This is a genomic window from Winogradskya humida, from assembly GCF_016862215.1.
Taxonomy (GTDB): Bacteria; Actinomycetota; Actinomycetes; order Mycobacteriales; family Micromonosporaceae; genus Actinoplanes; species Actinoplanes humidus.
In genome coordinates, this window is sequence record NZ_BOMN01000033.1 from 1 (window position 1) to 57,671 (window position 57,671).

Below are 57,671 nucleotides of genomic sequence, written 5' to 3' on the forward strand. Positions count from 1 at the left end.
TTGCGCCCGCGCTGGCAGGGGTGGGTGTGGTCGCGCCCGCGTCGACCGGCGTTGTGGTGTTCGCATCCCCGCCTATAGGGCTGGGTGTGGTTGCGCCTGCATCGACCGGGCTGGGCGTGGTCGCACCCGCGTCGACCGGGGCAGGAGTCGTCCCACCTGCGTCGACCGGGCTGGGTGTGGTTGCGCCTGTGTCGACCGGGGCGGGAGTCGTCGTGCCGGTGTTGACGGGGGCGGGGGCCGTCGAGCCTGTGTCGGCCGGTGTTGCAGCCGGAGTTTCTGTCCCGGTGTTTACCGGCGCAGTCGTTCCAGTCTCGACCGGAGCCGGAGCACTCGTCCCGCTCCCAGCCGGTGGAGTCGAACCCGCACCAGTCCCGCCAGCCACAGGCGCGCCAGTCCCAGCGCCAGCGCCAACGCCAGTCCCAGCGCCAGCGCCAGCGCCAGTCCCCGCACCGGCGCCAACTCCCGCACCAATGCCTGCCCCTGCCCCGACGCCCGCACCCGTTCCCGCGCCGACTCCCGCGCCGGGCTCAGCGCCCTGCCCCGCGCCGACTCCCGGGCCAGACCCGTTGCCAGTCCCCGTACCAGATCCGACGCCCTGTCCTGCACCAACTCCCGTGCCGGACCCGACGCCCTGCCCCGCACCAACTCCCTCGCCGGTGCCGGCTCCCGGGCCGGATCCGTTGCCGGCCCCCGTGCCTGATCCGACGCCTGTTCCCGCGCCAGGTCCTGTACCCGCGCCGGCGCCAGGACCGACGCCCTGGCCGGATCCGCCGGTGGGGACCTCTGGACCATCCACGGTGGTCGACGGCGGGTTGTTCGGCCCGGTGATTTCTGTGTTGAGGGGTGGGCGGTTGGAGTTCAGGTTGGGGGTGTTGTGGCCGTCGCCGAACTGGTCGCCGAATTCCTGGGCGTAATGGTGGGCCATTCCGCCGATGACGGAGGAGGAGAAAGTGGCGAAGGGGTTGAAGCCTCCGCCTCCCACCATCATGGTGAAGAGGCCTTCGAAGAGGGTTTCGCTGAGGCCGGAGAGGCCTTCCTTGCTGAAGATGTTCTTGTTGATTTTAGGGTAGAGCTTGCCGCCGATCATGTGCATGCCGCTGACGCCCGCGCCGATGAAGGCGCCGCCGGCGAAGGACATTGCCAGATCTTTGTAGTCGATGCCTTTTCGGTTGCCTTCGAGGATCTGGGTTACCTGGGCGGCGGCGCTCTGCCAGAGTTCTTCGAGGCCTTCTTCGAGCGCTTCCCAGGCTAGTTTCATCAGCTGGTTGCGCAGCTTCGACTTGAGGAAGTCGATCAGGGCCTTGACGATCTGCTGGCCGATTTTGATGAGGCCGGGGACTGCGGGGGCGCCGAAGCCCGAGGCCAGGGCGAAGGCGATCTCGACTACCTGGGTGAAGGCCGCGATGACGATGTTGTACTGGGCGGATTCCGATTCCAGGGCGAAATTGTAGGCGGCGTCGCCGAGGGCGTTGGAGATGTTGCCGCCGGTGGGGACGTTTTTGGTGATGCCTACCTGGAACTGGTTGAACGCGTCGGCTGCGGGGCCGTCGAGGCTGCTGCCGAGCATGTTGCCCAGGTTGCCGGTGGCGCCCATGCCGCCGAGCAGCGTACTCGTGAAGCCGTAGAGCTCTTCGCCCATTGCGCGCAGGGCGGTGGGGTCGGCCTTGGGGAATTCCTCACCGACCCCGTACAGGATGAGGTCGTACGCCCATTGCCATTCGGGGTCGTTGGGAATGTGGAAGTCGGGCATGCCGGTTTTCGGGTGCCTTTACTCGCCGGCGAGCAGCGGGGTCGGCGTACCGTCCGGGCTGTAGCTGAGGAAAAGCGGCTGGTATCCGGGGGCGGTGGCGTCGACGTTCGGGTTTTCCTTGACCACGAAGAACTGGCGGCCTTCCGAGTCGATCTGCTGTCCGTCCGGTGTGGTCACCGCGGTGTTGCCGAGCGGGGTGATGGCGTCGTAGAGGTTGGCGTCGACGCGGGTGCTGCCGTCCGGGAACGGGTTCAGCGCCTCGAGGCGGTAACCCTCGGGGAGGGGTTCACCGCCGATATGAGCGGTCGCATATTCCGGCTTCATCATGTACGACGAAATGGCCGGCATAGCGGGCGTCGAGCGGGCGAGGAGCGGCTCCGACATGACATTGCGCTCGGCGGGGAGCAGTGGCTCCTCGGCCGGAATGGCTTTCTCCCTGCGGAGCGCGAGCATCGGCGTGGCCTCGGCGGTGACTTCATCCGGCTTGACGGAGCGCATGGCGACCCGCTGACGGGCGAGCAAGGGCGTGCCCTCTGTCGTGGGTTCGCCGGGCTTGACGGAACGCATGACGGCCCGCTGGCGGGAGAGCAGAGGAGTGCCTTCGCTCGCCAGGACGCCCTGCTTGCGGGCAAGCATGGGAGTGCCCTCGGTGGTGGGTTCCCAGGTGCGGCCCTCGAGGGTGAGTGGCTCGCTGCCATCGGTGTTGGGTTCCAGGGTGCGGCCCCGGACAGTCTGCATGGGAGTCATCTCGCCCGGGAGTGCTTCCCGCTGGAGGGCGAGCTTCGGTGTGGCCTCGGTCACGGGCTCACCCTGGCTGACGTCCATGCGCTTGGCCCTGGTGAAGCCGGAAAGCGGCAGGCCTTCCTGCGTCTCGGTCTCGGCTAGCGGGGCCTCGACGGCGCGGGCCGACTTGAAGGCGTGCATCTGGGGCAGGTTGGACTCGAAGTTGGCGGCCATCTGGTGACCGGCGTCGCGGGCCTCGTCGTCGACCTCGCGATAGAGCTTGCCGCTTTCGCGCAGGCCCGCCGCGGTGTAGTCGAGCGTGCCCTTGATACCGCCGATGAGCTGCTCGAGGTTGTCCATGCCGCCGAGGAACTTCTTGGAGAACTGCGTCCCCATGTCGTCGTCCCCCCAGGCGTTCCCGTATCGCGCGCGCAGGGAGGTCAGCTGCTCGAGGTACGTCTGGTAGAGCTGGACGTGCTCGCCGTACGCGTCGCCGACATTGCTGACGCCTTCGGGGTTGACCCAGAGCCGGCCACCGGGGTTCGTCATGAGCTCTGCCGTCCCATGCCGAGGATCTCGCGGACGCTGGTGGCCATCCGCGGCTCGGCGGGCATGAACGCGTCCGCTCCGGCTGTGCCTCTGACCAGGGAGTGGGCGTCCAGCCCCTCGGGCATCATCGGGGCGAGCACGGCGGCTGCCTGATCCATGACGGATTCTTTCGCTTCCGCGTACGTCGTCATGATGAGCTCGGTCAGGTCTGCCGGGGTGAGACGTTTGTGTGCGCTGGTCGGGAACTTGATGTCCGTCATGACGCCGTTCTGACCGACGGTGACGCTCACCTCGCGCCGCGGTGATGTGGCGGTCGCCGAGAGCTCGCTCATTCGGCGTTGCATCTCGGTGAGGCTGCTGCGTTGCTTCTGATATTCCTCGAACAGGTTCTCGATGCGCTCGTTGAAGTTCACCCGCAGAGCCCCCTAACAGCCGAGTCCACCGAAACCACGCCACCACGTCAGCGTTCAGTGAAAAACGTGGCGGGACCGTGCGGAAGAGCCGCGCCCGAACGAGGGCATGAACAGGCAGCAGGATCTTCCCCATGACCGCCCGACCGGGCGAAGCCGTGCAATGTTGTGCCGACTTTTGGACATGTACGCCCTCTGGAGTTGTCCTTCCGCGGGCCTGTGCATCAACACTCATCCCTGCGAAGCGATACGAAGTCGCACGATGCGATGCGTAGTCAATGGCGCACAACGTGAGGAGTACGGCTGTGACCATGCCGACCGTTAGCACTACCGAACAGGGCATGCAGCGTGCTGCCCAGGAGTTCTCGGACAAGGCGACCGAGTTCACCAGCTCGCTGCAGGCCGTCAACAGCCAGATGGCCACCCTGCAGGGCTCGTGGACCGGTCAGGCCTCGGCCGGCTTCAACCAGGCGATGGACAGCTGGGAAGGATCCTTCCAGCGGGTCATCAACGAGCTGATCAACATGCTCGACGTCATGGGCGTGACCACCAAGGGTTACATCCAGTCCGAGGACACCGCCGCGAGCACGGCCAACTCGTTCGGTGCGGCCCTCCCGGGCATCTGATCCCTGAGCTCGGCCCCTACCTACCCGCAGATTCCCAGGAAGAGGAAGGACCCAGGTGTCCAACTATACGTTCGACTTCAACCAGGCCGACGCCACGTTGACCGACATGAACTCCATCAACACCCGCATCAAGTCTGCGCTGGAGCAGATGGAGCAGACCGTCGAGGCCAGCCTCGCCGAGTGGACCGGTGCCGCGCAGCAGCAGTACTACGTCTCCAAGGCCGCCTGGAACCAGTCGGCGAACGAGATGTCCATCTACCTGGATCAGGCTCGTTCGACGCTGATGCAGATCTCGGACAACTACGGCTCGACCGAGCAGCGCCACGCGCAGATCTGGAACGACGTCCGCGGCGGCTGATCCCCGCCTGGCCGGTCATCGAGCGTCGCGACGACGTGGGTGGCCGGCCTGTTCACGTCCCTCGGCCCGGAGTGCACCACTCCCGGGCCGCTGGGCTTTCCGGCCGTGGTGACGCTGAGGTGACACGGCCGCTGAAACAATGGCCGCAGTGACAAGCAGTGACGAAATGGGGCTCCATGGGCATCAATTTCGACTACGCCAATGAAGAGGCGATCGACAAGATCGGCGTACTCACCAGCCACGACACCTCGCTGGGTGAGGATTCAGGCTGGACGCGCTCGGTGATTCAGAAGATCAAGAACGACATCCTGAACTCGCCGCAGACCAAGGCCGCCTCGTCGAGCTTCGACCGCGGCGACTACGACTCCGACGAGCTGGCGGCCTGGGACTGGTACCAGGACAACGTGGTCGACCAGGACCACTGGAAGCAGCTGGTCAAGGACTACAACGCCGACGTCACCAACCCGGACCACGTGGACCCCGCGGACTACGACCCGGAGCACCAGTACATCCCCAAGGATGACGGTGCGATCGCCCCGCCGGAGACGTCGACCTACAGCGGTTCCAACAACCCGAACCACGAGCTGGCTGTCAGCACCGAGGCGCTCAACTTCATGGCGGGCCAGCTGGACCAGATCGTCGGCGACGGCACCGGCATGCTGTTCGACGCGCGCAACACCCTCAACGCCATCGCGATGAAGCCGGGCGGGTTCGCCAAGGCCGAGATCCTCCGGCAGAAGATCGACGGCGTCAACGCGACCGACGCGGGTCTGCGCGGCGACTCGATGGGCCTGATGCTCGCCGTCCACGAGGCGCTCTACGCCGTGAAGACCGGGCTGCGGCAGATGGCCCGCGACTACGACAACGCCGAGGACTTCAACTCGATGACCGCCGACCAGCTCGGGGAGTCGATGGGCAGCGCGTGGGGCAAGATCGGCAATATCGGCGACTACGGCCAGGGCAGCGGCAGTACTGCCGGCGGTAACTGACACCCCCAGTTGTTGCGCTCGTGAAAGGGAAATGCAGTGCCTGACGATCCGAATCCGTGGTCGAACTCGGCCGAGGACGAAGCCACGTTCGTACCGCAAACCATTTCCACGAGCGATCTCAACGACTACAAGACCTGGGCCGAGGAGGACCGGGGCTGGCGCAAACTGCTGGCCTCGGTCACCGGGGGTGCGGCGCTGGCCACGGACGAGGGCCAGGCTGCCGCGGCGGCCCTGGTCAGCCCTCAGTCGGTGATGGACGCCGCTTCCGCGTTCCAGACGGCGTACCTCACCCTGCAATATCTTGAGAATTTTGTACGCACGCAGTCGCACGCGATCGCGGGCGAGGACAAGGCCTGGCAGGGCACCGCGGCTGACGCGTTCCTCGCCAAGATGGACTTCCTCGCCGACTACCTGAAGGCGCAGTCCGAGCACATCGCCGGCGCGGACGGCACCGGTGGGGCCAACTCGATCCCCAACCAGCTCTACAAGAGCGCCAACTACCTCGCCTGGGCGCAGGAAACGGTGCACTACCTCGACTCGGCCTGGGCGAGCATCGCGTCGACCAACGGTGTCGGCAGTGGTGACGGTCTGGTGCCGATCAGTGGCACGCAGTACGAGAAACCGATGGCCCGGCAGATGTCGCAGGTCGTCGGCACGGTCGCTGATCAGTACGACTTCACGTACAGCGCCGTGACGCCGCCCGACGGCAGCGGCACGCCCCCGGTGACGACACCCGACGTCGACAAGCCGGACCTGGACACCCCCGATATCCCCGATGTGGACACCCCGGATGTCCCCGACACCCCGGACATTCCGGATGTCGACACTCCGGACGTCCCCGACGTCGACGGCCCGGACACCCCGGACGTCAACAATCCCGATATCCCGGACGTCAATTCCCCCGGCGGCAACCAGCCCGGTTTCAACCAGCCCGGCGTCAACACCCCCAACGTCAACACCCCTGCCTTCGACCCCTCGGGTGCGGGCGGCGGCGGTCCGAACGCGAGCACCCTCAATACGCCGAACGCGAACAGTTTCACCCCGCCGTCGCTGACCAACCCGGGTGGTGGCACCAACGGCGCCGGCCTGCCCGGCCTCGACACGAGCAACCTCGCAACCAACCCAGGCGGCGGCCCAGGTGGTGGTGGTGCCGGCTCGTTCACTCCGCCGGTCGTCCCGACCACTCCGGGCGGCGGCGGTTTCGGCTCGGCGAACCCCGGCGGCGGCGTCACGAGCCCCAGCATCAAGTCCCCGTCCTCGCAGAACGGCGGCAACACCGGCGCGGGCACCGCCAACGTGAAGTCCCCGAACATCCCGGGCGCCCCCGGCGGCACCGACGGCTTCGGTGGCTCGACTCCCACGATCCCTTCCGCGGGCGGCACGGGAGCCGGCGGCATCGGCGACGGGGTCGACGTCCCGGACCTCACCGCACCGGGCATCACCTCGCCGGGCTCGACCGGCACGCTGCCGGGTTCGACGGGCGGCGGTATGCCGATGATGCCGGGTGGCGGCGGTGGCGGCTCCGGAGCCGGTGGCAACTCACCGGGCATCCCGGAAACCCCCGACGCGAACGGCCTCCTCGGCGGCGACCAGGACGACTTCAAGCCGGGAGCCTTCGGAGGGGCCGATTTGCCCAGCGCCCCGGGCGGCACGGCGGCCGGCGGCTCCGGTCTCGGCGACTTCCAGGCCCCGACCTTCGACGGCCCCTCCAGCACGCTGCCCGCAACCGGCGCAGGAACTGGCGGGATGGGTATGCCGTCGATGCCGGGTGGCGGTGGCGGGATGGGCGGCGCGCAAGGTTCGGGCATCCCGGACACACCCGACGCCAACGGTCTCGTCGGCGGCGACCTCAGCGACTGGGCCCCGAGCGGCGTCGGCGGCGTCGACGGCCCGGACGCCAGCGGTGGCACGCTCCCGGGTGGTTCCGGTCTGAGCGATTTCCAGACTCCGTCGTTCGAGGCTCCGTCTTCGTCGGGGACGGTGCCGGGGACCGGTGGCATGGGTGTGCCGTCGATGCCGGGTGGCGGTGGTGGCATGGGTGGCGCTCAGGGTTCCGGCATTCCGGACACTCCCGACGCGAACGGCCTGGTCGGCGGCGACGCGGACGACTGGAAACCGGCAGGCGTCGGCGGGGTGGACGGCCCGGACGCATCGGCCGGCACGCTTCCGGGCGGTTCCGGTCTCAGTGACTTCCAGACTCCGTCGTTCGAGGCTCCGTCTTCGTCGGGGACGGTGCCTGGGACCGGTGGCATGGGTATGCCGTCGATGCCGGGCGGCGGTGGTGGCATGGGTGGCGCGCAAGGTTCGGGCATCCCCGACACCCCCGATGCGAACGGCCTTGTGGGCGGCGACGCGGACAACTGGAACCCCAGCGGCGTGGGCGGTGTGGACGGTCCGGACGCCGGAAGCGGCACTCTCCCGGGTGGTTCCGGTCTGAGCGACCTCCAGACCCCGTCGTTCGAGGCTCCGTCTTCGTCGGGGACGGTGCCGGGGACCGGTGGCATGGGTATGCCGTCGATGCCGGGCGGCGGTGGTGGGATGGGCGGCGCTCAGGGTTCCGGCATCCCGGACACCCCTGACGCGAACGGCCTGGTCGGCGGCGACCCGAACGCCTGGAACCCGAGCGGTGCCGGCGGCGTTGACCTCCCGAGCGCCCCCGAGGGCACCCCCGCGGGCGGCGGCGGTCTCCAAACGCCGACCTTCGAAAGCCCGACCGTTCCTGAAGCGTCCGCAACGACCCTCCCGGCAACGGGAATGCCCACGATGCCGGGAATGCCTGGCGGCGGCTCGGGCATGGGTGGCGCGCAGGGTTCGGGCATTCCCGACACCCCCGACGCGAACGGCCTGGTCGGCAGCGACCCGAACGCCTGGAACCCGAGCGGCGTCGGCGGCGTGGACCTCCCCAGCGCCCCGGACGGCACCGCAGCCGGCGGATCGGGCCTGACCGGCGACCTCCCCACCGACCCTCAGGCCATCCCGCAGGTCACCCTGCCGGAAACCGGAGGGACAACAACCAACCCCGCCACGGGTACGCCCGGAATGCCCGGAGGTTCCCCCGGTTCGGGAGCTCCGGGCGCGACCGGCTCCGGAATCCCGGACACCCCCGACGCCGCCGGTCTCGTCGGCGCCGACGCGGGCGACTGGAAGCCCTCCGGCACCACGCCGGGCACGCCGAGCGCTCCGGACGGAACCGCGGCGGGTGGCGCGGGTCTGGACGTACCTTCATGGGCAGGCGGAGTGGACACCCCAGCCGCAGCCGGCCCGTCCCTCACCGACGCCGAGGGCGTCGACCTCCCCCAAGCCGGGACCGACACTCAGCCCCAGGCCACCGCCCCCGCAGCCACCACCCCCAGCGGCATGCCGATGATGCCGGGAATGCCTGGCAGCACCGCCACCCCTGGCGACGCAGCCCCCACGGCCCACTCGGACGCCTCAGGCCTGATCGACGCCGACGCCGCAGACTGGCAACCCACCAACCCCGCGGTCACCCCGCCCTCCGCCCCCACCGGAACAACCCCCGGCGGCACGGGCCTGCAAACCACACCCCCGGAAATCCCCACATCGGACAACGTCACCGCCCCCACCGCCCCCTCCACAGACAGCTGGATGACCCCGGCCGACGTCCCACCCCCCACCTCCGACGTCCTCACCCCGACGGGCCCCGAAACTCCCCAGTCCACAACCCCGCAAGCCGAGTCCCCGCAAGCCGAGTCCCCGCAAGCCGAGTCCCCGCAAGCTGAGGCACCACAGGTCGAGACGCCTCAGGCCGGCGCTCCGCAGGCTGGCCTCCCGCAGGCTGGCCTCCCGCAGGCTGAGGGCTCACAGGTCGATGTTCCGCAGGGCGATGTCCCCCCGTTTGAGGCCGCGCAGGCCGATGTTGCGCAAGGTGACGTCCCGCAAGCTGAGGCGACGCAGCCCCTCGCCCCGGCAGAGGCACAAACACCGCCCCCGCCCACGGACCCGGCACTGCCGACTGCCTCGATCGAGCCCCCGGCAACAACACCGGCCAGCACCCCACCGCCCGCACCCGCGGACCCGACCCCGCAGCATCCGGTCGACTCAACACCGCTCGACTCAACACCGCTCGACTCAACACCGCTCGACACGGTGCCCACCGATGCGACCACCCAGCCGGCAGCGACGACCCCCACCGACTCGACGACGCCGCCAGAAGCGACGACGCCACCCGAGACGCCCCCGTCTTCAGAGGTCACCGCACCGCCGGAAGCGACAGCGCCGCCGGAAGCGACAGCGCCGCCGGAAGCGACAGCGCCACCCGAATCAGCAACCCCGTCGCAGCCGACTGCACCTCCCGAAGCGTCCACGCCGCCGGACGCGACAACACCCCCAGAGACAACCGCGCCCCCCGAGGCATCGACGTCGCCGGACGCAACCGTGCCGCCGGATGCGACAACCCCGCCCGGGGCAACTACGCCGCCCGGGGCAACTACGCCGCCGGAGGCGACAACGCCCCCCGGGGCGGCAACACCTCCGGAGGCGACCGCACCGCCCGCGCAGGCCACGCCGCAAGAGGGGACCGCGCCTCCCGAGGCGACCGTGCCGGATGCGACGCCGCCGCAGAGCAGTGAGTTGCCGCAGGCCAGTGGCGGGTCGCCGGGCGTAGTGGTGCCCCCGGTGACGCCCGCTCCGATCGCATCGCACGCCGCACCGGCGACCCCGGCGCCCACCCCGGCGGCGCCCGCAGGTGATGCCGGGGCGGGGGCCAAGGGCGTACCCGTGATGAATGACGGCGGGACCCACCGCAAGCTCGCGGGTGGTATCGCCGGAGGCGACCAGGTAAACGCACTGACCGAGACCACCGCGGAACTCCCGGTGATCGCGCCCCCGCCGGTCCTGCCGTCGACGCCGATCGCGGCGCCCGTGGCCGCGCCGAACGCGGGCACGCCCCCGGTCCCCGGAGCGACGGCTGCGGCGGCATCGAAGGACGCGACAGCAGCCGGCATGGTCCCGATGCGTCCCGGTGGCGACGTCGAGGAGCGCGACGAACCCGACCGTCCCGAGTCGGCTGAGCTGTTGGCGGATACCAACGGCAGCTGGCAGAGCGACGAGGCCGGCGTGCCCGTGCCGCCGGGGGATGACTATGTTCCCGTGATCAAGCCTGGCGGTGGGGACGATGACATGTCTGCCTGGGATGACGTGAGCGGGTCCGGGTGGCTGACCGGGGATGAGAGGTTGGCGGATGCCTGAGTTCGGTGGCGAGGCGTTGCGGCCGGTGTGGCGGCGGGCTGCCGCTCAGCCTCGGGTGGCCGGGGCCGATGAGCCGCGCCGTTGTGGGGGGCCTGAGCTCAGCGTCGAGGAGCGGTTCCAGATGATGCGGGAGCGGCGGATGGAGCGGAAGGCCGAGTTGGAGCGGGAACGCGAGGAGGCTGAGGCTCGCAGCGCTTCGCGGCACAGTTCGGCTGCCAAGGTGAAGAGCGATGACGACGAGGATGAGGACCGGGCCGCGGAGCGTTTTCGCAATGATCGGTACGCCGTGAAGCTGCTGCACCAGGAGGATTCCGTCTGGGGCGGCGGCGGGGCGGGGTCGGGGATGCTCGGATGAGTACCGTCACGATCAAGCGGCCGCCGCGGGCTGCCGGGCCGGAGGCGCCCGACGGGCAGGTGGAGCTGCAGGAGCCGCCGTTGATGGCGGAGGAGGCTCCGCTCGACTTCCGGTCGTTCGCGATGATCGTGCCGATGGGCCTGGGCATGGGCGCGATGATGGCCATGTTCGGGCTCTACAGCCGGGCGCCGATCATGTACGTCATGGGCGGCGCGATGGCGTCCGGCATGTTGCTGATGGGCGTCATGCAGATCGGTAAGGCGGCGTCGGACCGTAAGCGCAAGATGCGCGGTGAGCGGCGGGACTTCCTTCGCTACATCGCGCAGTTGCGCAAGCAGGCGCGGACGGCGGCCGATCAGCAGCGGCAGTTCGTGCTCTGGAACAACCCGCAGCCGTCGTGGTTGTGGTCGATCGCGATGAGCAGCCGGCTGTGGGAGCGGCGGCCTAGTCACGACGACTTCGGGCGGGTGCGGATCGGGCTGGGCCGGCAGAACGCGATGCTCAAGTTCACGCCGCCGTCGACGAAGCCGATCGAGGACCTGGAGCCGCTGGCGTCGATCTCGTTGCGGCGGTTCTCGGAGGCGTACCGGACGGTCACCGGGATTCCGATCTCGGTGGGGTTGCCCAGCTTCACGAGCATCGAGTTCGAGGGGCCGGCGGATCCGGCGATCGACCTTGTCCGGGCGATGGTGGCGCAGTTGGCCACGCTGCACGCGCCGGATGAGCTGCGGATCGCCGTGCTCGCCGCCGAGGTGCACCGCGGGCCGTGGGACTGGATCAAGTGGTTGCCGCACAACGCGCACCCGACGGCGTTCGACGCGGCCGGGCCGACGCGGTTGTTCGCGGGTACGCACGACGACCTGATGGACCTGCTCGGGCCGGAGATCACCGACCGGGGCGACCACGACCGGAACTCGCGGCCCTCGTCGACCGAGCCGCTCGTGGTGATCATCGCTCATCTGGCGGATCTGCCGGACAGTTCGCGGCTGCTCGGCGCCGGGATGCGCAACGTGGTGCTGCTCGACCTGACCGGCGCGATGCCCGGTGGCCCGAAGGTGCTGCGGCTGACCATCGAGGGCGAGATCGTGAAGTTCCCGGCCGGGGACGCGATCGGGACGGCGACCCGCGACCGGCTCGACGACCGGCAGTGCGAGGCGCTGGCCCGGGTCATCGCGCCGAAGCGGACCAGCGGCACCCTGGACGTGGTCGAGGAGCCGTTGGAGAGCAGCTTCGAGCTGACGACGCTGCTCGGCATCCGGGACGCCAACTCGTTCGACGTGCAGGCGCTGTGGCGTTCCCGGCAGCCGCAACGCAACCGCCTCATGGTGCCGATCGGTGTCACCGAGGAGGGCGAGGTCATCGAGCTGGACCTCAAGGAGTCGGCGCAGGGCGGCATGGGACCGCACGGCCTGCTGATCGGTGCGACCGGTTCGGGCAAGAGCGAGCTGCTGCGTACGCTCGTCGTCGCCCTCGCCGCGACCCACAGCTCCGAGATCCTCAACCTCGTCCTGGTCGACTTCAAGGGCGGCGCGACCTTCATCGGCATGGAGAAGCTGCCGCACACGTCCGCGGTGATCACGAACCTCGCCGACGAGCTGCCCCTGGTCGACCGGATGCAGGACGCGCTGAACGGCGAGATGACGCGTCGCCAGGAATTGCTGCGCGCGAGTGGCTACGCGTCGCTGTTCGACTACGAGAAGGCCCGCGCGGCCGGTGTGCACCTGGTGCCGTTCCCGGTGCTGCTGATCATCGTCGACGAGTTCTCCGAGCTGCTGTCGAGCAAGGCCGAGTTCATGGACCTGTTCGTCTCCATCGGACGGCTGGGCCGGTCCCTGGGCGTGCACCTGCTGCTCGCCTCGCAGCGTCTCGACGAGGGGCGGATCAACCGGGTCGAGGGCCACCTGTCGTACCGGATGGCGTTGCGGACGTTCTCGTCGATGGAGTCGCGGTCGGTGATCGGCAGCGGCAAGGCGTACGAGCTGCCGTCCGAGCCCGGTAACGGCTACCTGAAGCTGGACACGACAAACCTGGTGCGCTTCAAATCCGCGTACGTGTCGGGTGCCTACACCGGCCGCAGCCTGACCGGTGGCGCGGACAGCGACGACGCTCCCGGTGAACTGGACATCGTCCCGTTCACCACCCGGCAGGTCGCGATCCGGCACGACCGGGGCCGCGCGCGTCCTGCTGACACCGAGGTCGTCGAGGACGCGCCGGAGACGACGCTGGCCGGGCCGAGCCTGCTCGAGGTGATCCTCGACCGGCTGGCGGGCGCGGGTCCGCCTGCCCGGCAGGTGTGGCTGCCGCCGCTGTCGAAGGCGTCGAGCCTGGACACGCTGCTGCCCAGCGTCGTGCCCGACCCCGTGCGCGGCATGACCGTCGACGACCCCGCGGCGCAGGGCCGGTTGCGGGTCCCGGTCGGCATCGTGGACCGCCCGCAGGACCAGCTGCGCGAACTGCTGATCGCCGACCTGGGCGGCGCGGACGGCAACGTGGGCATCGCCGGCGCACCGCAGAGCGGCAAGTCGACCCTGCTGCGCAGCCTGATCCTGGGCCTGGCGCTCACCAACACCCCGCGTCAGGTGCAGTTCTACGGACTCGACTTCGGTGGTGGCGGTCTGTCCTCGATCGCCGGGCTGCCGCACATCGGCTCGATCGCGACCCGCATGGAACGCGACCGGGTGGTCCGGACGATCCAGGAGATCGTGCAGGTCATGGAGCGGCGCGAGGCCGAGTTCGCGGCGCGCGGGCTGGATTCGATGCAGTCGTACCTGGCGCTGCGGGAACGCGGCGAGATCGACGACCCGTTCGGTCACGTGTTCCTGGTGGTCGACGGCTGGTACACGATGAAGCAGGACTTCAACGACCTGGAGACCCGTTTCCAGGAGCTGACCGCGCGCGGCCTGTCCTTCGGCATCCACGTGATCGTCACGTCGACCCGCTGGTCGGAGATGCGTACCTGGCTGCGGGATCTGCTCGGCACCCGGCTCGAGCTGCGGCTCGGTGATGCGATGGAGTCCGAGGTCGGTTCGCGCAAGGCGGCCACCGTGCCGAACCAGCCGGGTCGCGGTCTCACCCCGGAGGGGCTGCACTTCCTCGGAGCGCTGCCCCGGATGGACGGCAGCTCGGACCCCTCGGACCTGGCCGAGGCGACCAAATCGGTCACCGAGGAGATCAGTACGTTCTGGCCCGGGCCGCCCGCCCCGGCCGTACGGATGCTGCCGACCCGGCTCCCGGTGGAGCAACTCCCGCCGCCGGAGAAGGAGTTCAAGGTCTGCATCGGCCAGGACGAGCAGCGCCTCGCCCCGGTCTGGCACGACTTCCTGGCGACCCCGCACATGCTGGTCCTGGGTGACAACGAGACCGGCAAGTCGAACATGCTGCGCCTGGTGCTGCGCGCGATCGCCCAGCACTACACGCCGGAGCAGGCCAAGGTCGTGCTCGGTGACTCGCGGCGTGACCTGGACACCGCGATCACCCCGGACTACCAGGTCGGCTTCGGGTTCACCGGCGACAAACTGCACGAGCTCGCCGGTCAGGCCTCGGTCTCGATGAACCGCCGCGTCCCCGGCCAGGACATCTCGTCGGAGCGGATGCGCCGGCGCGACTGGTGGGAAGGCCCCGAGCTGTTCGTGGTGGTCGACGACTACGACCTGATGACCAAGGGCACCGGGATGGGATCGTCGCTGGACCCGCTGCTGCCGCTGCTGGCCCAGGGCATCTACATCGGCCTGCACGTCATCATCGCGCGCAGCACGTCGGGCGCGATGCGGGCGATGATGGACCCGGTCATCCGCCGGATGTGGGAGCTGGGCACGCCGGCGACGCTGCTCTCGTACCCCAAGGAAGAGGGCAAGTTCCTCGGTGAGGCCGCGCCTCGCCGTCTTCCCCCCGGACGGGCGCAGCTGGTCACCCGTCGTGGCGTGAAGTTGATGCAGACGGGATTCGTGAAGTGAGAAGGGACCGCGGATGACCGCCGCTCTGAACGGGGAGCTCTGCCGCATCACGGTGATCGGGCCGGATCGTAAGGTCGACCTGGCCGTGCCCGCGACGACCCCGGTTGCCGCACTGCTGCCGGTGCTGCTCAACCACACCTCGACCCCGGGCCGCCCGGTCGACGGGGACGCCGGCGACGGCGCCTGGGTGCTGCAAAGACTCGGTCAACAGCCTTTTGAGCTCTCGGGTACGCCCGAAAGCCTCGACTGGCTCGAAGGCGAGGAGCTGTACCTGCGCCGCGCCGAGGACCCGCTGCCCGAACTGGACTTCGACGACCTCGCCGAGGGCATCGCCACGATCGTGAACCGGCGCAATGACCGGTGGCAGCCCGAATACCGGAGGGTGCTGTTCCTGCTGCTCTCCGTGGTCGGCATGGGTGCCATCGCCGCCGTGCTGACCGACCGTGGTCCCGTGTTGCCGCAGGTGATCGGCGCGGGTGTGGTCGGCCTGATCTGCTTCGTCGCGGCACTGGTCTGCGCCCGCAAGCTCCCGGACGGCGCGTTCTCCCTGCTCTTCGGCTTCGGAGCAGCTGGGTTCGCGGCGCTGGCGGCGTCCAGCGCGGTCGACGGCGACCCCGAGGGCATCGCGGTGAACGGGTCGGCGCTGCTCGCGGCGGCGGTCAGCATCGTGGCAGTCGTCGCGGTGCTGCTGCTGGCCCAGCGCACGGTCACGCCGTACCTCCCGGCGGCGCCGATGCTGGTGCTGGGAGTGACGTCGCTGGTCGCGGTCGGCGTGCTGCTCATGCAGTCGGCGTCGCAGATGACCGCGCAGCGGACCTCGGCCGCCGCGGTCGCCGTGATCTTCGCGGTGATCGTGCTGGCTCCCCGCGCGGCCGTGAAGTTCGCCCGGCTACGTGGCCCGCAGCTGCCCAAGACTGGCGCGGACATGTCCTACGACATCGAGCCGTCGCCGCCCGAGGAGGTCCGCGACCGCACCAACGAAGCGGACACCTACCTGAGCGTCGCGCTGCTCGCGTCGGCGATCGTGCTGCCCTTCGTCTTCCACTTCACCATGGAGGTCCCGGGCTGGGCGGGCTGGACGTACGTGCTGGTGGTCGCGAGTGCAATTCTGTTGCGCGCCCGTACCTTTCTCGGTTTCTGGCAGCGGATCGCGCTGACGGTCGCCGGTAGCGTCGGCTATCTCATGGTCATCATGCGGCTCTCCCAGGCGCTCACCCCCAGCGGGCGGTGGGTGCTGCTCGGCGGCCTGCTGGCCGCCGTGGTGCCGCTGGTGATGGCGGCGTTGCGACCCTTCCCGCGGCGGATGCTGCCGTTCTGGGAGTATTCGGCCACCTTCCTGGACGTGGCGACCGGCGTGGCCGTGCTGCCGGTGCTCGGGCAGATCCTCGGCCTGTACGCCTGGGCCCGCGGACTCTTCGGGTAGCCGCGCGTGCAGACCCAGCGAGACCACGTCCACGCCCACACCTTCATGGTGGGCCGGCTCAGTTCGGCCCTCGTCGAGGGCGACCCGACCCGGGCGGAGATCCCGGGCCGCCGCGCACAGACCGGCTTCCTGATCGGGATCATCCTGGTCGCGCTGGTGGTGGGCGGCTTCGCCGTATACGGCTGGATCGTCCCGGGCGGCAGCAACGCGTACAAAACCGCCGGGGCGATCCTCGTCGAGAAGGAGAGCGGCAACCGCTACGTCTACCTCAACGGGGTGCTCTACTCGACGCCTGACCTGACCTCGGCGATGCTGATCCAGGGCGCCAAATCCCAGGTCAAGCTGATCTCGAAGAACTCGATCAAGGACGTGCCCCGCGGCGGTGCGATCGGTGTGAGCGGAGCGCCCAAGGAGGTCCCGGCCGCCGGCGACCTGTTCGCGGGGCCGTGGCTGACCTGCCTGCCGGGCTCGGTGGTGACCGACCGCAAGGTCGACGGGGTGGGCGTCAACCTCGACCCGAAGACCCCGGCCGATCCGCTGCCGGAGAAGAATTTCGCCGTCGTACGCGGTGACGACGGCACGCCGTACCTCCTCGCGAACTACCTGAAGTACAAGGTCACCGACGAGGCCGTGCTGGTCGCGCTCGGAGCGGGCAGCATCAAACCGGCGGCCGCCCCGGACATGTGGCTCGACTGGCTGGGCGACGGACCGGAGCTGGGCCCGGCGAAGATCGAGGGAGCCGGGCAGAAGGGGCCGAAGGTCGGCGGCGAGTCCTACGATGTCGGCACGCTCTTCCGGCAGCGCTCCGACTCCGGCGTCGAGCAGCTGTTCGTGCTGCGCAAGGACGGGCTGGCCCCGATGAGCCGCACGGAATTCCTGATCGCCGACGCCAAGGACAAGGGGAGCCCGGTCGACGTGGACCCGTCGGCGATCGTCGGCGCGAAACGCTCGTCCGACCAGTCGCTGCTCGACCGCCTGCCCGACCTGGCGTCGCTGCGGCTCGAGGACGCCGCCGGTCGCGCCCTGTGCATGCAGCAACGACCGGTCTCCGCGACCAACTTCACCAGCGTGGTCGTCTACGCGCCGCGATACGCCGCGGCGGTCAACAACGACGGCGGCACGTTCGTGATCAGCCGGCCCGGCGCGGGAATGGCCGTCGTGGCGGCACCCGTGCTCTCGACCACCGCCGTGAAACAGGTCTCGTTCCTCGACGAGAACGGCACCGCCTACCGGCTGACCGGCGCGGACACGGTGGCCGCGCTGAAGCTCAGCAACGTCACACCCGTACCGTTCCCGAAAGACCTTCTGGCAGTGCTGCCGCAGGGTCCCGCTCTGAGCCGTCAGGCCGTCGCCGGCCTGCCGAGGGGGTAGACGTATGGCAACCGGAATCCGTGGACTCCTGCGCGGTGGCAAGGACGAGCCCAGCGGCGTCGTCCAGCACACCGTGGGTAACGCGCTGGTCCTGCACGCCGAGGACTCGATCAGCGCCGAGGCGCAGTCGCTCGCCCTGTCCGTGGTCGAGGACGCCGAGAACGACGTGGTCGTGCTCGACCTGGGTGACGGGATGCCGATCGGATCCTGGGAGTCGATGGCGGGCGTGCTGCCCCGCCGCCGCCGGGGCATCCGGCTGGTCGCGTGCGGACGGCACCACAACGCCGCCGCGATGGCCGGTCAATGGCTTTCCGAGCGACTGAACCGTACGGTCATCGCGCCCGACGGCGAACTGGTCCGCGGCTCGGCCGGCGCGCTGTTCGTGCACTCCACCCCCGGCAGCGGCTGGGTGCGTTTCCGCCCCGGCAAGCCGCCGACCTGGGACGCCAAGCGCTACCCGACCCCGTTGTGGGACAAGGCCGCCACCGACAAGCGCGCCTCCAGCTCCACCGGCGAGATCGAACCCCTGCCCGGCGGCGTGTGGATCCACGACATCCGAGAGCCGGAGATCGTCGACGAGCACCGCAAACGCCTGATCGCCGACGTGCCCTGCCAGCCCGAGGTCATGACCGTCCTGCTCGGCTGCCCCGGCACCGCCCCGCTGTCCCTCGACGACGTGGTCCGCTTCTGGCGCGACCTCGACCCGGACAGCCGCCTGCGTACCCGTTTTGTGCAGTACGGCGACGTCCGGCTCCCCGAGGGCGAGGCCTTCGGTCAGGCCCTGGCGGACCTGCTCGGCACCCAGGTCGTCTGCTACACCGGCGTCCCGGTGGGCGCTCCGGGCAAATTCGAGATCCGCACCGTACGCGCGGACGGCGTGCTCGGCTGGCCTCCGTTCGCCATCGAGCTCGGCTACACCCCCCGCGCCCACCCCAACTCCAAGGCCCGCCGCGCCGCGGTCCTGAGCCACCGAGCTCCCCTGCGCTGGACCGAGGAGATCTCCCCCCGAGTCTTCTGGTACGCCCCCGACGCGGTCGTCGAGGTCGTCCAAACCGGACTCTGGGTCCGCGCCGTGGAAGAACCGCCCAACGCCGAACGGGTGCGAGCGACCCCGCTCGACCCCGAAGGCAGCACCCTCATCTTCGACGACACCGTCGACGAGCGTTCCATGCGAATGCGTGAACTCGCCGAAGACCTCGCCGCCCGCGTCGAACCCACCGTCGGCCAGGACACAGCACTCTTCCCAGCCTCGGTAATGGTCCCGGGCCAGCGCCCCGCCGGCCGCGCCGAGGCCACCCTGCGCCCCTCCGACATCCCCCGCCAGCCGATCCAGGCCCGCATCGAAATGCCCCTCCCACCCCGCCCCGCTGCCACAATCATGCAGTCGCCGGAAGTCGCCGCGGTGGTGATCGAGCCGGCCGCCGCCGCAGCGATCGAGCAGCAGCAGGTCGCCCCCACGGCGTTCCAGCAGCAGGTCGCACCGGCATTCCAGCAGCAGGTCGCCCCTACGGCGTTCCAGCAGCAGCAGGTCGCCCCGACTTTCCAGCAGCAGTCCGAGCAGGTTCGGCCGGGGCCGGGTCAGCGGGACTTCGGGCAGGGTCGTTCGGGCGCAGGTCAGCAGGACTTCGAGCAGGGCCGGCCGGGCGCAGGTCAGCAGGACTTCGAGCAGGGCCGGCCGGGCGCTGTTCAGCGGCATTTCGAGCAGGTCGAGCCGACCGTGTCGCAGCCGCGCTACGAGGCGGTCCCGGCGACCGTGGTCCAGCAGCGCATCGTGCCGATCATGCCGGAGGGCTTCCCGGAGACCCGGGCTTTCGCCGCGTTCGTCCAGCAGCAGTCCCAGCCCGCCACGCCGCCTGTCCAGCAGCCCGCGGAGCCGCCGCAGTCCGAACCGGTCCAGCCGGCCGCCGCCTCTTTCCTCGAGCCGTCCGCCTTTGCGCAGCCGGCGAGGGACCAGTCTGTCGTCGAGCCGTCCGCCTTTGCGCAGCCGGCGACGGAGCAGTCCGCCATCGAGTCGCCTACCTTTGTGCAACCGGCCGTGGACCAGTCCGTCGTCGAGCCGCCGACCCTGCCGCAGCCGGCGATCCAGCCGGAGTCGTTCCGGGCACCGGTCTTCGAGGCACCCCCGGCATTCGCACCGCCCGCCTTCGACCAGCAGGGCGGCGGCCAGTCGGTCGTCGAAGCACCCGCCTTCGGCCAGCGGGTCGTTGAAGCGCCCGCTTCCGGCCAGCCGGCCGTTGAAGCGCCCGCTTTCGGCCGGCCAGTTGTTGAAGCACCCGCCCTTGAGCAGCAGGCCGGCGGGCAGCAGACCGGCGGGCAGCCGACGGTCGAGCCGTCCACCTTTGAACAGGCCGTCGGAGGGCAGCCGGCCGTCGGAGCGCCGGCGTTCGAGCAGCGGGTCGCAGAGCAGCCGTCCGTCGAGACGCCCGCTTTCGAGGCGCCCGCAATTGAAGCTCCGGCTTTCGAGCGGCCGGCGATGTCCGTGGTCGAGGCGGTCGGTGAGCCCGCTGCTCCGGTCGCGGTTCAGCAGGTGGTGGAGGCGGTGGCCGCGCCGGCGATCGAGCCTTCGCTCCGGGCGTACGCGGAGCAGGTTGTTGATCCTGTGACCGCGCCCATGCCGATGTCGCTGCCGGTCACCGAGCCGGTCCACAACGTAGACCGCCTCCAGGCGCTGGACCCCGCAGCCGCAACAAGGCCCAAGGCCCAGCCCGACCCCAAAGCCCAGCCCGAGCCCAAGGCCGAGCTCAACCCCGAGCCGAAAAAAGAAGCCGTGCCGGACGTGCGGTTCCAGCCGGTGCCCTCGCCGGGTGCCTCGGCGTTGATGCCCAGCCGTGCGCTCGACGATGAGCGGGCCTGGTTGCGGCGCACGCTGAGCCGGGACTTCGACATCATGGCGAGTTCGGTTTCGCGGATCATGAGTGAGCACCCGGGGCTGCAGGCCACCGGCGGGGCGGCGGGCAAGGAGGACGTGCTCGCCGACTCGGTGGCGGTGCGGCTCTACCTTTCCGGCCGGGGCGCGGGGATCGACGCGGGGCTGCGGTCGGCGACGAACGGGCCGCACGTGCCGTTCGCGCGCTGCACGGTTTCGGGGCTGTCGCGGCTGCCGTCGTTCCGCGGTACCACGGTCTATCGGACCTCGCCGACGTCGGGTGAGTGGGCGCAGTACCGCGAGCGCCGGGTCGTGACGGACTGGGCGTTCGTCAACATGCTCACGGCGCCCTGCTCCAGCCAGGACGGCGACACCGACGTGCTGGTGTGGTCGATGACGGCGCGGCGGACGGCGGTGCTCGAGCCGGAGGGTGACGACCGGATCGAGGACCGGGTGCTGTTCCTGCCCGGTACGCACTACAAGATCCTGGAGCTGCACCAGCCCGAGGCCGGCGGGCGTGGCTCGATTCTGATGCGCGAGATCGGTGCGAACGAGATCGGTGACGACGGCCGGGTCGATCCGAACCGGGTGTCGCTCGACGAGCTGGCCGTGACGTCGTTGCGGCGCAGCGTGGAGCGGTGGGCGAGTGCCGAACCCAAGCGGCGGATCGGTGCCGGCTCGACAGGCCGGTTCGGTGTCCTGCCGGGGCTGGACCGCAGGCCGGTCCGCGAGGAGGTGAGCGGACGATGAGCCGACAGGTTCTGGTGGTGGGCGGCGGTCAGCCCGGCGCGTATCCGTCGATCAGCGCCGCGATCGCGCGTGCCGAGGCGGGCGCGACGATCTCCGTGCATCCCGGCCGGTACGCCGAGAAGCTCATCGTGGGCAACCGCATCACGATCAGCGCGGTCGAGGGCGGCGGCCCGGTCGAGGTGATCGTGGAGGAGGGCAGCGTCCTCGTCGTGCACGGCGAGGGTGCGCAGCTGCGCGGCATCACGCTGGGTAGCGGGGACACCAAGCTGGCCGCGGTGGACGTGTACTCCGGTGAGGTCGCGCTCGACAACTGCAAGATCTCCGGTGCTGCTTGGGTGACGTTGCTGGCCCGGTTGCAGGGCTCGCTGGCGCTGCGTGGCTGTGAGGTGCGCAGCTCGGCCGGGGCCGGCATCGTGGTGATGTCCCCGGGGACGAGCGCGATCGAGGACACCCTGGTCACCGATGTGGCGACCTCCGGCATCGTGGTCGGCGAGAAGGGTGCGCTGACCCTGCGCCGCTGCGTGATCCGGGGAACCGGCGCCAACAGCGTCTGCGTCAACGGCGATGCCCGGCTGACCATCGAGCAGTGCGAGATCGTGAAGGCGGGCAAGCCGGCCGTCGTGATCGAGCAGCGCGGCTGGGCCCGGATCCAACGGCTCACCGTGCGTGACAGCGGCAACGTCGACCTCTTCCTGCGGGGCGAGATCGACGCCGTGATCAGCGATTCCACGTTCACCGGTGCGACGCTGCAGGCCGCGCACATCGCGGACGGCGCGTCACCACGCTTCGAACGCTGCACGTTCACCGGCGCCGGGCACACCGCCGCGCACGTGACCGGCAAGTCGAAGCCCACGTTCGTCGATTGCACGTTTGCGGATGCCCCCACCGGCATCAATGTGGACGGTGAGAGCACTCCGCGCTTCGAGGGCCTGACCGTTCGGGGCACCGAGGAGCAGGTGGCGGTCATCGGCGGCGCGGGCCGGGCGGTCATGCAGCGCCTCCAGGCGACGATCGGCACCGGGGCGGGGCTGCTCGTCAAGGACGGCGCCACGCTGGACGGCTCCGATCTCGCGGTCGAGGCCGGCGAGGCGGTGGCGCTCGAGCTGCGTGCGGCCGCCCGCGGCACGATTCGCGAGGCCCGGTTCAACGGTACGCAGGCAGTGACGGTCACGGTCGGTGGCGGTTCCTCCCTCGTGCTGCAGTCGGCGCAGGTCCGCGGTGCCGGGGTGCAGGTCGCCGATGGCGAGCTCCAGGTGCGCGACAGCGAGATCACGGAGGCGCCCGGCGACGGCCTGTCGATCGGTTCGGGCGGTGTGGTGACGGCCACCCAGACGCGGGTACGCCGGGCGCGGCGCAACGGTGTCGCGGTGTCCCGCGGCGGCCGGGGCACGTTCACCGATTGCGAGGTGCTGGTCAGCGGCGCCAACGGATTCGACGTGGACAGTGCCGAGCCGGTGACTCTCAGCCACTGCACGGTGCAGGAGAGCGGCGGCGAGGATGTCCGCAAGGCCGACGACGCCCAGCTGACCGTCGAGTCGCTGGTCGTCAGGACCGCGCCCGAGCCGGTGAGCCCGGCGCCGGCTCCACAGTCCCCCTCCTATGTGGATGACTACCCGGACGATGGGGGGCCGGAGCAGGCTGAGACCGCGCCGCCGGTCGAGGACGAGCTGACCGGCCCGCTGCGCGAGCTGAACAGCCTGATCGGTCTGAAGGGCGTCAAGCACGAGGTCACCGCGCTGATCAACCTGATCAAGATGTCGCAGGTCCGGTTGCAGATGGGCCTGCCGATGCCGCCGATGAGCCGGCACCTGGTCTTCGCGGGCCCGCCCGGAACGGGTAAGACCACGGTGGCGCGGCTCTACGGGACGGTCCTCAAGGAACTGGGGATTCTGTCCAAGGGCCACATGGTCGAGGCGGCGCGCGCGGACCTGGTCGGGCAGTACATCGGCTCGACGGCGATCAAGACCACCGAGTTGATCAATAAGGCCATGGGTGGCGTGCTCTTCATCGATGAGGCGTACACGCTGTCGGCGGGGTCGGGTGGTTCGGGACCGGACTTCGGTCAGGAGGCCATCGACGCGCTGATGAAGATGATGGAGGACCACCGCGACGAGCTCGTGGTGATCGTCGCCGGGTATTCGGAGCTGATGGAGAAGTTCCTTGAGTCGAACCCCGGTCTGGCCTCCCGCTTCACCCGCACGGTCGAGTTCCCGAACTATTCCGTCGACGAGCTCGTCACGATCACGACGAATCTGTGTCACAAGCACTACTACGACCTGACCGACGACGGTGTGGCCGCGCTGACGACGTACTTCGAGCGGATTCCGAAGAACTCGACGTTCGGTAACGGACGTGTGGCGCGCAAGCTGTTCGAAGCGATGATCAACAATCAGGCGTCGCGGCTGGCGACGACGCCGCCGTCGAAGGACAGCGAGCTCAACCGGCTGACCGGCGAGGACCTCGCGCCCGAGCTGGACCTGCTCGAAGACCTGCCGGCGGAGAAGAACACGCAGCCCGACGCGGCCAGCAACCCGGCCGGAGCTATCAACGCGACGCGCAGCTGGCGACGGGTCTGCAACCTGGTCGGCGCGGCTCCCGTACGCGACGCGGTGGGCACGACGCTGCTCCAGCTGTGCGAGCTGCGAAACAGGCGGCGGGCGTACGGTAAGCATGCGAACGTGATCGTGACCGGTCCGAGCGGAAGCGGCCGCAGCGAGTTCGCGCGGCACTACGCCGCCGGCCTCTCCGAGCTGAACCTCGTGCCCGTCGGCCAGCTGATCCGGGTGAGCACCGCGCAGGAGCTCGCGCCGCAGTGGCCCGGGCAGGCAGGCAGCCTGGTCGAGGCCGCGCTGCGGGACGCCGAGGGTGGCGTGCTGATGGTCGACTACACCGACGACGGCAGCGGGACCGGCGCGGACATCGTCGAGCAGCTCGTCACGCGGACGCGCCCGGCGCCCGGTGACCCGGTCGTGGTGCTGATCGGCGAGGAGCGGGCGTTGCGCGAGCTGCGTGCGGCGGTCCCGTCGGTTGCCGAGGTCTTCGGGCAGGACTGGTCGATGCCCGGTTACACCACTCCGGAGCTGGCAGAGATCGTGGTCCGGCACCTGGTGCGCAGGGGCCACGAGGTGCCCGACGACGTCCGCGCCGCCCTGGTCGATCTGGCGGCGGGGCTGCCCGAGCGCACTGTCCGGGCGGCGCACCTGTTCTCGTGGGGGCTCACGCGTACGGCTGCGTCCAGGACCCTGGCCCTCGCCGACCTCAACGGCCTCGCCGGCCGGACCGCGTCCTCGTCCGCGGCCTCCCGTCAGCCCGGCGGCCTCGCCGCAGTCTTGTAGAGGAGCACAGCATGCAGCCCGAGGAGATCCAGGAGTTCCTCGATCGCGCCAAGGTGTTCGAGCAGGAGATGGCCGACGCGCAGACCGACCTGGGCAAGGCGATCGTCACCGGTCGCTCCGCCGACGGCTCGGTGACCGTGCTGGCCAGCGGGATGGGCAAGCTCCAGGGCGTACGTGTCGATCCGGCCGTTTTTGATCGGCGTGACGTGGCGGCGCTGCAGACCGCCATCGCCCAGGCCGTCCAGGCCGCCGCGGACAACGCGGGCAAGCTGGCTCAGCAGAAGATGGGCCCCATCGAGATCACCCTGCACTGACCTCGCGGGAAACGTCCACCCCGACCTCGGCGAGCCGCTCGTTGGTGCGCCGCAGGTCCCAGCGGGAGCCCAGCACGGTGTAGAGCTCGACGGCCTCGGCGCCGGTGCGGGCCGCCTCGTGCGGGCGCCGGTTCGTGGCCAGCAGCACCGCCGCGTCCTCCAGCGCCGCCGCCAGCTCGGGCACCCGGCCCACCGTGCGGTAGTGCGCGGCCGCGGCCAGGGCCGGCTCCGGGTTTCCGTCGAGCAGTGCCCGGCAGCGCTGGGCCGCCGCCCACGCGCGCGCCGGCCGCACCTCTTTGCCCGCCTCGTTCTCGCACAGGGCGGCGGCGTTCTCTGCGATGTCCTTGCGGCCCTGGCCCAGGGCGAGCCGGGCCACATCGGGCAGCCACTGGTGCCGCAGCATCATCCGGGCGTAGCCGGGGACGAGCAGCGGCGCGAGGAGGTCGAGCGCCTCGTCGGCGCGGCCCTGCTGCTCGGCGCGCAGGGCCCGGGCGACCATCAGGAAGTCGCAGCTCTCCCGCTCGGCATCGGTGGCGGGCAGCACGTCCGCCGCGTCCAGATGCCCGGCTGCCAGGTCGGCGTCGTCGCGGTGACCGGCGATGAGCGCGGCGACCCCGTGCAGCAGCATGCTGACCGCGCCCGGCTCGCGCATGCCGAGGAAGGTGATCCCGGGTGCGTCGTCGGTGACCGCGCTGACCTCGGCCAGGGAGTCGTCCCAGCGGCCCAGCCAGTAGTACTGCACCGCCGAGGCGACCTGCAGCGTGCTGGGCAGCCGGTGCCGGATCGCGAAGAGCGCCGCCTCGCGCAGGGTGCGTTCCGCCTCGTCGAGCCGGTCGAGGTTCTGCAGCGTGAACATGCGGTTGTCGAGCAGGTCGAAGTACATGCCGGCGAACGTGGGGTGGTCACGCATGAGGTCCAGCGCGCGGTCGACGTACTCGAGGGCGCGTTCGTGGTCGCGGCGGATGGAGTTCGTCAGCCAGCTGGTCTGCAGGGCGAATGCCGCTTCGTACGGCTCCCCGGCCACCTCTGCCTCAGCGCGCAGCCGCTCGGCCACCTCGTCGGCGCGGTCCAGGTCGTCCAGGCCGCCGCGGCGGAAGTTGGCCAGCAGGACGCGGTGCCGCGTACGCCAGAGCTCCGGCATCTCGGGGTCCACCACCGTCGCTTCGAGCATCGCCATGGCGGCATCCGGGTCGCCGCGCCGGAACGTCATCACGGCCAGCAGCTGCCGCATCTCCGCGCGATCGGACGGGTCACCGGCCAGCGCGGCGGCCTCCCGTGCCTCGTCCATCGGCCAGCGCTGGTGCCGGAAGTCCAGCTTCACCAGGGCGATCAGCAGGGTCTCGCGCTGGGCGGCGGTGGGCACGGCGGTGGCGAGCACCTGACGAAGGAGCCCACCGGCGATCTGCGGCACCCGCCTGGCGACCTCCGCATAATGCTTGACCAGCCACGACACCACCCACTCGTCGACCACCGGGGTCACCGCGGCGAGCTGCTCGGCGACCCGGGTGATGGGGCTGCCGCCGCGGTCGAGCACCTCGGCGGTGTGCCGGTGCAGCGCGGCGCGGGCCGGTGCCGGGATGCTCTCGTAGAGCGCCTGGCGCAGGAACGAGTGCCGGAAGGCGAGGTCGGTGCCGGCATCGACCAGGACGCTCGCGGCGAGCCCCTCCTCGAGGTTGGCCAGCAGGATGAACGGCGCGCGCCCGGTCACCGCGACGACGTCATCGACCGCGAACTGGGTGCCGAGCATCGCGGCCATCCGCAGGACTTCCTGGGTGTCGGGGGAGAGGAAGTCCAAGGTGGCCCGTACCACCGCCAGCAGCGACCGCGGTGCCTCGACCGGCACGGAACCGTCGATGTCGGCGATGCCGTCGGCTGTCCGCACCGCGCCGCGCCTGATCAGCGCGGTGACCATCTCCCTCGCGCAGAGCGGGTTGCCGCCCGAGCGGGGTACGACCTCCGCAAGGTTCGGCCCGAGCGGGGCACCGACCATCTGCACCACGAGCTGCTCGACCGCCGCCGGGGGCAGGGCCCGCAGGACGAGCGAGTGACCGCTCCTGTTCTGCACGCTGCGCCGCAACTGGGCGAGCTCCCGGCCTTTAGGCTCAGGGCGGGCCGCCGCGACCAGCAGCAGCGGCAACCGTGGGGTGACGGCCACGAGCCGGTCCCAGAAGATGACGCTGGACTCGTCGGCCCACTGCAGGTCGTCGACGACCAGGACGAGCGGGGCGATCGCGCAGGCAGCCCGCACGTACGCGAGCACCCGGTCGGCAGCCGAGCTCTCCTCCGCGCCGCCCTCCTGCAGACCGGTGGCGAGCGGCGGGTCGTCAGGGGTGGTCTCCAGTCCCAGTGCCCGCGTCACCACCTGCAGCGGCACGTGCTGGTCGAGCTCGTCCGCGACGCCCCACGCGACCTGGCAGCCCAGGCTCGCCGCGTCGGCGAACGCGGCGGTGAGCAGCTCGGTCTTGCCGATGCCGGGCTCACCCTCGATCCAGACAGCGGTTCCGTGACCCGCGGCGACCTCCTGGACCAGCTCCCGCAGCCGCTCGAGCTCGTCCTCGCGGCCGGCCGGGGTGCGGCCCGCCGAGCCGTCCCGCAGGGCACGGGCCACCTGCGGTGGCAGCACCGGCGGCACCGGACGGGCGGGGGTGGCGGGCTCGGCGGCGCCGGTCAGCACGCGCTGGTGCAGGTCGGCAAGGGCCGGGCCGGGCTCGACACCCAGCTCGGTGACGAGGATGCGGCGGGCCGCCCGGTAGACCTCCAGGGCCTCGGTACGCCGGCCGGTGCGGTGCAGGGCCAGCATCAGCAGCTCGTGCAGCGGCTCGTGCAGCGGGTAGACGCGGATCTGGCTGGTCAGCTGGGCGACCAGGTCGTCCTCGCCGAGCTCCAGTGCCGCGCGGGCGCGCATCTCGATGGCGGTCAGGCGACGCTCGGTCAGGCGGGCGCGTTCCACCTCGATGCCGTGACCGGAGAGCCCCGCGTACGGCTCGCCCTTCCACAGCGTCCGGGCCTCGTCCAGCAGCGCGACCGCCCCGGCCAGGTCACCGGTGTCACGCAGCTCAGCCGCCTGCTGACTCAAGGTGATGTAGCGGGCACTGTCGAGGTCTTCGGGGGTGAGCTGGAGGGCGTACCCGGCGGGGCCGGAGGTGAGCAGGTCGTGGCCGAGGACCCGGCGCAACCCGGAGATGTACGTGTAGACGCTGCCGGTGGCGGTGGCCGGTGGCGCCGCGCCCCAGATGCCCTCGATCAGCTCGTCCCGCCCGACGACCCGGCCGGCAGCGGCGGCCAGGACCGCGAAGAGGGTGCGTTGACGGGCCGCGCCGAGGTTCAGCTCGCGCTCACCCAGCCAGGCGCGAACCGGGCCCAGGACAGAGACCCGGAGCCGGTCCTGCGGTGTCGACGGCACGTTGCCTCCCATTCCGCTCACTGAAGGGGGACGGCGCTCGCGGTCAGCGGATAACAGAAACTTCGTCAACGATCATCGCCGAACGGGAAAGATGCGGCATCGTCGGGTTCCCCGCCAGGTGCGGGCGGATGCGGGTGAGCATCACCCGGAACTGGTCGAGGCGGTGCAGCGGCACCCGGCGCTCGCGCAGCACGGATCGGGCGATCTCGGCCGCGGCGTCGTGTTCGCCCCGCTTCTCGTGGGTCATCGCCGCGATCCAGCGCATCTCGCCCTCGAGCTCGGGGTCGGTGGTGCGGGCGGCGACCCAGCCGGCCTCGGCGGCGCCGTTGCGGCCCTGGCTCAGCAGCAGCCGGGCGAGCCAGGCGGTGAGCACCAGGCGTTGTTCCGGGGCGACGGCGTACTGGGCGCGGGCCCGCTGCAGCACCGTGACCGAGAGCTGTGGTGCCCGGGCTGCGAGGTCCTCGATGCGCGAGGTGAGCCACTGCGCGACCGGGCCGTCCAGCGGCACCGGGCCGGCGAGCAGCTGGGCGACGACCCGCTCGGGCGGGCCACCGGCGTCGGCGATCCGCGAGGCGAACGAGCGGTGCAGCATGATCCGCAGCGAGTGGGGCGTGCCCTCGTGCAGCACCCGGGCGACAACCCGGTGCTGGAAGAAGACCCGCTCGCCTGCCGCGCCCAGCACCCCGGCGGACACGGCCGGGGTCAGCGCCCGGACCAGGTCATCGGTGGAGCGGTCGGTGACCAGGGCGAGCTCGCCGAGCATGCAACCGGGCTCGGCGTCCGGATCGGGACCGGCGTTCAGGTATGCGACGGCGCGCAGCAGCTGCCGCGTCTCCTCGCTGAACGCGGCGAGATGCGCGGCGACCGTGGCGGCGAGATCCGGGCTGAGCCGGGCCAGATGCCGCAGGTAGCAGGGACTTCCGGCGGCGTCGGTGAGGATGTCCTGCAGCATCCGCGGGTCCGGTGGCTCCGGGGCCACCGCGCGGACCAGCTGGGTGGCGGCGGGTGTCCCGAGCGGCTCCAGCTCGACGACCTCGTCGACGGGCACCTCGCGCAGCTCTGCCGAACCGGGCCGGCCCGCGGAGATCAGCAGCAGCGGCTGCTCGGCCGTGGCGGCGTGCAGGGCGGCCCAGACCCGCAGCGTGAGCGGGTCCGCCCACTGCAGGTCGTCGATGACGAGGATCAGCGGGGCCTGCTCCGCCGTCGCGCGGATGAGCTCCACCGCGCGCGGCACGATCTGGTCGGCCGGCCCGTGCTGCACCAGCTCCCGGGCGGAGTCGCCGGACATCGCCGACTCGAAGCACTCGCGCAGCACCCCGAGCGGCGTCCGCCGGGACAGCTCGTCGGCGACGGCCCATCCCGTGCGGCAGCCGGCCGGGGTCGCGCCGCGCAGAGCCACGGTCATCAGCGCCGATTTGCCCATGCCGGGTGGGCCTTCGAGACGCAGGCTGCGACCCCGGCCGTCGGCCACCTCGACGGCGGCCCGGCGCAGGCGGCGCAGTTCGTCGTCGCGGCCGAACAACGTCGCGCGGTCGGACGGCACCGGCCAGGGCCCGCGCCCGGGTGCCCGGGACGGCGGTGCGTGCCGCACAGCGGCGTGCCGCGCGGCCTCGGCGGGGCGTCCGGCTCCCTGCAGCGCGGTGCCGAGCATCGAGTGCAACTGCTCCTGCAACGGGTACGCGCTGACGAGCCCCCGCAGCACCGTGATGGCCTCGTCGAAGCGCCCGGTCTCGATGAGCAGCGTCGCGTGCCGTTCGGCGGTGGCGAGCCGGAACTCCGTCAGCCGCAGCCGCTGGGACTCGGCGAAGGGTCCGGGCACCCCGGCCAGGGCCTCGCCGTGCCACAGCTGCAGCGCCGCGCTGATCGCCGTCAGCTCGGCCTGCCGGTCACCGGTGGCGCGATGCCGTTTGCTCTCCTCCCGCAGCGCGTCGAACCGGAAGACGTCGATGTCCTGCTCGCGCAGGTGCAGCTGATAGGTGCCGCCGCCGGAGGTGAGCACCTGCCCGGCGGCCCAGCGGTCCCGGCTCGGCTCGAGGACCCGGCGCAGGGCCGAGACGTACGTGTAGACGTTGCCGGTGGCGCTGGCAGGCGGGTCGTCGCCCCACAGCGCGGCGACGAGCTGCTCGCGGGAGACCGCGTGGTTGGCGTTCAGCGCGAGCATGCTGAAGACAGCCGTCCGTCGCGCGGACCCGATCGGGAGCTCGGCGCCACCGCGCCACGCCCGGACCGGGCCGAGCAGGCGGAGGTCCATGCCCTCGTGCTCTGCCGACATGGCTTCCCAACCTAGTTCGTCGTGGGATTTCTCCCGCTTCTCGGCGGTTGAAGCTGCAACCTAACGCAACTCGCCGACCAACGCCCCCGTTGAGTACCGCTGTGACACGCCTCGGCCCGCCCTTACCCACATCTACATGTGGTCCGCAAGTGGCCGAACGGCGCGTGCGCATAACCATAGCGCTGACTTACGGGATCCATGGATCTCCCTTAACCCACTTTTAATAACGTTCATCTTGGGAGCGTGGGTGGTGGGGGTGGGCAATGAACCCGGTCGGGCAGGGCATTGCAACCCATCCGGTCTTCCGGAGACGGCGGGTCGGCTGATGGACTCGCAGGGTGGCGGCCGACCGTGAAATTTCCTCATCTCCTTTCGCAGGTGAGCTGTTCCTGACGCTCGCGACCGAGGGGCGGTTGGTCGTGGACACTGCGCGGGCCAACGAGGTCATCGCGGGTCTCGAACGAACCCTCTCGCTCGCCCGGGCGCGGCTGCGCGTCCTGAAGATCTGGCAGCACGTCCCCGCGCAGCGGGTCGATGACCTGCCCCGCGACCTGGCCGACGACGTGGTCGACGCGGTCTTCGCCGATCAGCTCGCCCCCGGCCGGCTCGAGCAGGCGGTCGAGGAGCTGCCCAAATACATCGAGGCGCTGCGTCAGGCCCGCCGCAAGGTCGCGCCGGGCGACATTGCCTGATCGTTATCTTGTCCGGAGTTGATGATCTGACCTGCGTCGATAGATGGAACCTTCACAACCCCCGCCAACCTCTGAAGACGGTGTGAAGGTTTTCTGAAGAACGTTTCCGGAGACTGGCCCGGCTGTAACGAAGGACCACAAGCCGGAGGTTGACCGTGGAACAGATTCGGGTGGCGCTGCAGGCCTCGGATCCGCTGAGCCAGGCGGGTCTCGCCAGCTATCTTCAGGCGCGTCCGGAGCTTCTGCTGGTCCGTCAGGCCGATCGGGCCGAGGCCAAGGTGCTCGTGGTCTCCTGTGACCGGCTGACCGGTGAGGTCGTCGCCACGCTGCGTCGCTGCGCGGCCGAGGTCGGCACGCCCGTCGTCCTGGTCACCGGCGAGATCACCGAGACCGAACTGCTGACCGCCGTCGAGTGCCGCGTCGTCGCGATCCTCCCGCGGGCCGCGGTCACCGCCGAGCGTCTCGCGCACAGCGTGCTCGCCGCCGCCAACGGTGGCGGGGTCATGCCGCCGAACCTGGTCGGCGAACTGCTCAAGCACATCGAGCGGCTGCAGCGCGACGTGCTCACCCCGAACGGGCTCAACGCCTCAGGCCTGACCCCGCGCGAGATTGATGTGCTGCGGCTGATGGCCGACGGGCTCGACACCAACGAGATCGCCGGCGAGCTGTGCTACTCGGAGCGCACCGTAAAGAACGTCATCTATGGCGTGACGCACCGCCTCAAACTCCGTAACCGTTCGCACGCGGTTGCTTACGCATTGCGTGCTGGCATGATCTGACGGGATGCGTACCGGAACGGACACCTCGCCCATCGGCAGGCACACCGTCGGCAATGCTCTCGTACTGCACGCACGGGACAAGATCAGTCCCGAGGCACAGTCGCTCGCCCTCACCGTGGTGGAGGACGACGAGAACGACATTGTCGTCCTCGACCTGCACGATGACCTGCCTGTGGGCATCTGGGAGTCCGTTGCCGCGGCCCTGCCCCGGCGGCGCCGGGGCATCCGGCTGGTCGTCTGCGGCACCGGGCAGGACACGTCCGTCCTGGCCGGACAGTGGATCTCCGACCGGCTCGGCCGCCCGGTCGTGGCGCCCTACGGGCAACTGATCCGGGGAACGTCCGGCGCGCTGTTCGTGCACGCGACCGAGGGCAGCGGGTGGGTCCGCTACAGCCGTGGCCGGCCGCCGAGCTGGGAGGCGAAACGATATCCCCAGCCGGTCTGGGACGAGGCCGCGACCGACGCGTTACCCACCAGCGCGAACGGAATGGTCGAACCGCTGCCCGGCGGGGTCTGGATCCGCGACACCCGCGACGAGGCGGCGCTGCGCGAGCACTGGCAGTGGCTCGCCTCCGCCATGCCCTGCCAGCCGGAGGCGTTCACCGTCGTCCTGGGCTGTCCCGGCACGCCGCCGCTGGCCCTCGACGACATCGCCCGCTTCTGGCACGAGCTGGTCGATCTGGGCCGGGACCACGCGCGCTTCATCCAGTACGGCCCCGTGGCGCTCCCCGAGGGTGAGTCGCTCGGGCAGGCACTCGCCGATCTGCTCGGTACGCCGGTCGTCTGCTTCACCGGGGTGCCCGTCGGCCGCCCGGAACGCCCCCGGATGCACACCGTCGCACCGGACGGCCGCCTAGGCTGGCAGGTCTACGCCCGCGAGCTCGGCTACACGCCCCGGGCCCGGCCCACCGTGGCCGCCGAGGTGCCTCGGGTCATCAGCTACCAGGCCCCGGAGATCCTCGGCGACGAGATCTCCCCGCTGATCTTCCGATACGCCGACGACGCGGTGGTGGAGATCCTTCAATCAGGCCTCTGGGTACGCCCGGCGGAGCCGCCCCGCCACGCCGAGCGGATCCGTGCCCGCACCGCCGACCCCGCGGTCCACGCCGTAGTGATCGAAGACGGTCAACCGGCCCGCATGACCCGCCTCCGCGAGCTGGCCGACGACCTGGTCGCCCGGCTCGACCAGGCCACCCGCGAACGAAGCACCCTGCAGCTCGCCTCCGCGGTGGTGGTGACCTCGCGTAACTCCGCGCCCGCGGGCGGCACGATCGCGGACGGTCTCACGCACAGCTTCACCCTGTCCTCCCTCACGGAGACGCCTGCTCCGGCCACTTTTGCGGTCGCGACCGAGCTGCCGGTCTCGGTGCCGTTGCCGGCTGCCCTTCCCAGCCGCCGGTTGGCTCAGGCGGTGCCGGCGATCGCCGTGCCGGACGTGACACCGAACCTCGCCGTGGTGCCGCCCTGGGCCGCGCCCGCGCCCGACCTGCCGACCCGCGCCGGCACCACGCCGCGGATCAGCCCCCGCGCGGCTGAGGCACCCGTCCTGCCACCCTCCGACGCGGTGCGCGTGCTCGCCGCCGTGGAACAGGTTCTCCTGCGCCCTTCTGCCGGCCCTAAGCACCTTTCGCATGGGGTGCCGCGGTTGTTGCGGTTCCAGGAGCTGCCCGAAGGGGGCCCGCTCGGCGTGACCGATCCGGGCGAACTGGGCGAGGAACGCGCGTGGCTGCAGGACGCCCTCCGGCACGAGTTCGACCTGGCGGCCAGCTCGGTGTCCCGGATCCTCGCCGAGTACCCCGGGTACTCGGCCGGCTCCGACACGATGGCGGACGCGGTCGCCGTACGCCTGTATCTGTCCGCGGTGGGTGACGGGGTCGACGATGCCCTCCGCGAAGGGGTGTCCGAAGGTCCGCAGGTGCCGTTCGCCCGGTGCGTCAGCGGCGGCCTGGTCCGGCTGCCGAGCCACCGCGGCGCGACCATGCAGGTCTCGGACCTCTGCGCGGCCGACCTGCGCCGGGTGCGCGAACGTCAGGTGCTGCGTGAGCGCGGCTTCACCCATGCGCTGATCGACCCGCCCGCCGACCTGCCCGGCGGCGTCGACGTGCTGATCTGGTCGATGACGGGGCGGCGTACGCGCCTGCTCGAACCCGACGACGAGCACCGCGCCGAATCACGGGTGGTGTTCCTGCCGGGCACCAGTTTCAAGGTGCTCGACGTCGTGGAACCCGGCGAGGGCACCCGCGGCCTGTTGCTGCTGCGCGAGCTGGCCGCCGATGAGCCGGTCGCCGACAAGGTCCCCTTCGACGACCTGGCCCTGGGCGCCCTGCACCGCGCGATCGAGCAGGCCCGCACCTCGGGCCTGCGCGCCCAGGTCGGCCGGCTGGCAGCCGAACGCTTCCTCGCCGTGCCCGGGGTCTCCTGACCGAGCGTCGCGCAGGTAGCGTCTGCGGCATGACAACCGGCGGCCTCCGTGATCGTTTTCGGGCACAGATGCGTCAGGAGGTCAAGGACGCAGCCCTGCGTCAACTCTCCGAAGGCGGTCCCGGGACCCTCTCCCTGAACGCGATCGCCAAGGAACTGGGCGTCTCCGGCCCGGCCCTCTACCGCTACTTCGCCAGCCGCGACGCCCTCCTGACCGAGCTGATCCTCGACGCGTACGCCGACCTCGCACTCGCCCTGGAAGGCGCCCCGCCGACCCTGGCGGACCACGCGGCGGCCTACCGGGCCTGGGCACTGGCCGCACCGCACCGATACCGGCTGCTGTTCAGCGCACCCCTGCCCGGCTACGACCCCCACGACCAGAGCCTCGTCGCCGCGGCCCACCGCGCCATGACCAGCCTGCTGACCGTCACCGAGCCGCTTCCCCCGGTCCCTGACCCGCTGGCCGCCCAGCTGTCCACGTGGTCCGGTGCGGAACCAGCGGTGGCCCTGCACGCGGTGACGGCGTGGAGCCGGCTGCACGGCTTCGTCAGCCTCGAGATCGAGGGCAACTACGCCTCCATGGGCCTCGACCCCGACGAGCTCTTCCGCACCTTCGATCTCTAGAAGTGCGCGGTGATCCGCCGAGCGGGCCCGTCCACCGTCACCTTGCCGCCGTACGGCAGCACCCACTGCGGATCCGTGTGCCCGAAATCGACGCCGAACACGATCATCGCCCCGGGGTTGTAGGTCTTGAAGGCCTTGAGCACGGCCGCGCGCTGCTCCTCCCGATAGACCTCGCGCTCGTCGCGTGGTTTCGGGTTGAAAAGCGCCGTCCCCTTGGCGGTGGCGACGAGCACGGCCGGGAACTGCTCCAGCAACCCCCGCTCCCCGAAGTCACGCAGCACCCGGAAAACCTTGGTGGCGGAGGGCAACTCCTCCGACGTCTCCATCAGCAACACACACCCGGCGTAATCCTCCACCGGCCGAACCCACCGGCTCGCCGCCGCGGTCGCGTGCATGACCTCCAAGCTCCCACCCCAGGTCGGCGCGGTGACAACCCGGTCCGCCCGATGCCAGACCCGCCCCGGACTCGGGTACGGCACGGGCGCCTCGGTCAACGCCGCCGGTTCACCCCAGTTCAGCTCCTCGTCGGTGAACTCGGCAAGGGCCTCGACCTCCACATCCCCGCTCTCGAACAGCGCAGCCCGCAGCGACCGCTCCACGATGTCCTCAACACCGCCACCCCGTCCGAGCTGCACCATCGTCGACAGCCCGTGATAGCTGGCCACCCCGTGATACCAGAGCCAGTTGTGCAGATTCGTGTTGTCGGAATATCCGAAGAACGGCTTGGGGTCGGCAACAAACGGCGCCGGATCCAGATGCCGCAGCAGGGTGATCTGGTCATCGCCCCCGATGGTCGCCAGCACCGCCCGGATCCCCGGATCCGCATAGGCAGCCATCAGATCGGCAGCCCGCTCCTGAGCCGACGCCGCCTGCCGCGTGGTCGGGAACTCCACCGGCTCCACCCCGAAAAGCTCTCGCAGCCGCCGCAACCCCTGCTCATGCACGGCAGGAAAAACTTCCGGCGCGGCGAACGACGGCGAAAGCACAGCCACCCGATCACCGGGCGAAAGCTTGGGAGGCATCAAAAACGAAGGTCGCATCCCCGAATCCAACCAGCCCCGCTCACCGCCACCACTCGGCCTCGCGAATCGGCCGCAGCGTGACCCCGAACGTCCCCGCGAACCACCGGGCGAGCTGGGTCTCGATGACAAGGTGCTCACTGGCCGCATGTGACACCCCGATGAGCGTCATCCCCGTCGTGGCCGCAAACCGTTCCACCTCTGCGAACTTACGGCGACCGTAGTCACCCTCGATCCGTACGTGCAGCTCCCCGGTCAGATAGGCGTGCGCGCCGAGCCGTTCCGCCACAGCCATTTGATCGACGTGGTCGCCGATTCCGCCCACCACCGCGACCCGTGTGATCTCCTCACGCGCCGCCCCCTCCACCTCGACAAGACTCACCCCGAACAACTCGGACGCCCGGTGCACAAGCCGGTCGCTGGTCGTGGGCGCGATGTCGGCAAGGAGCCCGGCATGACCGTCGCCGTACGGCCAGAACCGCCCCACCACGCTGCCGTCCAGCGCCTCGACAATGGCCGCGGCAGTACCGACCTCGAGCGAGATGTCCATCGGCGCGTGGCACGAATACATCGAGAGCCCGCGGGCGGCGATGGCCTGCAACTGCGCCTCAGCGATCGGTACGAACCCCTCGGCCCACACGTCATGCACGGGCGACCCGTTGCGTACGTCGATCGGATGATGCGTGATCAACAAGTCCCCGGCCCGGGCGACCGCCAGCCACGCGTCCAGCACGTGCGCCGAAGGCAGACACGCTCCGTAAACAGCCCCCACCGACTCGAGCCCACGCCGCATCAGCCCGTTGAACCGCTGGCTGAACCCCGGCTCCACGAACCCCCGCCAGTCGAATCCCACTTCGTCGAACACCCGCGGCACATGCCGGCTCATCGCAGTGTCGGGGCCGGCCGCGTCAAGGTCGAAGAGCGCATCCAGCTCCGCGGTGACGTGATCGAGTCTGATCGCCATTGACGCACCCTAGGGTCTCGGCAGTCCGCGGGTCACCCGCAATTCCACCAGGCTCGCCGGCAGCTCACCGTCAGCCGCGAGGGTGGACGGGTGGGCCTGCCACGTCGCAGTAAGTGCGGACGGGGCTGTCCTCTCTGGTGTGGTCGGTCGGCATCGGGTTACCCGCGGTCGAATCCGCGCCCGCGTCGGCATCCGAGGTCGGGGTGTCGGACGGGGTGTCGGGGGAGTGGGCCGGGAGACGGGTGGGGACGAAGATCAGGGCGAGGATTGCTCCGCCGGTCATGAGGGCGGCGCAGAGGAGCATGGAGTTCCGGTAGGTCGGGTGGAGGGTGGCCGGGTCGGTGAGGTTGCCGGTGCCGATGCCTGCGGCCAGGGGCAGGATCGCCACGGAGAGCAGGCCTGCCGCGCGGGCCACCGCGTTGTTCACGCCGCTGGCCACGCCGGCGTAGGCATCGTCCAGGGAGCCGAGGGCTGTTGCTGTCAGGGGTGCGACCAGCAGGGACAGGCCGAGGCCGAAGACGATGACCGGGGGCAGGACGTCGGTGAGGTAGGACGCGTTCGTGCCGATCCTGGACATCCAGATCAGGGCCGCCGCGCAGATCAGCGGACCGACGGTCATGGGGATACGGGGGCCGATCCGCTGGCCGAGGGCGCCGGCGCGGGCCGAGAGCAGCAGCATCAGGACCGTCACGGGGAGCAGGGCGAGGCCGCCGGTGAGCGGGCTGAAGCCGGCCACCACCTGGAGGTTGAGGACGACCAGGAAGAAGACGCCGCCGTTGGCCGCGTAGACCAGGAAAGTGACGAGGTTGGCGGCGCTGAAGGCCTTCGAGCCGAAGATGGTGAGCGGGAGCATCGGGTGGGGGGAGCGGCGTTCGTTGAGCACGAAGCCCGCCAGGCCCAGGACGCCGATCGCCAGGGACACCAGCACGGCGGGGCTGCCCGGGCCGCTCTCCGGCCAGGCCGTGAAGCCGTACGTGAGGCCGCCCAGGCCGGCTGCTCCGGTGAGCACCCCGGTCACGTCGAGCTCGCGGGCAGCCGCCGGGTTGCGGGACTCGGGGACGTGGCGCGCGGTCACGAGCAGGACCAGCGCCGCGATCGGGACGTTGATCAGGAAGATCAGGCGCCAGTTGGAGAGCTCCACGATCCAGCCGCCGAGGAACGGGCCGAGCGCCCCGCCGATGCCGCCGAGCCCGGACCAGGCCCCGATGGCCCTGGCGCGGTCCTCACGGGTGAACGATGCCTCGAGGATGGCCAGTGCGCCGGGGGTGAGCAGCGCGCCGCCGATGCCCTGGAGGACCCGTGCGGCGATCAGCAGCTCGACGTTGGGGGCGAGCCCGCACAGCAGGGACGCGGCCGCGAACCAGGCGATGCCGATCATGAAGAGTCGTTTGCGCCCGTAACGGTCGCCGAGCGAGCCGCCGAGCAGGATCAGCGAGGCCAGGCTGAGCGCGTAGCCGTTGATCGTCCACTGCAGGCCGGCCGCGTCCGCGTCGAGTTCCTTGCCGATCGCCGGGAGCGCGATGTTGACGACGGTGGAGTCGATGAAGGCGAGCGAGGAGCCGAGCACGGTGGCCAGCAGCACCCACCGGCCGGCGGGGGTGCTGTAACGCACGAGGCGGGAGTCTGGCCTGAGATCCATAGCGGTCACGCTACGCGGGGGTCATGGCCGCGGCATCGGTAAAAGGACTGTGGCGCGGGCCCCTTGAGTAGCCGCCGGGACCCGACGAAGGATCAAGCGATCCGGCGCAGCGGCACGTGAACGGGGTGCGAAACAGGTTTGCCGACTGCGGCCCGCGCCGCGAGCAGGGCAGCGTTGGCGGCGGCGCAGGGCTTGGAACCGCTGCGCTCACGGCGTACCAATAAGGCTTGAAGTCTTGTTTCCAGTTCTGAGCGGTGGAACGGCTTGGTCAGGTAGTCGTCGGCCCCGGCGTTCATCGCGGCCATGATCCGGCCGCCGCTCACATCCGCGCTGACCATCATGATCGGCAGATTCGCCGTCTCCGGCGCGGCCCGCAGCCGCCCGCAGACCACGATCCCCGAGGCCCCCGGCATCCGCATGTCCAGCAGCACGGCATCGATCCCGCCACCCTGAGCGGCCCGCACGGCCGAATCGGCGTCCTCGGCCACCACGACCTCGTGGCCGAACCGGTGCAGAGCGAGCGTCATGAGCTCACGATGATCAACATCATCGTCGGCGATGAGCACGGTAGCCATGGCGACACCTCCAGCCGGTCGATTCGGGGTCCACCACCCTGTTCGGCCAACCCCCAAGATCCACTGAGCTGTTTCCGGGCGAGAAGCAAAAGTAAAGCTGTGCTCAAGACGAAGGGTTTGTGACCGATCAGGCAGATGTGAACTGGAATCGAGTCCTCGCCGCGATCATCGGGCTCTACGTGCTCGGGGTCGTGGGGCAGGCGTTCCCGGTGATTTCCGCGCCGGTTGCGGGGTTGACCATGGCCGCTATCAGCGTGATCGGCGTGGTGGCCGGGGTGCGGGCGGCACGGCAGGCGGGCATCGGGGGGCGGGCGCGCAGGGCCTGGCAGGCGCTCGCTGTCGGATTTGTCCTGCAGGTGGCCACCTTGGTGATTTTTGTCCTGCCCGGAGCGACGCGGTCGTTCCCCGCGCCGGGGGATCTGGTGCGGATGGCGATCATCGCTGTGCTGCTCTTCGCCGCTTATTCGTTCCCGTTGGGGACCGTCACGCCGCTGGAGCGGCGGAAGTCCATCTTTGATCTGCTGACCGTGATGGTCGCCGGGTCGATGCTGGTCTGGTACCTGGCCGTCGGGCCGTCACTGGACGCGCAGGTGCGGACCGCCGTGGCGACCGCCGCCTATCCCGTGCTCGATCTGCTGCTGATTCTCGGGTTCACCCGACTGCTCATGCGGGGTACGGCGGCCGCCGGGAAGTGGTCCGTCATGCCGCTCACCGCGGCGGTCATCGTCCAGTTCGGGGCGGATGCCTGGGCGAGCTACCAGCAGGTGTACGAGGGTGGCGCCCGGCATGACGCCCCTGAACAGCTCATCGGCATCCTGAGCGTGCTGGCGTTGCTGGCCGCTGCGGTGGTGGAGCGCAACCGGCAGCCTGAGACCTCGGCACTGCGGTCCGAGACATGCCTGATGCGCAGCAATCTTCCGTACGTCGCCATCGCCGTCGGTTACGGGCTGATGATTGCCGCGACGGTTCGTGAGGACCACGTGTTCCCGTGGAGCGGCCTGACGGTGGGCGGGATCGGGATCACGCTGCTGGTGGTGCTGCGCCAGGTCACGATGCAGCGGGAGAGCGACGAGGTCGCCGCCACCGACGGGCTCACCGGGCTGGCCAACCGGGCGAGGGTGACCGGGCATCTGGTGCAGGCGCTGGAGCGTGATGCCAGGGCGGGGCAGAGCACGGCGGTGCTGATCGTCGACCTGAACGGGTTCAAGCAGGTCAACGACACCAAGGGGCACAAGGCCGGTGACCAGCTGCTGACCGGGTTCGCGCGGATGCTGCGGGATGCGATTCTCGGTGCGGACATGGCCGGGCGGCTCGGTGGGGACGAATTCGCGGTGGTGCTGCACGACATCGGGTCGGAGGTGAACGCCGAGGCTGTCGCACGGCGGATCGTGGCCGGCACCGAGGAGCCGATCGTGATCGACGGCGTACCGGTGCGGGCCTCCGCCAGCATTGGGATCGCACTGTCCGGCCCGGGACAGTTCGACGCGGATGAGCTGATGCACCGCGCCGACGTGGCGATGTACCACGCCAAGCGGCGGGGCGGGGAGACGCGCTGGGCCTGCTTCGCGGACACCATGGGCGGCGGCAACGAGCCTTCGCTGGAGGACGAGTTGCAGGTCGCCGTCGGTGCCGGGCAACTGCGTCTGGTGTTCCAGCCGATCGTCGGGCTGCCCGACGAGGAACTGGCCGGGATCGAGGCGCTGTGCCGCTGGCAGCACCCGCGGCTCGGGCTGCTCGAAGCGGACGCGTTCATCCCGCTGGCCGAACGGATCGGCGTGATCGAGGAGCTCGGCCGCTGGGTGCTGCGTGAGGCCTGCACGTACGCCCGCCGCTGGCCCCAGCTCCCCCTGCACGTCAACGTCTCGGCCCGCCAGCTCGAGGCGGACGGTTTCAGCACCGAGGTGCGCACCATCGTCCGCGAGACCGGAATGATCGCGAACCAGCTGGTGCTGGAGGTGACCGAGAGCCAGCTGATCGCCAGCGAGGTCCCGGCCGCCCACCTGCGGATCCTCAGCGACGAGGGCATCCGGGTCGCGCTGGACGACTTCGGCACCGGCTACTCGTCACTGAAGAACCTCACCACCCTGCCGATCGACATGCTCAAGATCGACCGTTGCTTCGTCGCCACCCTGGACGCCTCCGCCGAGGGCGCGGCGGTCGCGCAGGCGGTGCTGCGACTGGGCCGGGTACTCGGCATGGACACGGTCGCCGAGGGCGTCGAGACGGCGGCCCAGGCACGCGAACTCACCCTGCTCGGCGCCACCAAGGCACAGGGTCACTACTTCGCCCGCCCCCTGCCGGCCTCCGAGATCGACGACCGGATCGCGGCCTGGAAGGGCAACCGCTACGGCAGCCGCCTACGCGCCTGAGGCCGGGAGACGTACGAGCCACTTCTCAGCAACCTCAGCCGCCACATCGACGTCGAGATGCCGGGCCAGCAGAAGCAGCTGGCACAACACGTCGGCCACCTCCGCGCCCACGTTCGCCTGGAGCTGCTCCGGCGTGTGACCCTTCGGACGCGCTTGCCCGGAACGCATCAGGAACGCCTGGGTCAGCTCGCCGACCTCTTCCTGCAGCTTGAGCATGAACCACGCCTCGTCGCGCCGGATGTCGAAAACCTCGGCATACCGCTGGGAGATGAGCTCGACGTCGTCGGTGAGTCGCTGCAGGTCCATAGTTGTTGGTCGCCGATCTAGGTAGTCAGGCTGCGGCATGCCTGATCAACGTCGTTCACCATTTTTTGCCAGCTTGACAGTTTGGTGACCGGGCCATGGCAGTCTAGGCGTTCGAGCAGGAGGCGCCGGTGGTCGAAGAACCTTTTTCTTTGGAGTTCGTGGCGCCGCCCTTTGACGTCGGCAGCATTCAGTAGAGCCATCTGCAATAGATGCTTCGGATCTGCTCGAGCCTCAACCTCGTTACGCTTGGGTAGGTCGAGAGGTTTCTTGCCGCTGGGATTTCCGGCGACGAACCGTATCTCCGACTCGTCCAGAAGTAGCCAGGCTTCCGTCATTCTGACGGGAATCACCGGAATGATGCGAGGTACTTTGGAGAGCGTTTTAGTGGCATCTTCGATTTCTCGTCGCCGGGCGGGGTCGCCGGCGTTGTCCGCGTCGCGATGCACCACAACCACATCGAACGGGCCGCCGTTGAGTAACTCACCAGCCTTGAGGCGGTTCGCGACGTCCTTCGGGACCCTGCCCAGGCGGTTGAAGTCCGGCTTGCTCAGCCGCAGCTCCACGCCGCGTTCGAAGAACAGGCGTTCGACGAAGTCGGCGATGGGCATGTCAGAGGTGCCCTCGGCGACAAAGAGTCCATCGAAAACCGGACTTGTCATCCCGCGATCTCCAGGGGGATTCGCAGTTGAGCGCCGACCGGAGCCGCAACGTAGTAGGTGACGTCCGCGGTGGTGAAGGAATGTGAGTGGTTGGTCGAGCGCCACGAGTCGCGGTAGGGCAACAAGGTGAGCGCGCGGGTCACATCGCCCTCGGCGTGACGATAACTTCGGACCTCAGCAAGAAGTAGATCCGCCGGGTCGCAGAGCTGAACGACACCCGGAGAGTGTGTATTAACTATGACCTGGCGAAATGGATTGCCCTCGTCCGGCGCAAAATCGGGATCGATGGCGAGATCCTGAATAAGACTGATCATGGCCTGCAGGTTGGCGGGATGGATGCCGTTCTCGGGCTCCTCCATGCACATGAGGCCGGTGAAGCTGGGATCCTCGAGAAGGACGCAGAGTGCGAGGAAGCGAAGTGTTCCTTCGGAGAGTGCGCGGGCTGGGAGTCGCAGCCCGCCCTTCTCATGGAGAAAAAGCGTAAATACTTCTCTGACCGGATCGACCTCGACGACAATTTGATCCACATCGACGCCGGCTAGATCGGAAAGGCGGCCGGCGACTCGCGCGTAGACCGCTTCCGGCCGGCTTTCCTCGGTGACGGGGTCCTTTTCGTGGGCGATTCTGTAGAGCGTTGCGGCGATGTGGCGCCCATCGACGTCAATTGCGCGTGGATCGGTGAGGCTGTCAGGCGCGCGGAGCGCTGAGGGCTCCAGCGCCAGTCGTCGCCAGCTCTGCATCTCGCGGCGGGCGGCAAGGATCGTCGGGTAGTCATTGGTGGTAACCGTGCTCAGCACCGTGCGTCCAGCCTTGGCGGCCGCACGCGGCTGAGGACGTCCGAAGCTGCCACCGTCCCCGTGCACGTTGATTACCGTGCCGCCGTCACGAATCTCGGTCGAGAGGTAGGCGCCACCTCTGCGCTGCCCGAGGATGACTGCGTTGCGGAACTTGGCGGCGCTGTGCATGAACCGGAGATGCTTGCTGGCCTCGCCCTTGTTGATATGGCGGAGCTCCTCGCCCAGCAGGCTGAGGCGGCCTACGCTGCCTTCGCCTTCGGGCGCCGAGTAGCCCAGGGTGATCTCGTAGCGAAGGAATGTCGTGGTGGCTTTCGCCGGAGATCCCAGATCATCCTCGACCTCAGCCGGAACGATCATCTCCGCAGCGATGGTTATCTGTCGCTGGTGGTCGCGGTATCCATCCCAGAACAGGTCGCGCGGATCGCCGCCGCGCGTGCCCGAGGCGCTACGAACTCGTTGAGATGCCTCTACAAGTGAGTCCGATGCGAGGTACGACAGGAATTCGATGGCGTCAAAGATGTTGGACTTTCCGATCCCGTTGGCACCCGCAATACAGGTGAAGGGACCAAAATCCACTTGTAGGTCGAGCAAGTTCTTGAAGCCCGTGACCTCGAGCCGCGTGAGCATGTCCCCAGCCTACTCACGAGGAGCCGTGTAGACCTGTGGTCTCTGGCCGTGGCTCATGGTGTTGACCAAGGAGCGCGTCCGCCACTCGGGCGCAGCCGTTGCCGTCGACCGCGGCCCACGCCCGGGCGGCTATCTCACCTCGCAGGTCCGGAGACTGCAGCAGCTCGCGCAGCGTGTTGACGGCTTCGGGGCCGAGGGTGGGGAGGTGGCCCAGGCCGGCGGCGAGGCCGTGGGCTGTGGTGCGCTCGTAGCCGAGGATCTGGTTCTCGACCACCCAGACGAGGGCGGACGGGAGGCCCAGGCAGAGCAGTTCCCAGGTGGAGGTGCCGCTCGCGCTGATCACCAGGTCCGAGTCGGCGAGCAACTTCGGCAGGTCGTCGGTCGGCCCGATGATCTCCAGGTGCTGGTGTGAAAGGGGGGAGAGCGACGCCAGCGCGGAGTGAAGATCAGGGTTGGCCGCGATCACGGTTGCGCTGAACGCCACCCCCGTGTCGATCAAGAGCTGACCCACAACCGGAGCCGCACCGTACGCATCGGTCCCGCCGAAAAATGCGACAACGCGCGGAGTCCCCGTGCGGGGAGCGGGAACGGCGGCCGGCCGGAGATCGCGAACGGCCCGTCGGAGCAGCGCATAGTCGAGCCCGGTCAGCGCCCCCGTCAGCGGCGTGTCGAGGTTCTGGTCGACGTAGATGTCAGCCGACTGCCCCCGCAGCGAACCGTCCACGATCGCGAGCACCGTCCGCCCCGAGGCCCGCAACGCCACGGAATGCGACGCCGGCAGCGTGTACGAGTCGACCACCACCGCGTCGAGGCCCAGCCGGTCCGCGGCGGCGACCAGGCCGACCGGGTCGTACGGTGCGGGGTGCCAGGTCAGGCCGCGGCTGGTGAGCTGCTGCTCAGCCCAGGGGAGGCCGCCGAGGTCGCTGAGGAAGTGCACGGCGACGCCCCGCGAGGTGAGTTCCTCGGCGAGGGCGACGCAGCGGACGAGGTGGCCGACGCCGGTGGAGGGACCGGCGTCGCAGCGGATGCCGACGGTGACGCTCACGCCTGTGCGAGCTCCTTCTGCCGCACGTGGGCGTTGATCCCGGCGAGCTCGGGCCGGTCGGCGAGCCAGTCCGCGAGGGTGCGGACCGGGACCGGGCGGTCGCCGAAGTGCGCGACGACGGCCTCGATGAGGTGCCAGTCGTCCTCGGTGTCGAGGGTCAGCCTCAGGTGCGACAGGTCCGGCTGCAGGGTCAGTCCGAGCACGTTGTAATCGTACGGATGCGAGTAGACGTACGAGGTCACATGCGTACGGTGATGATCGGTCGCCAGCTTGTCGATCTGCCGCAGCACCTCGGCCCGCACGATCTCCACGTCCAGCCCGCGGGGCAGCGTGCGCGCGATCGACGTACTCAGGTAGTCGAGGTCCGGGGTCGCCGCGAAGACGTTGGCCGCGAGCATGATCAGCTCGGGGTCGAGCAGCGGGCAGTCGGCGGTGAACCGCAGCACGGCGTCCGGGTCGTCGCCACGCTCGTCGAGCACGCCCAGGAAGCGGGTGAGCACGTCGTCGACCGGCCCGCGGTAGACCGCAACGCCGAGCGCCTCGCATTCGGCGGCCACGGCGTCGTCCCGGTCCTCCACGGTGGTGGCGACCACGATGTCGTCGAGGACGCCGCTCTCCCGTGCGGCCTGCACAACCCGGTCCAGCACCGTACGCCCACCGAGGCGGCGCAGCACCTTCCCGGGCAGCCGCGTGGAACCCATCCGGGCCTGCACTATGCCGAGTGTCTTCATGTCATCTTCCTTAGCGAGCGGCGGGCGGCCCTGGCGGCGCGCATCCCGAACCGGGAGATGCGATAGCCGACCTTGCCGCTGAACATGTCGATCTGGATCCGGGCCTTGCGCAGCTCGGCGTCGCGATGGATGAGCTCGGTCTCGACGTACTTCACCCGGATCGCGGCATCGGCGAGCTGCTCTTCCAGCCGCCGGACCCGCTCCTCGTGCTCCCGCAACGAGTCCGGGGCGCTATCCGAAATCTCCGGCAGATCCCCCACGCCCAGTCCCGCCGCCGCGAGCAGAAGCGCTGTCAGCGACGGCACGTCATGCGCGTGTGGCCAGGGCTGGTCATAACCCCCGGCGAGCAGCGTGGCGGCGAAATGCCCGATTGACTCCGGCGAGGTGACGGTGGGCCGAGCGGGGTCGAGCACGGTGAAGGAATCGGAGACGATCACGTTGTCGGCCGGCACCCCGGGAGCGGCAGCAACCCAGGAGGTGAGCAGTTGCCGGAGAGCGGGCAGGTCGTGCCGCAGACAGGCACCGATCAGCAGCTCCTCCAGCAACCGCCCGTCCGGCAATGGCCCCAGTGGACCATCGTTGAGAACGGCAGGCGGCAGAGAAAGCGATGGCGCAGGGCCGCGGAACGCGAGCACCAGCCAAGCGGGTGCCAACTCGGCGCCCAGCCCACCCCGGACAGCCGTAGAAGCCAACCGCCGCGGATCACTCAGAACCCGCCGGGAAGCATAGGCAGTAGCGGTCACCCCGGAGACAACGGCCGCGAGCGCACCCGCCGGCCCGTACCGCAGCCGGGGCTCGTCGATCACCAGCGTGGGCGCGGAGGGCAATGGCCACACGGTGGCGAGCCAGCCCGGCGTCAAACCATCGGCGCTCAAAAATTCCCGCAGCCGGGAGGGGGTGCCGGGCTTGCTCTCGTCGTACTCGCCGAGCGGCCGCCAGTCGCCGTCCGTGTGCGCGGCGGTCGGCGTGACCCGATCGACGAGCCGGTGCACGCCGAGCTCGTTCTCGACCGCCAGCAGCAGCGCGCCACCGGGTCGCAGGCTCCGTCGCAGCACCTGCACGCTCTCGGCCCAGTCGAACTGCGGGCCCTCGACCGAGCAGAGCCGCCCGGCGCCGTCCAGCGCGACAACCAGGTCGTACTGATCACTGTCGGTCAGCTTCGCCAGGCTTCCACAAAGGACCGAAAACCCGGCCGAGCTCAGTGCGTCGGCATCCGGCTGGGAGCGCACAAAACAGGTGATCTCCGCGTACGCCCGGAGTCCCGCAAGAAGCGCCGGGTCATGCGGCCCCGCCACCAGCACCCGCCCACCGGCCGGAACCAGGGAGCGCAGTTCGGAGAGCAGATACCCGTACGCGGACCCACCGGCGGGCGCGGCATCGGACCAGCCGGCCATCTCACCCCCGAGAAGTCGAAGTGTCATGCCGCCCATCCCAGCGTCACGCGCAGCTCGTCCGGCGAGGCGAGCACGTCCGCGCCGAGCTCAGCCAGCGCCGACTCGACGGCGGCTGACGGGTCGGGGAATTTGCCGTGCAGCTCGGGCCACTGACGGCGGATCCGCTGGGCGATCGTCGTTTCCTCTCCGGCCAGGTGCATGGGGTCGCCGTAGACGGCCGGCTCGCAGCCGACCGAGGCGCCGTACAGCACCGCACTGCTCAGCCGGTTGGACGCGACCCGGCGGTGCCGGCGCAGCTCCCCGAGCTGGTTGTGCAGGAATTTGGTGTCGGTGTCACGCCAGCGCAGGCCGCGGTAGCCGTGGCAGATGACCCGCCCGGCCTTCTCGTAGCGACGCCGGGTGCGTTCGTCCTGGTACTCGTGCCAGTAGAGACAGAAGGTGACCGGGCCGTCCTCGGTCTCGATGATCTCGTCGATCAGCCGCTGGTGGTCCCCGGCGATGTGCTGGCCCTCCCACCCGTGGAACGGGTAGTAGATGGTGCCTTCCCGCTTTTCCGGCTCAGCGCCAGGAGGAGCCGCACGGGAGGCCATCTCACGCAGGTAGAGGAAGGGCGCGCCGACCACGGTCGCGTAGCGGCGGCCCATGGACCGGGCCCGCCGCCGGGTCTGCTCGGACCAGACGAAGATCGGCCGGCCGGAGACGTACGGCGTCCCCGCCCCGAGCCCGTCCACCACGTTCCAGCCGTGCTGCAGGTAGCCGTCGATCCGGGGCGGATCGTCGGGGTTCAGCCCGCAGTACTCGGCCAGCACGTGCGCGTGGCCGTAGAAGTGGTTGGCGTGGTGCACGGGGTCAGCTCTCCAGAATGGTGCGCAGGGTCTCGATCACGCGGTCCTGGTCCGCGTCGGTGAGGTCGTAGAAGAGCGGCAGGGACAGCTGCTCGGCGTAGAAGGCCTCGGCGTTGGGGCACATGCCACGCTGGTAGCCGAGGTCCTCGTAGAGCGGGTGCCAGTACACCGGGATGTAGTTGACCTGGACGCCGATGCCGGCCGCCCGCATCCGCTCGAACACCTCACGACGGCGACCGCCCTGGACGCGTACGGGATAGAGGTGCCGCATCGGATCCACATAGTCCCGGGTGACCGGGAGTCGCAGGCCGGGCACGTCCGCCAGGAACTCGTCGTAGCGCGCGCTCAGCGCGACCCGCCGTGCCTTGAAGTCCCCGAGCCGGCGCAGCTGGGAGCTGCCCAGCGCGCACAGCACGTCGGGGAGCCGGTAGTTGAGACCGAGCTCCTGCACCTCGTAGAACCAGGGCCCCTCGTCGGTGCGGCGCAGCACGGCGGGATCCCGGACGAGACCGACGGTCCGGAAGATCCGGGCCCGCTCCAGCAACGCCGGATCGGTGGACGCGACAGCGCCGCCCTCCGCGGTGGTCAGGTTCTTCGTCGGGAAGAACGAGAACGTCGTCAGGTCGGCCAGCGTGCCGACCGGCCGGCCCCGGTACGTGGAGCCGATGGCGTGCGCCGCGTCCGCGATCAACGTGGCGTCAGCGCTGTCCGCGATCTTGCGCAGTTCGTCGTACTCCGCGGGGTGCCCGGCGTAGTCGACCGCCGCGATCGCCCGGGTGCGCGGGGTGATCGCCGCTTCGACCGCGTACGGGTCGAGGTTGGCGGTGTCCTCCTCCACGTCGGCGAAGACCACGGTCGCGCCGAGCGTGGTGGCCGTGCCCGCGGTGGCCCAGAACGTCATCGGGGTGGTGATGACCTCGTCGCCCGCGCCGATCCCGGCCGCCGCGTACGCCGTGTGCAGCGCCGCGGTCCCGTTGCTGACCGAGACGCAGGGCGCACCGGCGATCCGGGCCAGGTCGTTCTCGAAGAGGTCGACCTTCGGCCCGGTGGTGAGCCAGTCACTGCGCAGTGCCGCGGTGACCGCCTCGATGTCGGCGTCGGTGACGTTCTGCCGCCCGTAGGGCAGCATCACGGCTCCTTGATGAGGTCGCGCATCTCGTCGACCTCCAGCCAGAGGTCGTTGTTGTCGGAGCGGTAGTTGAAGCCGTCCGGCACCAGCTCGCCGCCCTCGGGCGTCTTGTAACCCCAGCTCGCGACGACGGGCTGCACGACGTAGCGGTCCGGGAAACGTAGCGTCCGGCGGCTGTCGTCGGAGGCGATCATCTCCTCGTGCAGCTTCTCGCCGGGGCGCATGCCCATCTCGTGCGTGGGCGCGTCCGGCGCGACGGCCTCGACCAGGTCGAGGATGCGCATGCTCGGGATGCGCGGCACGAACAGCTCGCCGCCCTGCATCACGTCGAAGGAGTCGACGACGAACTTGACCGCCTGGTCGAGGGTGATCCAGAAGCGGGTCATCCGCTTGTCGGTGATCGGCAGGCTCTTGCCCTCGGCGTTGAGCTTGCGGAAGAACGGCACGACCGAGCCGCGGCTGCCCATCACGTTGCCGTATCGCACGACGGAGAGGCGGGTCGGGTGCGTCGCGGCGTAGTGGTTGCCCGCGATGACCAGCTTGTCGGCGACCAGCTTGGTGGCGCCGTACAGGTTGATCGGGCTCGACGCCTTGTCCGTGGAGAGCGCGACGACGCGCTGCACGCCGGCGTTGATCGCGGCGTCGACGACGTTCTGCGAGCCGTTGATGTTGGTCGCGATGAACTCCGAGGGGTTGTACTCGGCGGTGTCGACCTGCTTGAGGGCGGCGGCGTGGATCACGTGGTCGACGCCGTGCATCGCCCGGGCGAGCCGGTCCTTGTCGCGGATGTCGCCGATGAAGAAGCGCAGGCGCGGGTCGTCGCCGAACATCTGGCGGACCTCGTACTGCTTCAGCTCGTCGCGGCTGAACACCACGATGCGTTGCGGGTCGAGATTGGCCAGCGCGTAACCCAGGAACGCCTTCCCGAAGGAGCCGGTGGCTCCGGTTACCAGGATGGAAGATCCGTTCAACACACTCATAATTGCTCCCGGGGGGTGGCACGGGTTTTGAACATTCGACTTTCGGAGCGGAAGCATAACCGCGTGATCTGGCAATTCCAGGGGCGCCGACAGATGCCAGCCGCAATTCACGTCGAGTTCAGCTTCGCTTGGTCGTGCCGTTGCGGGAGCTGCGGCATGGTGGGTTCCTTCGCCCATCCGCCCTTGGAGTAACACCGTGATTGAGCTGCAGCGACTGCGTGAAACGTTCCGGACCGCGCTTGACCTTCCGCCGGACGCCCCCGTGGACGACCTGCACTACCAGGACAACGAGAAGTGGGATTCGCTGGCCCACATGGCGCTTGTGGCGGCGATCGAAGATGAATTCTCGGTAATGATCGACACCGACGACGTCATCAACATGTCCTCATTCGCGGAGGCTGTGCGAATTCTTGGTAAATACGGGGTGGACTTCGATGCCTGATCGGGTTGCGCTCATTACCGGCGCATCCCGGGGTATCGGCAACGCGGTTGCGCGCCGGCTCGCCGAGCAGGGTTATGACCTCGTCGTGCACGGTCATCGCGCCGACGCTATTGAAGAGGTCGCCGAACAGCTCGCCGACAAACACGGCGTAACTGTATTTGCTACGCATGGTGACATTTCTGATCCGGCGACGAGTAAAGCGATGATGCGGCTCGCCTTCGAGCGATTCCGCCGGCTCGACGCGCTCGTGGTCAACGCGGGCACGCACGCCGCCGGGATGCTCGGCATGATCGACGACGCGACCGTGCAACGGCTCTTCGCCGTCAACGCGGTCGGGGCGGTGAACACGTTGCAGGGGGCGGTGCGGCTGCTGGGTCGTGGGCGTACCCCCGCTGTGGTCTTCGTGTCCTCCGTCACCGGCGGCGCGGGCGTGGCCGGTCAGGCGATCTACGCCGCGTCGAAGGCCGCGGTCAGCGGTCTGACCCTCTCCGCCGCGAAGGAGCTCGGCCCGCGTGGCATCCGGGTCAACGCCGTGGCGCCGGGCTTCATCACCACCGACATGCTCGACACGCTCGACACCGACGGCCGCGCTCAGCGGATCGCGCAGACCGCCCTCGGCCGCCTCGGCGAGCCCGAGGAGGTCGCCGACGTCGTGGCGTTCCTGCTCTCCGAGCAGGCGCGTTTCGTCACCGGTCAGGTGCTCGGGGTCGACGGAGGAATCTCGCTGTGAACCTGCTCCATCCCGGGGCCCGGGTGCTCGACGCCGAGACCGGCGCGACCCTGAGCCCCGGCGAGGTCGACGCCGCCGCAGCCGCGTTCGCGCAGCTGCCGCCCGGCATCGTCTTCGCACTCACCCCCACCGAGCTCGGCGCGGTCGCGCGCTATCTGGGTGCGCTCGCCGCCGGGCGTCCCATCGCGCTGCTCGACCCCGAGCTCGACCCCGAGGTGCTGCACGCGCTGGTCGAGCGGTTCGGCCCCGTGCAGGTCACCGGCGTGAGCTCGGCTCCGCCTGCCGACTACCGCGCCGAGGGTGACACCTGGCTGCGTGAGACACCGGCGATCGAGCCGCATCCCGACCTCGCGCTGCTGCTGACCACCAGCGGCTCGACCGGCAACCCGAAGCTGGTGCGGCTGTCGCGGGCGGCGGTCGAGGCCAACGCCGCGGCCATCGCGGACAGCCTGGAGATCACCCCGGACGACGTGGCCCCCACGACACTGCCGCTGTTCTACACGTACGGCCTGTCGGTGCTGAACAGTCACCTGCTGCGCGGCGCGACGGTGGTGCTGGAACGCGGCGGCATCCTGCAGCGCGGCTTCTGGACAGTGGTCGCCGAGCGGGGCATCACGACGCTCGCGGCGGTGCCGTACCAGTACGAGATGCTGCGTCGCCTGCGGTTCGACCCGGCCGCGCACCCCAAGCTGCGCACCCTCACCCAGGCGGGTGGGCGGTTGCGCACCGAGCTGGTGCAGGACTTCGCCGAGCGCATGGCGACCGTCGGCGGCCGGCTCTTCGTGATGTACGGCCAGACCGAGGCCACCGCGCGCATGGCGGTCCTCCCGCCCGACCGGATCAAGGACAAACTCGGCTCCGCCGGACTGCCGATCCCCGGTGGGTCGTTCTCCGTCGACAGCGACGAGGTCGTCTTCACCGGACCCAACGTCATGATGGGGTACGCCGACAGCGCCGCAGACCTCGCCAAGCCGGACGAACTCGGCGGGATCCTGCGCACCGGCGACCTCGGCCATCTCGACGACGAGGGCTTCCTCTTCCTCACCGGTCGCCTGAAGCGCATCGGCAAGGTCTTCGGTGTCCGCGTCAACCTGGACGACGTCGAGCGCACCCTCGCCGCGCACGGCGCGATCGCCGCCGTCGCCGGCGACGACAAGCTGCACGTCTTCGTCGAGGGCGCGGACGCCGACCGGGCCCGCGCGATCCGCGGCGAGCTGGCCGCGTTCCTCGGCACCCACTTCACCGGGCTCGACGTCCGCGGCATCGACGCGTTGCCGCTGCTTCCGACCGGGAAAGTCGACTACCGGTCGCTGGAGGCCCGGGCGGTATGACCGATTGCACCGAGCGGCAGCTGGCGAGAGCCGGAAACGGCCTCGAACGCGAGGGCCATGAGGGCATACCTAAGGAGGCTCAGTGAGTGTGTTCACCCTGTCTCAGGCGGAGCGGGAGGCGTTGCTGCACAAGGAGCTTTCCGAGCTCACGCAGCATCACCGCGCCAACTGCGCGGAGTACGACCGGATCCTTGCCGCTTCCGGGTTCACGTCGGCTGCCACGGTTGCGGAGTTGCCGTGGTTGCCCGTACGCCTCTTCAAGAACCTGGAATTGAAGAGCATCCCGGACGACGAGGTCTTCAAGGTCCTGACCTCGAGCGGCACCACCGGCGAGGTCAGCAGGATCTATCTGGACAAGGCCGCCGCCGCGACGCAGACCCGGCAGCTCGGCGCGACCATGCAGACCGTGCTCGGCCCGCGCCGCCTGCCGATGATCCTGGTCGACTCGAAGGGCCTGCTGAAGGACCGCCGTTCGTTCAGCGCGCGCGGCGCCGGGGTGCTGGGCATGGCGACCTACGGGCGGGACCACGCCTGGGCGCTCGACCCCGAGGGCCACCCGGACATCGAGGCCCTGCGCACGTTCCTCGACAAGCACGGCAGCGAGCCGTTCCTCATCTTCGGCTTCACCTACCTCGTCTGGCTGCACCTCTACGAGGTCGCGCGGGACAACGGGCTGGACCTGAGCAACGGCATCCTGATCCACTCCGGCGGCTGGAAGAAGCTCGTCGACCAGGCCGTATCGCCCGAGGAATTCCGGCGCCGGCTCAAGGACGACACCGGGCTTACCCGGATGCACAACTTCTACGGCATGGTCGAGCAGATCGGCACGGTCTTCCTGGAGGGTCCCTCCGGCGGCTCGCTGTACTGCCCCGACTTCGCCGACGTCATCATCCGTAACCCGCGGACCTGGGAAGAACAGCCGGTCGGCGAGCCGGGGCTGATCGAGGTCGTGAGCACGCTGCCGACCTCGTACCCGGGGCATGTCCTGCTCACCGAGGACCTCGGTGTCCTCGACGGCGTGGACGACGGCGACTGGCCCGGCAAACGTTTCTCCGTCCTCGGGCGGCTGCCTCGTGCGGAGGCCCGGGGCTGCTCTGACACGTACCGGGAGGCATCATGATTTTCCGCTTCGGCGAACTCACCGAGGACCTGACCGCGCCTTCCGAAGATCGGCTCAGCGTCGGGGATCCGCGGGTGGTGGACTTCCTGTCGCGGTTCGCGCGGAAGCTGCTCGCGCCTGCGGTCGCGCGTAAGCACCCGGAGTTGGGGTCGCTGGGCTACTTCCTGCGGCCGGCGGAGCTCAAGCGCGCCGCGAGCCGGATGACCAGGGACGACGGAACGTACGTCTTCCCGCGCGGCAACGTCTTCCACGTGCCCCCGGCCAATGTGGACACGATCTTCGTGTACTCGTGGGCGCTGTCCGCGCTCGCCGGGAACCACAACGTCGTGCGCATCTCGTCGCGCTCGGCCGGCGCCGCGGAGACCGTGCTGGAGACGCTGAACGCGACCCTGCCCGACGCCGACCCAGTTATCGCGCGTACCCAGCGGATGATCACGTACGGTCGCGACGACGCCCTGACCGCCGCGCTCAGCGCGTGGTCCGACCTGCGGGTCATCTGGGGCGGCGACTCGGCGGTCACCACGATCCGCAAGCACCCGCTGCGCCCGTCCGGCCGCGACCTGACGTTCCCCGACCGCACCTCGTGGGCCGCGCTGTCGGTGCCCGGGTGGCGCTCCGCCGATCCCGGTGCCCAGCGTGCCGCGGTGCTCGGGTTCTCCAACGACGCGTACTGGTTCGACCAGGCCGCCTGCTCCTCGCCCCGGACAGTCTTCCTGGTCGGCGGCTCACCTGAACAGGCCGGCGAGGTACGCGAGGAGTTCCTCACGGTGCTCGCCGAGGTGGTCGCGCAGCGCGGCTGGGTGATCGACGCCGCGATGGCGGTGGAGAAGCGGGTCAACGCGTACGAGCTGGCCGCGACCGGAGCGGTGTCAGCGGTGGCGTTCCCGGACAACACGATCACCTCGCTGTCGCTGAGCGAACCCGGCGATGCGCCGCGGCGCTGGATCGGCGCGGGGGCGTTCCCCTTCGCGCACGTCGCCACGCTGGCCGATCTGGTGCCCGCCATGAACCGCCAGGACCAGACGTTCAGCCACTTCGGCTTCGCGCCGGCCGACCTGCGCTCGTTCGCCGAGGCGCTGGGTGGCCGGGGCGTCGACCGCATCGTCCCGTTCGGCTCCGCGCTCACCTTCAGCGCGATCTGGGACGGCTACGACCTGCCGCGCGAGTTCACGCGGCTGACCACGCTCGAGACATAGGGGATCCGCCAGCCGTGAGCAGCATCGTCCTGTCGGTCGTCGTACCGATGTACAACGAGGAAGCGGTCATCCCCGCCCTGATCGAACGTCTGCGGCCGGCGCTCGACGGGCTCGGCGTCAGCTACGAGGTCGTCGCCGTCGACGACGGCAGCGCAGACCGCACGGCCCAGCTGCTGTTCGAGCACGGCCGCACGTGGCCGGAGCTGCGCCTGGTCAAGCTGAGGCACAACAGCGGCCACCAGGCGGCGCTCACCGCAGGGCTGCACCGCTCGCTCGGCGAGTGGGTGGTCAGCATCGACGCCGACCTGCAGGACCCGCCGGAGACCATCGCCGAGATGCTGAGCACGGCGCGGGAGCACGGCCTCGACGTCGTGTACGGCGTGCGCTCCGACCGCAGCACCGACACGTTCTTCAAACGGCACACGGCCGGGGCGTACTACAAGCTGATGCGCCGGATGGTCGGCGCCGACGTGCCCTCGCAGGCGGGTGACTTCCGGCTGCTCAGCCGTGAGGTGGTCGACGTGCTCAAGGTGCTGCCCGAGCGCACCCCCGTCTACCGGCTGCTCGTGCCGTCGCTGGGCTTCTCCTCCGGCAAGGTCGCGTATGCCCGGGAGAAGCGCGCCGCCGGCGAGACCAAGTATCCGCTGCGCAAGATGGTGGCCCTGGCCTGGGACAGCGCCGCGAACTTCTCGGCCGCCCCGTTGCGGATCGCGACGTGGCTCGGCGCGATCGCGTTCGCGGCCTGCATCGCGCTGATGATCTTCGGCGTCGTGGTCTACTCCAACGGCACGGTGATCCCGGGCTGGACCTCGCTCTTCCTCGCGGTGCTGCTGCTCTCCGCGGTGCAACTGATCTGCCTGGGGCTGCTGGGCGAGTACGTCGCGCGGATCTACAAGACCGTGCAGAACCGTCCGACGTTCCACATTGGATTCGACTCCGCCACGGCCGAGCCGCCGGCGATCCCGCAGCAGCGGACCGCGGCGGGAGCCCGGTGACCAGCGTTCTGACCCGACCCGCTCCACCCGCGGTGGCGACCCCGCCGCGGTTCCGGGTCGGAGCGCTGCTGCCCTGGGCGCTGGTGACGGTCGTCTACGTCGCCGCACTGCTCAACGCCGACACCCCCGCCAAGGACATCGCGATCTACGGCGTGTACCTCGTGCTCGGCATCGTCGTGCCGGGCACGCTCGTCTGGCGGGCCGTGCGCGGCAGCCGGGGCAACCTGCCCGAAGACCTCGGACTCGGCGCGGGTACCGGCCTGTTCGTGCAGCTCGTGGGCTGGGCGATCGCCGCTGCCATCGGGCTCCAGCAGGTCCTCTGGGCCTGGCCCCTGCTCGTGATCGCGGCCTTCATCGCCGTGCCGTCCCTGCGCCGGCACTGGCGTATCGCCGACCCGCAGCCGTTGCCGCTGCGCTGGGCCTGGATGATCTGCGCCGCGCTGCTCGTCATCGTCGCCTGGGGCGCGGTGGCCTGGTCGGGCGCCCCCATGCCGCCGTTCGCCGGGGCGTACTACCAGGACGTGATGTACCACCTCTCGCTCGTGCACGAGATGACGCGCTCGATGCCGTTCGAGGTGCCCCAGCTCGCCGGGGACACGTTGCGCTACCACTACCTGTCCGACGCCGACATGGCCGCGGCCAGCATGATCACCGGCATTCCCGAGCACGTCGTGCTGCTGCGGCTGTGGAACGTGCCGATCGGGGCGATCGGGGTGCTGGTGACCGCGGTGCTGGCCCGCGAGGTGATCGGCAAGTGGTGGGCGGGGCCGCTCGCCGGGGCGCTGGCGTTCATCGGGATTCCGCTCAGCCTGGGTGCGCCGCTCATGGCGTACGGGACATCGGCTCTGGTTTTTGCGAGCCCTTCCCAGACGTACGCCATGCCGCTGCTCGGTCTTCTCGCCCTGATCGCCGTGGATGTGCTGCGCGGCCGGCCGCTCGGACCGCTCTGGTACGTGACCCCGCCGCTCGCGCTGGCCGTCGCCGGATCCAAGTCCAGCGCCCTGCCACCGCTGGTCGCGGGCATCGGCCTGGCCGGTCTGGTGCTGTGGATCCGGCACCGGAAATTCCCGCTCAGGATCGCGCTGTTCCTGGTCGCGGTGCTCATCCCGATGATCATCGGCACGAAGCTGTTCGCCGGTGGTGGCGCGGGAACCCTGGGGATCCAGCCGTTCGCGGTGATCCGGTGGATGGACCCGTACTCGATGAGCCTCGGTCAGGACGACGGCATCTCGCCCAACGGTTTCCTGCCGCCGGGCCTCGCCGGCGCCGACGCCAAGGGCTGGGTCTTCGCCATCGGCATCATCGGCTGGTGGCTGCTGATGGAGTCGCCACGGCTGCTCGGCATCCTCGGGATCGGGAACCGCAGGATGCGCGCGGACCCGGTCGCCTGGATGTTCGGCGGCATGATCGTCGCCGGGACCGCCGCGACGTGGCTGCTCTGGCACCCGTCGGCCAGCATGCTCTATTTCTTCCTCTGCATGGTGCCGTTCGGGTCGGTGCTGACCATCTGGTTGCTGGCCGAGAACGTACGCCGCTGGTGGGTGCCCCTCGCCGGACTGCTCGCGGGTGCCGCGTGGGCGCTGATCGCACCCGCCGTTGCCCGGCCC

The 57,671-nt window shown here is 69.9% G+C and carries 40 protein-coding genes and 1 pseudogene (1 of these 41 running past the window's edge); 23 read left to right on the top strand and 18 right to left on the bottom strand.

Annotation, left to right across the window (positions count from 1 at the left end; all coding sequences use genetic code 11):
- The 3 genes and pseudogenes from Ahu01nite_RS14320 to Ahu01nite_RS14330 form a co-directional block, all read right to left on the bottom strand.
- A pseudogene (locus Ahu01nite_RS14320) lies at window positions 1–1,750 on the bottom strand (hypothetical protein); the annotation flags it as partial.
- Between the two features lie 18 nt (window positions 1,751–1,768).
- Window positions 1,769–3,022 carry a hypothetical protein gene (locus Ahu01nite_RS14325; protein WP_203836997.1) on the bottom strand — a complete coding sequence of 418 codons (1,254 nt, stop codon included), beginning with the start codon at window positions 3,020–3,022 and terminating at the stop codon, window positions 1,769–1,771.
- A complete protein-coding gene (locus Ahu01nite_RS14330; RefSeq protein ID WP_203836998.1) occupies window positions 3,019–3,435 on the bottom strand; it encodes a YbaB/EbfC family nucleoid-associated protein in 417 nt (138 codons plus the stop codon). Before Ahu01nite_RS14330 ends, Ahu01nite_RS14325 begins: the two co-directional genes overlap by 4 nt.
- 302 nt (window positions 3,436–3,737) lie before the next feature.
- On the opposite strand from Ahu01nite_RS14330, the gene Ahu01nite_RS14335 reads away from it, so the two are divergent.
- The 11 genes from Ahu01nite_RS14335 to Ahu01nite_RS14385 all read left to right on the top strand — a co-directional run bounded on the left by Ahu01nite_RS14335 (window position 3,738) and on the right by Ahu01nite_RS14385 (window position 24,980).
- Window positions 3,738–4,058, top strand: coding sequence for a WXG100 family type VII secretion target (locus tag Ahu01nite_RS14335; protein ID WP_203836999.1), 321 nt, complete (start codon window positions 3,738–3,740; stop codon window positions 4,056–4,058).
- 55 nt (window positions 4,059–4,113) lie between these two features.
- Entirely contained in the window at window positions 4,114–4,416 is a 303-nt protein-coding gene (locus Ahu01nite_RS14340) for a WXG100 family type VII secretion target (protein ID WP_203837000.1), read from the top strand.
- Window positions 4,417–4,592: 176 nt separating this feature from the next.
- Window positions 4,593–5,405 carry a hypothetical protein gene (locus Ahu01nite_RS14345; RefSeq protein ID WP_203837001.1) on the top strand — a complete coding sequence of 271 codons (813 nt, stop codon included), beginning with the start codon at window positions 4,593–4,595 and terminating at the stop codon, window positions 5,403–5,405.
- Window positions 5,406–5,441: 36 nt separating this feature from the next.
- Window positions 5,442–10,613: a hypothetical protein gene (locus Ahu01nite_RS14350; protein ID WP_203837002.1), complete on the top strand. Its 5,172-nt coding sequence runs from the start codon at window positions 5,442–5,444 to the stop codon at window positions 10,611–10,613.
- A complete protein-coding gene (locus Ahu01nite_RS14355) occupies window positions 10,606–10,968 on the top strand; it encodes a hypothetical protein (RefSeq protein ID WP_203837003.1) in 363 nt (120 codons plus the stop codon). The genes Ahu01nite_RS14350 and Ahu01nite_RS14355 overlap by 8 nt, the downstream gene beginning before the upstream one ends.
- The gene (gene eccCa, locus Ahu01nite_RS14360; protein ID WP_438874783.1) at window positions 10,965–14,921 is read left to right on the top strand and encodes a type VII secretion protein EccCa; all 3,957 of its coding nucleotides are present in this window, start codon (window positions 10,965–10,967) and stop codon (window positions 14,919–14,921) included. Before Ahu01nite_RS14355 ends, eccCa begins: the two co-directional genes overlap by 4 nt.
- Window positions 14,922–14,934: 13 nt before the next feature.
- The gene (eccD, locus tag Ahu01nite_RS14365) at window positions 14,935–16,344 is read left to right on the top strand and encodes a type VII secretion integral membrane protein EccD (protein ID WP_203837004.1); all 1,410 of its coding nucleotides are present in this window, start codon (window positions 14,935–14,937) and stop codon (window positions 16,342–16,344) included.
- A 6-nt stretch (window positions 16,345–16,350) separates the two neighbouring features.
- Window positions 16,351–17,715 (top strand): type VII secretion protein EccB, encoded by a 1,365-nt coding sequence (gene eccB, locus Ahu01nite_RS14370; protein WP_203837005.1) that lies wholly within the window; start codon window positions 16,351–16,353, stop codon window positions 17,713–17,715.
- Window positions 17,716–17,719: 4 nt separating this feature from the next.
- On the top strand, window positions 17,720–21,331 hold the full coding sequence (locus Ahu01nite_RS14375) for a hypothetical protein (RefSeq protein WP_203837006.1): 3,612 nt from the start codon (window positions 17,720–17,722) through the stop codon (window positions 21,329–21,331).
- Entirely contained in the window at window positions 21,328–24,666 is a 3,339-nt protein-coding gene (locus tag Ahu01nite_RS14380; RefSeq protein WP_203837007.1) for a right-handed parallel beta-helix repeat-containing protein, read from the top strand. The genes Ahu01nite_RS14375 and Ahu01nite_RS14380 overlap by 4 nt, the downstream gene beginning before the upstream one ends.
- An 11-nt stretch (window positions 24,667–24,677) precedes the next feature.
- A complete protein-coding gene (locus tag Ahu01nite_RS14385) occupies window positions 24,678–24,980 on the top strand; it encodes a YbaB/EbfC family nucleoid-associated protein (protein ID WP_203837008.1) in 303 nt (100 codons plus the stop codon).
- On the opposite strand, the gene Ahu01nite_RS14390 is transcribed toward Ahu01nite_RS14385, so the two are convergent.
- Together Ahu01nite_RS14390 and Ahu01nite_RS14395 are read right to left on the bottom strand one after the other, a co-directional pair.
- A complete protein-coding gene (locus Ahu01nite_RS14390; RefSeq protein ID WP_203837009.1) occupies window positions 24,967–28,395 on the bottom strand; it encodes an ATP-binding protein in 3,429 nt (1,142 codons plus the stop codon). The genes Ahu01nite_RS14385 and Ahu01nite_RS14390 overlap by 14 nt on opposite strands.
- 31 nt (window positions 28,396–28,426) lie before the next feature.
- Window positions 28,427–30,655 (bottom strand): AfsR/SARP family transcriptional regulator, encoded by a 2,229-nt coding sequence (locus tag Ahu01nite_RS14395; protein WP_239158841.1) that lies wholly within the window; start codon window positions 30,653–30,655, stop codon window positions 28,427–28,429.
- A gap of 338 nt (window positions 30,656–30,993) precedes the next feature.
- Here Ahu01nite_RS14395 and Ahu01nite_RS14400 point away from each other — a divergent pair, with 338 nt between their 5' ends.
- The 4 genes from Ahu01nite_RS14400 (at window position 30,994) to Ahu01nite_RS14415 (ending at window position 35,171) form a co-directional block, all read left to right on the top strand.
- On the top strand, window positions 30,994–31,347 hold the full coding sequence (locus tag Ahu01nite_RS14400; protein WP_203837010.1) for a hypothetical protein: 354 nt from the start codon (window positions 30,994–30,996) through the stop codon (window positions 31,345–31,347).
- 155 nt (window positions 31,348–31,502) lie between these two features.
- Entirely contained in the window at window positions 31,503–32,126 is a 624-nt protein-coding gene (locus tag Ahu01nite_RS14405; RefSeq protein ID WP_203837011.1) for a helix-turn-helix transcriptional regulator, read from the top strand.
- Window positions 32,127–32,130: 4 nt separating this feature from the next.
- Window positions 32,131–34,548 carry a hypothetical protein gene (locus Ahu01nite_RS14410; protein ID WP_203837012.1) on the top strand — a complete coding sequence of 806 codons (2,418 nt, stop codon included), beginning with the start codon at window positions 32,131–32,133 and terminating at the stop codon, window positions 34,546–34,548.
- A gap of 29 nt (window positions 34,549–34,577) precedes the next feature.
- Window positions 34,578–35,171 carry a TetR/AcrR family transcriptional regulator gene (locus Ahu01nite_RS14415; protein ID WP_203837013.1) on the top strand — a complete coding sequence of 198 codons (594 nt, stop codon included), beginning with the start codon at window positions 34,578–34,580 and terminating at the stop codon, window positions 35,169–35,171.
- Here Ahu01nite_RS14415 and Ahu01nite_RS14420 read toward each other — a convergent pair.
- The 4 genes from Ahu01nite_RS14420 to Ahu01nite_RS14435 all read right to left on the bottom strand — a co-directional run bounded on the left by Ahu01nite_RS14420 (window position 35,168) and on the right by Ahu01nite_RS14435 (window position 39,368).
- Window positions 35,168–36,163: a S66 family peptidase gene (locus tag Ahu01nite_RS14420; protein ID WP_307794524.1), complete on the bottom strand. Its 996-nt coding sequence runs from the start codon at window positions 36,161–36,163 to the stop codon at window positions 35,168–35,170. The two genes, Ahu01nite_RS14415 and Ahu01nite_RS14420, sit on opposite strands and share 4 nt — an antisense overlap.
- A gap of 70 nt (window positions 36,164–36,233) precedes the next feature.
- A complete protein-coding gene (locus Ahu01nite_RS14425) occupies window positions 36,234–37,154 on the bottom strand; it encodes a Nif3-like dinuclear metal center hexameric protein (RefSeq protein ID WP_203837015.1) in 921 nt (306 codons plus the stop codon).
- Between the two features lie 70 nt (window positions 37,155–37,224).
- Window positions 37,225–38,793, bottom strand: coding sequence for a DHA2 family efflux MFS transporter permease subunit (locus tag Ahu01nite_RS14430; RefSeq protein ID WP_203837016.1), 1,569 nt, complete (start codon window positions 38,791–38,793; stop codon window positions 37,225–37,227).
- Window positions 38,794–38,885: 92 nt separating this feature from the next.
- On the bottom strand, window positions 38,886–39,368 hold the full coding sequence (locus Ahu01nite_RS14435; protein WP_203837017.1) for a response regulator transcription factor: 483 nt from the start codon (window positions 39,366–39,368) through the stop codon (window positions 38,886–38,888).
- Window positions 39,369–39,487: 119 nt separating this feature from the next.
- Between Ahu01nite_RS14435 and Ahu01nite_RS14440 the strand changes: the two genes are divergently transcribed.
- Window positions 39,488–41,737 carry a putative bifunctional diguanylate cyclase/phosphodiesterase gene (locus Ahu01nite_RS14440; protein WP_203837018.1) on the top strand — a complete coding sequence of 750 codons (2,250 nt, stop codon included), beginning with the start codon at window positions 39,488–39,490 and terminating at the stop codon, window positions 41,735–41,737.
- On the opposite strand, the gene Ahu01nite_RS14445 is transcribed toward Ahu01nite_RS14440, so the two are convergent.
- Genes Ahu01nite_RS14445 through pseB form a run of 9 tightly spaced genes read right to left on the bottom strand, consistent with a single transcriptional unit; the run spans window position 41,726 to window position 50,244 of the window.
- Window positions 41,726–42,043, bottom strand: a complete 318-nt coding sequence (locus Ahu01nite_RS14445) for a nucleoside triphosphate pyrophosphohydrolase family protein (protein ID WP_203837019.1) — start codon at window positions 42,041–42,043, stop codon at window positions 41,726–41,728. The two genes, Ahu01nite_RS14440 and Ahu01nite_RS14445, sit on opposite strands and share 12 nt — an antisense overlap.
- 17 nt (window positions 42,044–42,060) lie before the next feature.
- Window positions 42,061–42,702, bottom strand: a complete 642-nt coding sequence (locus tag Ahu01nite_RS14450; RefSeq protein ID WP_203837020.1) for a DUF4276 family protein — start codon at window positions 42,700–42,702, stop codon at window positions 42,061–42,063.
- Complete coding sequence (locus Ahu01nite_RS14455) at window positions 42,699–44,126, bottom strand: AAA family ATPase (RefSeq protein WP_203837021.1); 1,428 nt, start codon at window positions 44,124–44,126, stop codon at window positions 42,699–42,701. Before Ahu01nite_RS14455 ends, Ahu01nite_RS14450 begins: the two co-directional genes overlap by 4 nt.
- A 13-nt stretch (window positions 44,127–44,139) precedes the next feature.
- Window positions 44,140–45,171 carry a PseG/SpsG family protein gene (locus Ahu01nite_RS14460; protein ID WP_203837022.1) on the bottom strand — a complete coding sequence of 344 codons (1,032 nt, stop codon included), beginning with the start codon at window positions 45,169–45,171 and terminating at the stop codon, window positions 44,140–44,142.
- The gene (locus Ahu01nite_RS14465) at window positions 45,168–45,902 is read right to left on the bottom strand and encodes a cytidylyltransferase domain-containing protein (RefSeq protein WP_203837023.1); all 735 of its coding nucleotides are present in this window, start codon (window positions 45,900–45,902) and stop codon (window positions 45,168–45,170) included. The genes Ahu01nite_RS14460 and Ahu01nite_RS14465 overlap by 4 nt, the downstream gene beginning before the upstream one ends.
- Complete coding sequence (locus Ahu01nite_RS14470; RefSeq protein WP_203837024.1) at window positions 45,899–47,323, bottom strand: hypothetical protein; 1,425 nt, start codon at window positions 47,321–47,323, stop codon at window positions 45,899–45,901. Before Ahu01nite_RS14470 ends, Ahu01nite_RS14465 begins: the two co-directional genes overlap by 4 nt.
- Window positions 47,320–48,141, bottom strand: coding sequence for a hypothetical protein (locus tag Ahu01nite_RS14475; RefSeq protein ID WP_203837025.1), 822 nt, complete (start codon window positions 48,139–48,141; stop codon window positions 47,320–47,322). The genes Ahu01nite_RS14470 and Ahu01nite_RS14475 overlap by 4 nt, the downstream gene beginning before the upstream one ends.
- Before the next feature lie 4 nt (window positions 48,142–48,145).
- Window positions 48,146–49,270, bottom strand: coding sequence for a DegT/DnrJ/EryC1/StrS family aminotransferase (locus tag Ahu01nite_RS14480; protein ID WP_203837026.1), 1,125 nt, complete (start codon window positions 49,268–49,270; stop codon window positions 48,146–48,148).
- The gene (gene pseB / locus Ahu01nite_RS14485) at window positions 49,270–50,244 is read right to left on the bottom strand and encodes a UDP-N-acetylglucosamine 4,6-dehydratase (inverting) (protein ID WP_203837106.1); all 975 of its coding nucleotides are present in this window, start codon (window positions 50,242–50,244) and stop codon (window positions 49,270–49,272) included. The genes Ahu01nite_RS14480 and pseB overlap by 1 nt, the downstream gene beginning before the upstream one ends.
- Before the next feature lie 205 nt (window positions 50,245–50,449).
- Between pseB and Ahu01nite_RS14490 the strand changes: the two genes are divergently transcribed.
- From Ahu01nite_RS14490 to Ahu01nite_RS14520, 7 genes are all read left to right on the top strand, one after another.
- Complete coding sequence (locus tag Ahu01nite_RS14490) at window positions 50,450–50,692, top strand: acyl carrier protein (RefSeq protein WP_203837107.1); 243 nt, start codon at window positions 50,450–50,452, stop codon at window positions 50,690–50,692.
- Window positions 50,685–51,422, top strand: a complete 738-nt coding sequence (locus tag Ahu01nite_RS14495; protein WP_203837027.1) for an SDR family NAD(P)-dependent oxidoreductase — start codon at window positions 50,685–50,687, stop codon at window positions 51,420–51,422. The genes Ahu01nite_RS14490 and Ahu01nite_RS14495 overlap by 8 nt, the downstream gene beginning before the upstream one ends.
- Entirely contained in the window at window positions 51,419–52,753 is a 1,335-nt protein-coding gene (locus Ahu01nite_RS14500; RefSeq protein WP_203837028.1) for an AMP-binding protein, read from the top strand. Before Ahu01nite_RS14495 ends, Ahu01nite_RS14500 begins: the two co-directional genes overlap by 4 nt.
- Before the next feature lie 82 nt (window positions 52,754–52,835).
- Window positions 52,836–53,873, top strand: a complete 1,038-nt coding sequence (locus tag Ahu01nite_RS14505) for a LuxE/PaaK family acyltransferase (RefSeq protein WP_203837029.1) — start codon at window positions 52,836–52,838, stop codon at window positions 53,871–53,873.
- Window positions 53,870–55,069 (top strand): acyl-CoA reductase, encoded by a 1,200-nt coding sequence (locus tag Ahu01nite_RS14510; RefSeq protein WP_203837030.1) that lies wholly within the window; start codon window positions 53,870–53,872, stop codon window positions 55,067–55,069. Before Ahu01nite_RS14505 ends, Ahu01nite_RS14510 begins: the two co-directional genes overlap by 4 nt.
- A 14-nt stretch (window positions 55,070–55,083) precedes the next feature.
- On the top strand, window positions 55,084–56,064 hold the full coding sequence (locus Ahu01nite_RS14515) for a glycosyltransferase family 2 protein (protein ID WP_203837031.1): 981 nt from the start codon (window positions 55,084–55,086) through the stop codon (window positions 56,062–56,064).
- Window positions 56,061–57,671, top strand: partial view of a hypothetical protein gene (locus tag Ahu01nite_RS14520; protein ID WP_203837032.1) — the 5' portion only. Its footprint extends 681 nt past the window's final position; only the first 1,611 of its 2,292 coding nucleotides appear in the window; the start codon lies at window positions 56,061–56,063; its stop codon lies beyond the right edge, outside the window. The genes Ahu01nite_RS14515 and Ahu01nite_RS14520 overlap by 4 nt, the downstream gene beginning before the upstream one ends.

What these genes read in the sequence shown, in the direction of transcription:
- Ahu01nite_RS14410 (WP_203837012.1), top strand. Translation starts at nt 32,131, where the DNA reads ATGCGTACCGGAACGGACACCTCGCCCATCGGCAGGCACACCGTCGGC.
- Ahu01nite_RS14355 (WP_203837003.1), top strand. Translation starts at nt 10,606, where the DNA reads ATGCCTGAGTTCGGTGGCGAGGCGTTGCGGCCGGTGTGGCGGCGGGCT.
- Ahu01nite_RS14395 (WP_239158841.1), bottom strand. Translation starts at nt 30,655, where the DNA reads ATGTCGGCAGAGCACGAGGGCATGGACCTCCGCCTGCTCGGCCCGGTC.
- Ahu01nite_RS14450 (WP_203837020.1), bottom strand. Translation starts at nt 42,702, where the DNA reads ATGACAAGTCCGGTTTTCGATGGACTCTTTGTCGCCGAGGGCACCTCT.
- Ahu01nite_RS14325 (WP_203836997.1), bottom strand. Translation starts at nt 3,022, where the DNA reads ATGACGAACCCCGGTGGCCGGCTCTGGGTCAACCCCGAAGGCGTCAGC.
- eccD (WP_203837004.1), top strand. Translation starts at nt 14,935, where the DNA reads ATGACCGCCGCTCTGAACGGGGAGCTCTGCCGCATCACGGTGATCGGG.
- Ahu01nite_RS14510 (WP_203837030.1), top strand. Translation starts at nt 53,870, where the DNA reads ATGATTTTCCGCTTCGGCGAACTCACCGAGGACCTGACCGCGCCTTCC.
- Ahu01nite_RS14470 (WP_203837024.1), bottom strand. Translation starts at nt 47,323, where the DNA reads ATGACACTTCGACTTCTCGGGGGTGAGATGGCCGGCTGGTCCGATGCC.
- Ahu01nite_RS14390 (WP_203837009.1), bottom strand. Translation starts at nt 28,395, where the DNA reads ATGGGAGGCAACGTGCCGTCGACACCGCAGGACCGGCTCCGGGTCTCT.
- Ahu01nite_RS14435 (WP_203837017.1), bottom strand. Translation starts at nt 39,368, where the DNA reads ATGGCTACCGTGCTCATCGCCGACGATGATGTTGATCATCGTGAGCTC.
- Ahu01nite_RS14430 (WP_203837016.1), bottom strand. Translation starts at nt 38,793, where the DNA reads ATGGATCTCAGGCCAGACTCCCGCCTCGTGCGTTACAGCACCCCCGCC.
- Ahu01nite_RS14480 (WP_203837026.1), bottom strand. Translation starts at nt 49,270, where the DNA reads ATGCTGCCCTACGGGCGGCAGAACGTCACCGACGCCGACATCGAGGCG.
- eccCa (WP_438874783.1), top strand. Translation starts at nt 10,965, where the DNA reads ATGAGTACCGTCACGATCAAGCGGCCGCCGCGGGCTGCCGGGCCGGAG.
- Ahu01nite_RS14385 (WP_203837008.1), top strand. Translation starts at nt 24,678, where the DNA reads ATGCAGCCCGAGGAGATCCAGGAGTTCCTCGATCGCGCCAAGGTGTTC.
- Ahu01nite_RS14425 (WP_203837015.1), bottom strand. Translation starts at nt 37,154, where the DNA reads ATGGCGATCAGACTCGATCACGTCACCGCGGAGCTGGATGCGCTCTTC.
- Ahu01nite_RS14445 (WP_203837019.1), bottom strand. Translation starts at nt 42,043, where the DNA reads ATGGACCTGCAGCGACTCACCGACGACGTCGAGCTCATCTCCCAGCGG.
- Ahu01nite_RS14415 (WP_203837013.1), top strand. Translation starts at nt 34,578, where the DNA reads ATGACAACCGGCGGCCTCCGTGATCGTTTTCGGGCACAGATGCGTCAG.
- Ahu01nite_RS14345 (WP_203837001.1), top strand. Translation starts at nt 4,593, where the DNA reads ATGGGCATCAATTTCGACTACGCCAATGAAGAGGCGATCGACAAGATC.
- Ahu01nite_RS14380 (WP_203837007.1), top strand. Translation starts at nt 21,328, where the DNA reads ATGAGCCGACAGGTTCTGGTGGTGGGCGGCGGTCAGCCCGGCGCGTAT.
- Ahu01nite_RS14465 (WP_203837023.1), bottom strand. Translation starts at nt 45,902, where the DNA reads ATGAAGACACTCGGCATAGTGCAGGCCCGGATGGGTTCCACGCGGCTG.
- Ahu01nite_RS14495 (WP_203837027.1), top strand. Translation starts at nt 50,685, where the DNA reads ATGCCTGATCGGGTTGCGCTCATTACCGGCGCATCCCGGGGTATCGGC.
- Ahu01nite_RS14455 (WP_203837021.1), bottom strand. Translation starts at nt 44,126, where the DNA reads ATGCTCACGCGGCTCGAGGTCACGGGCTTCAAGAACTTGCTCGACCTA.
- Ahu01nite_RS14375 (WP_203837006.1), top strand. Translation starts at nt 17,720, where the DNA reads ATGGCAACCGGAATCCGTGGACTCCTGCGCGGTGGCAAGGACGAGCCC.